The 43185-nt window shown below is 43.3% G+C and carries 36 protein-coding genes, 7 tRNA genes and 2 pseudogenes (1 of these 45 cut by a window edge); 28 read left to right on the forward strand and 17 right to left on the reverse strand.

Going from position 1 to position 43185, the window contains the following annotated elements:
* From M9196_RS18195 to M9196_RS18210, 4 genes are all read right to left on the reverse strand, one after another.
* A protein-coding gene (locus M9196_RS18195) for an ABC-ATPase domain-containing protein (RefSeq protein WP_250618935.1) crosses the window boundary here: on the reverse strand, positions 1-117 show its beginning. It extends 1539 nt beyond the left edge of the window; 117 of the gene's 1656 nt are visible here — the first part of the coding sequence; it begins with the start codon at positions 115-117; its stop codon lies beyond the left edge, outside the window.
* Positions 118-270: 153 nt separating this feature from the next.
* Positions 271-2166 (reverse strand): putative bifunctional diguanylate cyclase/phosphodiesterase, encoded by a 1896-nt coding sequence (locus tag M9196_RS18200; RefSeq protein WP_250618936.1) that lies wholly within the window; start codon positions 2164-2166, stop codon positions 271-273.
* 183 nt (positions 2167-2349) lie between these two features.
* A complete protein-coding gene (gene fabV, locus M9196_RS18205; RefSeq protein WP_250618937.1) occupies positions 2350-3546 on the reverse strand; it encodes an enoyl-ACP reductase FabV in 1197 nt (398 codons plus the stop codon).
* A gap of 279 nt (positions 3547-3825) precedes the next feature.
* Positions 3826-4434: an arylesterase gene (locus tag M9196_RS18210; RefSeq protein WP_250618938.1), complete on the reverse strand. Its 609-nt coding sequence runs from the start codon at positions 4432-4434 to the stop codon at positions 3826-3828.
* Here M9196_RS18210 and M9196_RS18215 point away from each other — a divergent pair.
* From M9196_RS18215 to M9196_RS18245, 7 genes are all read left to right on the forward strand, one after another.
* Positions 4433-5110 (forward strand): ABC transporter ATP-binding protein, encoded by a 678-nt coding sequence (locus tag M9196_RS18215; RefSeq protein ID WP_250618939.1) that lies wholly within the window; start codon positions 4433-4435, stop codon positions 5108-5110. The two genes, M9196_RS18210 and M9196_RS18215, sit on opposite strands and share 2 nt — an antisense overlap.
* 1 nt (position 5111) lies before the next feature.
* Entirely contained in the window at positions 5112-7541 is a 2430-nt protein-coding gene (locus M9196_RS18220) for an ABC transporter permease (RefSeq protein ID WP_250618940.1), read from the forward strand.
* A 273-nt stretch (positions 7542-7814) separates the two neighbouring features.
* The gene (locus M9196_RS18225; protein ID WP_250618941.1) at positions 7815-9227 is read left to right on the forward strand and encodes an FAD-dependent oxidoreductase; all 1413 of its coding nucleotides are present in this window, start codon (positions 7815-7817) and stop codon (positions 9225-9227) included.
* Between the two features lie 170 nt (positions 9228-9397).
* A complete protein-coding gene (gene galE / locus M9196_RS18230) occupies positions 9398-10414 on the forward strand; it encodes a UDP-glucose 4-epimerase GalE (RefSeq protein ID WP_250618942.1) in 1017 nt (338 codons plus the stop codon).
* Positions 10415-10906: 492 nt separating this feature from the next.
* The gene (gene rimK / locus M9196_RS18235; RefSeq protein ID WP_250618943.1) at positions 10907-11812 is read left to right on the forward strand and encodes a 30S ribosomal protein S6--L-glutamate ligase; all 906 of its coding nucleotides are present in this window, start codon (positions 10907-10909) and stop codon (positions 11810-11812) included.
* Positions 11813-12832 carry a succinylglutamate desuccinylase/aspartoacylase family protein gene (locus tag M9196_RS18240; protein ID WP_250618944.1) on the forward strand — a complete coding sequence of 340 codons (1020 nt, stop codon included), beginning with the start codon at positions 11813-11815 and terminating at the stop codon, positions 12830-12832. It abuts the gene before it with no gap.
* A gap of 3 nt (positions 12833-12835) precedes the next feature.
* Positions 12836-13273: an ATP-dependent zinc protease family protein gene (locus tag M9196_RS18245; protein ID WP_250618945.1), complete on the forward strand. Its 438-nt coding sequence runs from the start codon at positions 12836-12838 to the stop codon at positions 13271-13273.
* A 337-nt stretch (positions 13274-13610) separates the two neighbouring features.
* On the opposite strand, the gene M9196_RS18250 is transcribed toward M9196_RS18245, so the two are convergent.
* Complete coding sequence (locus M9196_RS18250; RefSeq protein WP_250618946.1) at positions 13611-13979, reverse strand: DUF413 domain-containing protein; 369 nt, start codon at positions 13977-13979, stop codon at positions 13611-13613.
* Between the two features lie 252 nt (positions 13980-14231).
* On the opposite strand from M9196_RS18250, the gene M9196_RS18255 reads away from it, so the two are divergent.
* Positions 14232-15119, forward strand: a complete 888-nt coding sequence (locus M9196_RS18255; RefSeq protein WP_250618947.1) for a LysR family transcriptional regulator — start codon at positions 14232-14234, stop codon at positions 15117-15119.
* A 111-nt stretch (positions 15120-15230) separates the two neighbouring features.
* Here the strand turns inward: M9196_RS18255 and M9196_RS18260 are convergent, their stop codons facing one another.
* Complete coding sequence (locus M9196_RS18260) at positions 15231-16613, reverse strand: MATE family efflux transporter (protein ID WP_250618948.1); 1383 nt, start codon at positions 16611-16613, stop codon at positions 15231-15233.
* Positions 16614-16686: 73 nt separating this feature from the next.
* On the opposite strand from M9196_RS18260, the gene M9196_RS18265 reads away from it, so the two are divergent.
* Complete coding sequence (locus M9196_RS18265) at positions 16687-17580, forward strand: AraC family transcriptional regulator (protein ID WP_250618949.1); 894 nt, start codon at positions 16687-16689, stop codon at positions 17578-17580.
* A gap of 91 nt (positions 17581-17671) precedes the next feature.
* Here M9196_RS18265 and trxC read toward each other — a convergent pair whose 3' ends face one another.
* The gene (gene trxC / locus M9196_RS18270) at positions 17672-18100 is read right to left on the reverse strand and encodes a thioredoxin TrxC (RefSeq protein WP_250618950.1); all 429 of its coding nucleotides are present in this window, start codon (positions 18098-18100) and stop codon (positions 17672-17674) included.
* 280 nt (positions 18101-18380) lie between these two features.
* Between trxC and M9196_RS18275 the strand changes: the two genes are divergently transcribed.
* Positions 18381-19673 (forward strand): DEAD/DEAH box helicase, encoded by a 1293-nt coding sequence (locus M9196_RS18275; RefSeq protein WP_250618951.1) that lies wholly within the window; start codon positions 18381-18383, stop codon positions 19671-19673.
* Positions 19674-19697: 24 nt separating this feature from the next.
* On the opposite strand, the gene M9196_RS18280 is transcribed toward M9196_RS18275, so the two are convergent.
* The 3 genes from M9196_RS18280 to M9196_RS18290 all read right to left on the reverse strand — a co-directional run bounded on the left by M9196_RS18280 (position 19698) and on the right by M9196_RS18290 (position 21766).
* Entirely contained in the window at positions 19698-20018 is a 321-nt protein-coding gene (locus M9196_RS18280) for a c-type cytochrome (protein ID WP_250618952.1), read from the reverse strand.
* Between the two features lie 214 nt (positions 20019-20232).
* Positions 20233-21237, reverse strand: coding sequence for a low-specificity L-threonine aldolase (gene ltaE, locus M9196_RS18285; protein WP_250618953.1), 1005 nt, complete (start codon positions 21235-21237; stop codon positions 20233-20235).
* A 10-nt stretch (positions 21238-21247) separates the two neighbouring features.
* Positions 21248-21766, reverse strand: a complete 519-nt coding sequence (locus M9196_RS18290) for an NUDIX hydrolase (RefSeq protein WP_250618954.1) — start codon at positions 21764-21766, stop codon at positions 21248-21250.
* Between the two features lie 267 nt (positions 21767-22033).
* On the opposite strand from M9196_RS18290, the gene M9196_RS18295 reads away from it, so the two are divergent.
* The 10 genes from M9196_RS18295 (at position 22034) to M9196_RS18340 (ending at position 28115) form a co-directional block, all read left to right on the forward strand.
* Positions 22034-23527, forward strand: a complete 1494-nt coding sequence (locus M9196_RS18295; protein ID WP_250618955.1) for a VWA domain-containing protein — start codon at positions 22034-22036, stop codon at positions 23525-23527.
* A 193-nt stretch (positions 23528-23720) separates the two neighbouring features.
* Positions 23721-25382, forward strand: a complete 1662-nt coding sequence (locus M9196_RS18300; protein WP_250618956.1) for an ATPase RavA domain-containing protein — start codon at positions 23721-23723, stop codon at positions 25380-25382.
* A 32-nt stretch (positions 25383-25414) separates the two neighbouring features.
* Positions 25415-26860, forward strand: a complete 1446-nt coding sequence (gene viaA / locus M9196_RS18305) for an ATPase RavA stimulator ViaA (protein ID WP_250618957.1) — start codon at positions 25415-25417, stop codon at positions 26858-26860.
* A gap of 333 nt (positions 26861-27193) precedes the next feature.
* A tRNA-Cys gene (locus M9196_RS18310) sits at positions 27194-27267 on the forward strand.
* 29 nt (positions 27268-27296) lie between these two features.
* Positions 27297-27372 (forward strand) — tRNA-Gly (locus M9196_RS18315).
* Positions 27373-27467: 95 nt separating this feature from the next.
* Positions 27468-27554, forward strand: a tRNA-Leu gene (locus tag M9196_RS18320).
* 64 nt (positions 27555-27618) lie between these two features.
* A tRNA-Cys gene (locus M9196_RS18325) sits at positions 27619-27692 on the forward strand.
* A 29-nt stretch (positions 27693-27721) separates the two neighbouring features.
* Positions 27722-27797 (forward strand) — tRNA-Gly (locus M9196_RS18330).
* 95 nt (positions 27798-27892) lie between these two features.
* Positions 27893-27979 (forward strand) — tRNA-Leu (locus M9196_RS18335).
* A 62-nt stretch (positions 27980-28041) separates the two neighbouring features.
* Positions 28042-28115, forward strand: a tRNA-Cys gene (locus M9196_RS18340).
* A gap of 408 nt (positions 28116-28523) precedes the next feature.
* On the opposite strand, the gene M9196_RS18345 is transcribed toward M9196_RS18340, so the two are convergent.
* Positions 28524-28769 (reverse strand): YgjV family protein, encoded by a 246-nt coding sequence (locus tag M9196_RS18345; protein ID WP_250618958.1) that lies wholly within the window; start codon positions 28767-28769, stop codon positions 28524-28526.
* A 327-nt stretch (positions 28770-29096) separates the two neighbouring features.
* Positions 29097-29414 (reverse strand): DUF496 family protein, encoded by a 318-nt coding sequence (locus M9196_RS18350; RefSeq protein WP_250618959.1) that lies wholly within the window; start codon positions 29412-29414, stop codon positions 29097-29099.
* Positions 29415-29603: 189 nt separating this feature from the next.
* Between M9196_RS18350 and M9196_RS18355 the strand changes: the two genes are divergently transcribed.
* The 5 genes from M9196_RS18355 to luxQ all read left to right on the forward strand — a co-directional run bounded on the left by M9196_RS18355 (position 29604) and on the right by luxQ (position 34740).
* Entirely contained in the window at positions 29604-29837 is a 234-nt protein-coding gene (locus tag M9196_RS18355; RefSeq protein WP_250618960.1) for a hypothetical protein, read from the forward strand.
* Between the two features lie 35 nt (positions 29838-29872).
* The gene (locus M9196_RS18360) at positions 29873-30538 is read left to right on the forward strand and encodes a YceH family protein (RefSeq protein WP_250618961.1); all 666 of its coding nucleotides are present in this window, start codon (positions 29873-29875) and stop codon (positions 30536-30538) included.
* A gap of 166 nt (positions 30539-30704) precedes the next feature.
* Positions 30705-30986: a GIY-YIG nuclease family protein gene (locus M9196_RS18365; RefSeq protein ID WP_250618962.1), complete on the forward strand. Its 282-nt coding sequence runs from the start codon at positions 30705-30707 to the stop codon at positions 30984-30986.
* A gap of 68 nt (positions 30987-31054) precedes the next feature.
* Positions 31055-32155, forward strand: a complete 1101-nt coding sequence (locus tag M9196_RS18370) for an autoinducer 2-binding periplasmic protein LuxP (RefSeq protein WP_250618963.1) — start codon at positions 31055-31057, stop codon at positions 32153-32155.
* A 2-nt stretch (positions 32156-32157) separates the two neighbouring features.
* Positions 32158-34740: a quorum-sensing autoinducer 2 sensor kinase/phosphatase LuxQ gene (gene luxQ / locus M9196_RS18375; protein ID WP_250618964.1), complete on the forward strand. Its 2583-nt coding sequence runs from the start codon at positions 32158-32160 to the stop codon at positions 34738-34740.
* A 101-nt stretch (positions 34741-34841) separates the two neighbouring features.
* Here luxQ and M9196_RS18380 read toward each other — a convergent pair whose 3' ends face one another.
* The 3 genes from M9196_RS18380 to yccS form a co-directional block, all read right to left on the reverse strand.
* The gene (locus M9196_RS18380; protein WP_250618965.1) at positions 34842-36101 is read right to left on the reverse strand and encodes a hydroxymethylglutaryl-CoA reductase; all 1260 of its coding nucleotides are present in this window, start codon (positions 36099-36101) and stop codon (positions 34842-34844) included.
* A gap of 178 nt (positions 36102-36279) precedes the next feature.
* Positions 36280-36492: a hypothetical protein gene (locus M9196_RS18385; RefSeq protein WP_250618973.1), complete on the reverse strand. Its 213-nt coding sequence runs from the start codon at positions 36490-36492 to the stop codon at positions 36280-36282.
* Between the two features lie 178 nt (positions 36493-36670).
* The gene (yccS, locus tag M9196_RS18390) at positions 36671-38854 is read right to left on the reverse strand and encodes a YccS family putative transporter (RefSeq protein ID WP_250618966.1); all 2184 of its coding nucleotides are present in this window, start codon (positions 38852-38854) and stop codon (positions 36671-36673) included.
* 377 nt (positions 38855-39231) lie between these two features.
* Here yccS and helD point away from each other — a divergent pair, with 377 nt between their 5' ends.
* The 3 genes and pseudogenes from helD to M9196_RS23645 all read left to right on the forward strand — a co-directional run.
* Positions 39232-41301: a DNA helicase IV gene (helD, locus tag M9196_RS18395; RefSeq protein ID WP_250618967.1), complete on the forward strand. Its 2070-nt coding sequence runs from the start codon at positions 39232-39234 to the stop codon at positions 41299-41301.
* A 65-nt stretch (positions 41302-41366) separates the two neighbouring features.
* Positions 41367-41969: a beta-phosphoglucomutase family hydrolase gene (locus M9196_RS18400; protein WP_319946368.1), complete on the forward strand. Its 603-nt coding sequence runs from the start codon at positions 41367-41369 to the stop codon at positions 41967-41969.
* An 88-nt stretch (positions 41970-42057) separates the two neighbouring features.
* A pseudogene (locus tag M9196_RS23645) lies at positions 42058-42240 on the forward strand (MATE family efflux transporter); the annotation flags it as partial.
* A 103-nt stretch (positions 42241-42343) separates the two neighbouring features.
* On the opposite strand, the gene M9196_RS18405 reads toward M9196_RS23645, so the two are convergent.
* Both M9196_RS18405 and M9196_RS18410 read right to left on the reverse strand, forming a co-directional pair.
* Positions 42344-42493, reverse strand: coding sequence for a hypothetical protein (locus tag M9196_RS18405; protein ID WP_250618968.1), 150 nt, complete (start codon positions 42491-42493; stop codon positions 42344-42346).
* Positions 42494-42772: 279 nt separating this feature from the next.
* Positions 42773-43185: pseudogene (locus tag M9196_RS18410) on the reverse strand (polysaccharide lyase 6 family protein); the annotation flags it as partial.

Genomic DNA, 43185 nt, shown 5'->3' on the forward strand with positions numbered 1-43185 from the left:
TTGGACATGATCAATATAAAAATCGAAATCAGTAAAGTCATATTGGCCTTTGATTTGTTGGTAGGCTCGGTAGTTCTGTTTTTCAATTTTTTTTAGTTTGGCTATCAATTGATCCATGACGCAAATTCCGCATTTCTAGAGTTTGGGGCGCGATTATAGGAGCCGCGCTAGTGATGGTAAAGACATAAACGTCATTCTACCTGTCAAGAAGACGTTATTCCTTGTTTTTACGCATATTCAGCGAGTTCAAAGGATGTAGTTAAGCATAGTCTAACGAACGATAAAGTTTTGGGGCAGAGGGTATTGTTTAATAAGTTGTCTTTCAAACACATCTCTAGGCATGGGTTTAGCGTAGAAATAGCCTTGACCAAGATCACAGCGCTCTTTTCGAATAAACTCGCTTTGGGCTTCACTTTCAACGCCTTCTACGACAACTTGTTTGTTCAGCTTTTTAGCAATGGTGATAATTGAGCGTAGAATGGCTTTATCTTGCTTACTATATAAAACGTTACTGAGAAACTCTTTGTCAATTTTGAGTGCGTCGAAGGGCAGTTGTTTTAAATAATTAAAAGAGGCGTAACCAGTACCGAAATCATCAAGAGCAAACATCACGCCTCTAGCCTTGAGCTTTTCTATATTACTTCTTGCGACATCAAAATTACCGATCAGGCAACTTTCAGTTAACTCTAGCTCCAAGTTTCGAGGAGGGAGTTCATGCTGAGTGAGCAGATCGATAACTTTGTCCGCGAAGTCTAATGCACAAATCTGCTTTGCTGACACATTGACAGATAAATGAAATTTTGGAGCAATTTGAATCCACTCTGAAGCGCGATCTATCGCGTTCCGCAACACAAAATAGCCGACCTCGATAATTAAGCCATTTTTTTCAGCCATGTGAATCAGCGCTTCATTTGATACATCACCCAAAACAGGGTGTCTCCATCGTAGCAACACCTCAGCGCCCGTCCATTGTCCGGTGGCAAGGTTTACTTTAGGTTGGAAGTGCAAAATAAGGTCGTCATTTCGCACCGCTTGCAATAAGTAATTCTCCAGTTGATTGAACTCTTTTTGTTCAATTTGATCCGCGTAGGAAAATACATTGACGAGGCTACCGGACTCTTTACAAGCCACAGACGCTTGATAGGCATTATTGATAAGGCTAGTGGGGTTACGCGTATGGTAGGAGTTAGCGACGCCCATATAAGTGTGCAGATGAACTTCTTGTTGATCAATTATAAATCCTTCACGAGCCACGCTCGACAGACTTTGGCACAAATTAGGTAAAAATAGTTCGTCTAACGAAGGAACAATGGCCGCCAGAGCTATCTCTGTGGTGGAAATTCGTGCGATGTGGCTAACGTGCGGTGTACTTTGGTGGATCTTGTTTTCAAACTCACTCAGTAACTGATCAAAAGATTGGTAACCAATACGCGCTTGTACTCGCTCACCGTTAGTGAAATGGAGAAAGATGACCGAAAGGTATACTTTTCCTGATTTCACAGTCGTACTTCGTAAGATACGCTGAAGAGCCTGCTCAAACCCAGAACGGTTAAGCATTTTTGTTGCCGGGTCATGGGTGATTTGAAATTTCATTTGCGTGCCGAGCTCGGTATGTTGCCCCTTTAAGGTTTCAACCAAAGTATCAAGCTGGGCGATCTTCTTATCTTTGCTTTGTAATTGCTGTTGAAACTTTTTCTTTGCATTAAATAGCTCTGCAGCGAGTCGACGTTGGGTCAAGAACGTGTCGATTTGAGTCAGCGCTAGGCTGAGAAGATGGCTTGTGTTCTCTGCCGGTGGGGAAGCTGCAAATATGCCGAGCTGATAACCATGATGTGAAGCGGGCAAATATTGGTAGTGTAAGTTCGCGTCGTGCGTTAAATAACCGAGCGGCACTAACAATGTACGCAGATTAGCTTCTATTTCTATTTCAGCTTCAGTGCTTGTGGTGTTTTTGTGATTGAGGATAACGGGGAAAAAAGCCGACTGATGCCGATCGTTGTCAGCTCGGTAGAGCCATTGAATGATGAGCTGATTATCTGCCACAATACACCACCCAAAGGGTTTCACTGCGTGAAAAGCCAAATGATCGCGTACGATGTCTGAAATGATATTAGCATCAGACGGTTTTAAGGGGCTGATTTCGAAAGTGCTTCCTGTTTGTTCCATTACGGTTCACCACATCCTGTGGGTAATTATCAACGTCAAACCTACGTTTAAAAATGTTATGCACTGGATAAGTATACGTACTGAATGGGTATGAAGAAAAAAGGCTTTCCCTCAGCAGCAGGGAAAGCCTAATAAATCTATACGTGTCTCATATATGAGATCATCGCTCGGGGCGTGGCTAAACTAAGGTGTGAGTGTTTTCAGTTTATCTACGTCAGTTCTTTTAGCGTAGTCGATACCTTCTAATCCAAACCCATTAAGGTTCAAAAATTCTTGCTGGAAGCCATCGAAATCGCCGATCTCTTTAAAGTTACTTTCGTTCATCTGACTCAAGCGCTTCGCAACCTGTTTTTGGACTTCAGGGTCTAACTCTAAGTCGTCTACTCGTAGTAACCTCTCACCATCAACGGGTACTTTGCTTTGGCCATAAAGCTTTGTGGCAAACAATCGCTGCATTTGTTCAATACAGCCTTCATGAGTCCCTTGTTCTTTCATGGTTTTGTATAGCGCCAACAAGTAGGGGGTTAAACCAGGAATGAAAACACTTGCTTTAGTGACGAGAGCCTTACAAACCGCAGCATAGGCATTACCATTGAGAGGCGCGAGCTCTAAATTGAGTGCATGGCTCGTTTGATGTAAATCGACTTTCGCTCGACCTAATGTGCCGTCTAGATAAATGGGATGCGTAATCTCTGGGCCGATATACGAAAATGCGACTGTTTTGCATCCGTTAGCAATGGAATCGGTATTGATGAGGGTTTCTATCCAATTCTCCCAGTCTTCCCCACCCATAACTTTAAGAGTGCCTTCGACTTCAGAATCACTTGCGGGTTCGAGAGTTGTATTTTCCCATTGTTGGGTCTCGAGATTAATCACCGCACCCGTCACACTTTCGCCGATAGGTTTGATAGCGGAATGCCAATAACTGCCATCTTCTTTTGTGCGACGCCCGGAAGCTAGGCTGTAGATAATGAGATCCACTTCACCTTCAAAGTAGGTTTCTATGGCTTCAATCACTTGTTCACGGGTTTCTACTGAGTACGCGTCACCAATAATATTAACGGCTTTTCGACCGGCTTGCTGGGCGCGACGTCTAAAGTGGATATTGTTGTACCAACCCGCTGAACCAACGCCCTTTTCAGAAGGACCGTGTTCAAACGATACACCAATGGTGTCGGCTTCTGCGCCACCAAATGTTAATGCGATGCGTGCCGCTAATCCAAATCCGGACGAAGCACCCAAAATAAGTACGCGTTTCGGACCATCTTTGATCGGAGCGGCGGATTTTACGTATTTAATTTGGTTATCGACGGCCTTTTTGCATCCTTCTGGATGCGCCGAGCGAGCAATAACACCGCGAATAACTGGTTCAATTATCATTAATTACAACCTACCTAAGATGATGATAAAGTCATACAATAACGTAATAATTTCAAATCGATATTGAGCTAGACCATTAAAATCTCATTTTAGCGATGTAGATGTGTAAATTTTGGGGATTTGAGTGCCTTTATTTTTTTCGTTGTTACATCCAGTAACTTAAAAGGATGAGCTCACTATTCTTGTGATTAATGTGATTAGTGTGATTAGGGCGGTCTCTGTTTTTTACTTTAAACTGCTTAAGTTGAAACCGCTTAAGTTGAAACCGCCGAACTCACTTTACAGGTAAGGGCGAAGTTCTTTCGCCACAGTGTCCGCAATAAATGGCTGGGCGATGGCTTTAGGGTGAAGGCCATCATCCATCATCCATTCCGGTTTGGTGATGACTTGCTCTAAGAAGAACGGGAGTAGAGGAATATCGCTTTGCTCGGCTATCTCTGGGTAGATGGCCTCGAACATTTTCGCGTACCTTTTTCCATAATTAGGTGGAATACGAATCTGCATTAGCATAACCTTTGCTCCTGAATCTTGACTCATGCGTATGAGTTGCAGAAGGTTGTTTTTAACGATGTTGGGCTGAAAGCCTCTGAGCCCATCGTTAGCACCGAGCTCAATAAGAACATAATCGGGCTGATGGCTGTCGAGCAAAGCAGGTAACTTGGCTAAGCCATTACCAGTGGTGTCACCGGACACGCTGCCATTTACTACAGTGACGGCGTCGTCAGCGGTCGATAATAAGCTGGGCAGTAATGTTGGCCAACTCTCTTCGGCTTTCATATTGTAACCTGCACTGAGGCTGTCACCGAGAATCAGTATAGAGGTGGCTTTAGCATGAAATGATGCTAGGGATAAAATAAATAAAACTATAAAGGAACGTTGCCAGATCATGAGTTCTTCCATCATAAAAGCCGAATCGGTATCAAAAGTAGTGTCTACGAAAACCGAGCAATTAACAATCCTAGAAAACGTAAATCTTTCGATAGAGCGAGGCGAGTCGATTGCTATTGTTGGTACTTCCGGGGCTGGTAAATCGACCTTAATGACACTGCTTGCGGGTCTAGACGTACCAAGTATTGGTGAAATTGAGTTGCTAGGACAAAAGATTTCAACACTCGATGACGAAGCACGAGCAGCGTTAAGAAGCCAACACTTGGGCTTTGTATTTCAAAGTTTCTTACTGATTCCAAGCTTAAGTGCACTAGGTAACGTCACGTTACCCTGTCTATTGAGAGGGGATAGTGAGGACATTGAAAAAGCCACGACGTTGTTGGAGTCGGTTGGGCTAGGTCATAGACTCGATCACCTTCCTTCTCAACTATCAGGAGGTGAGCAGCAACGCGTCGCGATTGCTAGGGCATTTATGACGAATCCCAAAATACTGTTTGCTGATGAACCAACCGGTAATCTTGACCAAAATACGGCACATAAAATAGTGGAGTTACTATTCAATTTGAATCAAGAGCACGGCACAACACTCGTTTTGGTTACGCATGACCTTTCTTTAGCCAAAAGATGTGACCGAGTGTTCCTAATGAACGCGGGTCAATTAACTGAGGATCATTAATATGTCTTCCTCTGTAAATAAGCGTTTATTGCTGTGGAGCTTTGATGAGATCAAGCAGGGGCAACTTTGGCCAATAGCACTTTCATTGACCATGATTATTGCCTGTATTTTTGGTTTGGCTGCGCTGGCAGAACGTATGGAGCAAGTGATCGTCAAGCAGGGAAAAGATGCGTTGTCTGCGGACACTATCTATATTTCCGATAACCCTATTTTAGACGATAACCTTGAGTTGTTTGCTGCCCCTAATCTAGAGACATCTTTCTATACGCGCTTTGCCACAATGTCTTTTAGTGACACTGGTATGCAGTTGATCACGGTGAAGGCCGTTGACGACGAATTTCCGCTACGCGGTACGCTTACCTTGGCATCTGATGCGCACCAACAGCATCATGTGGGTCCAGGTGAACTTTGGTTAGATGAAAGAATTGCCGATCAGCTCGGGGTAAAGCAGGGAGATATAGTCGCGGTTGGAGACGCTGAACTCGCTGTTAGTGGTTTGATAGTTGAAGAGCCAGGGATTAGTTTTAATCCATTTCAACAAATGCCCACGGCTTATATTCATCAAAACTCTGTCGAAGCAACGGGGGCCATTCAACTTGGGAGCCGTGTACAGTTTAGAGCCTACATAACGGGAAGTGACGACACCCTCGCTGAATTAAAAACAAATGTCACACTGTCTCCAAGCGATCGCTGGCGAGACAAAGACTCGGCAAGTCGTAGTAACGATATTTTTGAACGAACCACGCAGTATTTGTCTCTGACCGTGGCCATCATCATTATTATGGCGGCGACAACGCTGGTCCTGACTTGCCAAAATTATGTTCAAAGTCGTCGAAAGACCGTTGCCATGTTGAAAAGCCTTGGAGCAAGTAAGCGTTGGGTAGTTCGTTGGTTAGCCATTCAAGCGGGTTTGTTGGTGACGATGGCTATTGTCGTCGGCCTGCTGCTTGGGATCGGTTTGGAGTATTTGTTACGTATCCCGTTGACAGAGCTATTGCCGAGTCCTTTGCCTAGCTATGGAGTACTGCCTGCCGTGATTGCTGTTGCGTCAAGTTTACTAATTGGTATTCCAGCACTGGGGATCCCTTTATATAAGCTAGTATCGGTTTCATCGGTTGAAGTGCTGCAAAGTGTGGATGAAAAACGCTTCGGGTGGATTTATCTGCTACTTGTTGTGCCACTTGTTCCGCTGGTGGTCGTTTATCAAAACAACATGCTCATTTGGATCCTGCTGGCCGGGATAGCAGGCCTGTTTGGTGTCTTGGGGGCGGTAAGCGTCTTATGTACCTGGTTACTGGGTCGAGTCTCATTGCCGGTCTCTCTAAAGTTGGCCATCAGTCGAATTAATCGCAGTAAGCGACACACAGCGCTTCAGTATGGGGCTTTGGGCCTGTCACTGATGTTACTTACCACTATTTGGTTGGTACGTACTGATTTGCTAAATGATTGGCAAAGAACATTACCCGCTGATGCGCCTAACGCGTTTGCACTTAATATCGCTGAACATGAGATCGAGCCGTATCTCCAAATCCTTGATGACAATTCCGTGCAGCGCTCTCAAGCATTTCCTATTTCACGTGGTCGTTTAACGTTAATTAATGGCGAGGATGCACAACAAGCGCAACAACAAGATGAGGAAGAGATTGATGCGTTAAGTCGCGAGTTAAACTTTACCTACGCAAACGCTATTCCAGACTATAACGATGTCATTGAGGGAGCTTGGAGTACAACCAATGGCGTTTCGGTTGAACAAAAAGTAGCAGAAGGCCTTAACATCCAAATTGGGGATGAACTAGGGTTTACCATTAACGGTCAGGTAGTGTCGGCCAAGGTAAATTCAATCCGTTTTGTTGAATGGCGAGACATGAAGCCTAACTTCTATTTTATTTTCACTCCCGATGTAATGGAAGCCATACCAAGTGCTTGGCTGGTGAGTTTTAGAATAGAGCAGCAAGACAACGCGTTGATCTCATCATTGTCTAGGCAGTATTCGACCGTCAGTCTCATGGATATTCGTATCATGGGTGACAAGATACAGTCATTATTGTCACAAATTGTCTGGTCAATTACGGTCCTCGCAGCATTGGGTGTCCTCGCTGGCGTTTTGCTTATCTTTACTCTGTTACGGTTGAGTTTGGCACAGCGCCAAGATGAATTGCGTTTGTATCGCACACTAGGAGCCAGTCGTCAGCGTATTGTTCGAACCATTTGGTCTGAGTATGGAATCATGGCATTAATTGCCGGACTCGTGGCGACGTTAGGCGCTGAAATTGTTGTTGGTCTAATAATGAAGTTGGGCTTTGAACTGCCATGGAGCTGGCACTTGTCCACTTGGTTTGTGGTTCCGGTTCTTGCGTTTGTCACATTGGCAGCGGTGTTGTTTTCTTTGATCCGACAAATGCTTAGTACCAATAATAATGGAATATCATAGGGTTTAATGGCGAGCTTTTTGAGTTATCCACAAAAACGGTGGATAACATTTGGGATAACTCAAAAGTAAAAATTGTGTCATAAAAGGATAACCATTGATGTATCGGTGATGGCGAGAAATTTGCAACGTGGAATGTGTTTTCAACAGTTATGCAGGGCAATTATGTCAAGAAAAACATTATGAAAAATGTGATTTTTTTTAATAGCCTATCACGATAAAATAGTGCTTCTATATAACGATAAAAACTAAACGAATTTACGATAAAACGAATCAATGAACTCAGTTAATGCTCAGGTAACCAGCGGTAAAAGTGTTGCCATTATAGGAGGCGGAGTAGCGGGGGCTACTGTCGCGCTCTATTTAGCAAAACAAGGTGTTGAGGTCACATTATTTGAGAAAAATGTTGGTTTAGTCAGTGGACCGCCGATCTGTCACCTTCATGCAGGTGGAAACCTCTATCGGGAACTCTCTCATCAAGATTGTATCGACTTACTCAAGCAGTCTATTGCGTTTGTTCGCTTTTTCCCGCATACCGTCAATCGTCGACCGACTGTGATCGCCATACCCAAGAATGATAAAGGCGAGCCTGATGCCTTGCTTCCAAGATTAGAACTACTAAAAAATACTTACCAGCAGTTGGTAGAAATAGACCCTGCTAACCAAGTTCTCGGTCATCCAGAGCGATACTTTCAGCGCGTTGAGCGAGAAGAATTGGAATCGTTAAGAGGTAAGCAAGGTGTGTCTTCACCAGAAACGATCCATGACTGGTTAACGCCATTTGCCAATAATACCGACCTTGATAGCCTGAAATACCCCATTTATGTGGTGCAGGAGTACGGTCTTAGTCTATTTAGGGTCGCCGCCACGATTGAATTGGGAGCTGAACAGCTCTCCAATTTAACCATACGCACTGGTGTTAAGGTTGATCATGTTGAACCCTGCGAAAATGGAATGACAATAACCAGCGAAGGCGAATCATCTGAATACTATGATTATGTTGTCAATGCCTGCGGATTTCGCACCGGTATTATTGACGACCAAATGCATTATCGTCGACAGCGTATGGTCGAATTCAAAGCCGCCTATGTGACTCATTGGAAAACGCCAAATAACGAAAAATGGCCAGAAGTTATCTTTCATGGTGAAAGAGGGACACCTCAAGGCATGGCGCAACTGACCCCTTACCCAGATGGTTACTTTCAGCTTCACGGGATGACCGGGGACATCACCTTGTTTAAAGATGGTCTTGCACACTCAAGTTCAAGCAGTGCACAACCGTGTTTGCCGCATTATCTTATAAGTAAAGTAGAAAAAGGTTGGTCATTCGATGTGCAAAATCAGCGCACACTTAGTGCTATAGCCCATCTTAGCCAGTATGTTCCCAGTTTTTCAAGCGCGCTGCCTGCGGGGAAACCACTTTATGGTGCCCAGCAAATACCGGGGACGAACCCAAGCTTGAGAACCGCCGATGTCAGTTTTGAAGATGAAAACTACGCTAGGCTAGAAATAGTGAAGGCCTCCTCGGCGCTGGAAGCGGCAAAGAAAATCACCAAAAAGTGGTTTGATGTCAGAACAACGGAATCGTTTTCTTTAACTAACGACTTTTCGTTAGACTTGGTTGAACAAAGAGGTAAGGCTTTAGCTAAGTTACGTGGTTACCCTGAATCGCTGGCAAAAGCCTACTAGAGTGTCGCAACGTACATAAATCTATGCTGCGATATAAATCTATGCAGCGGTATAAATTTATGTAGCGATACGGTCGTATGACGAACAACCGCTTTCAAACAACGGAAAAATTGTGATGTATTAGCTAGTTACGCTATACTTTGCGGCATAAAAAAACAAGGAGTTGGCTAATGAATATTCTAGTAACAGGCGGAGCAGGCTATATTGGTAGCCACACGTGTGTTCAACTTATCAATGCCGGTATGACACCCGTCATTTTTGATAATTTATACAACAGTAAATTGGCGGTTCTTGACCGCATTGAAAGTGTTTCTGGTACGCGCCCGACATTTGTTGAAGCGGATGTGAGAGATAAAGCAGCGTTGGTCAACGCGCTTAAGCAATATAATATTGATGCTGTGATTCATTTTGCCGGTTTAAAAGCCGTTGGTGAGTCAGTAGAAAAGCCGCTAGAGTATTATGACAACAATGTGAACGGTACTTTGGTTTTGGTTGACGCTATGCGAGACGCTGGCGTAAAACATATTGTTTTTAGCTCATCAGCTACTGTGTATGGTGATCCGGCTTCAGTGCCAATCACAGAAACGTTCCCACTAAGTGCAACCAATCCTTATGGGCGCAGCAAACTAATGGTGGAGGAGTGCCTAACGGATTTCCAAAAGGCTAATCAAGATTGGACCATTACATTACTGCGCTATTTTAATCCCGTTGGTTCGCACCCAAGTGGTCAAATGGGTGAAGATCCTCAGGGTATCCCTAATAATCTCATGCCATTTGTGTCGCAAGTCGCAGTGGGACGTCGTGAATTCTTATCGGTATTTGGTAACGACTACCCAACAAAAGACGGCACTGGTGTCCGAGACTATATCCACGTCATGGATTTGGCTGATGGGCATATCGCAGCACTACAAACGCTAAAACAAGATGAAGGGCTACATATCTACAATCTCGGTACTGGAAATGGATACAGTGTCCTTGATATGGTCGAAGCCTTTAGTGAAGCTTCCGGTAAAGAAGTGCCATATAAAGTGGTTGATCGCCGACCTGGAGATATCGCTGAATGTTGGGCTGATCCAAGTAAAGCGAATCGTGACCTTGGGTGGAAAGCGGTACGAACATTAAAAGATATGTCTGCCGATGGATGGAAGTGGCAATCAATGAACCCAAATGGTTATCCTAACGAGTAGGGTGACGGCATAACAATTTATTGGGATTTGAGTTAGAAAGGCGTGTTATGCGCCTTTTTTTGATCCACATCGTGTTGTTTAGTGATTAAAAAGTGTCATATTGTTATTTTTTTGATAAGATGGCTTTGCAACTTAATAATAAGTGCGAAATTTCTTTTGAATTGTAGGGGAACTCCATGGAGTTAGCGCTCATCATTGCTTTTGTCCTTACCTCAGCGGTAATGGTTAAAAAAGAAATGGCTAAAAAATAACATCATTCATACCTTTTAGTTACATATTTTTAAGTGAATGAATTATTGAACGAAAACCGGCTTAGGCCGGTTTTTTTGTGCCTAAAATTCGAGACTTCCAACAAAAAATATTTGTCGTTAAGGATAAAAATTATCGTTTTATTTTTAACTGCTAAACTTTTAAGGTGCACGCTCTTTCCGGTCATTCGTATACCGGCGTTCCACAATCCAAACAACAAACTATATCTAAGAGGATACTGCCATGCGCATTGCGATTCTATCTCGCAACGAAAACTTGTACTCAACTCGCCGCCTAAAAGAAGCAGGTGAAGCGAGGGGACATCAAGTGGATATCATTGATACGCTGCATTGCTATATGGATATTACGAGTAGCAACTCGAAAGTTCGTTATATGGGTGAGGAATTGCCACAGTACGACGCTGTAATTCCGCGTATTGGTTCTTCCATTACTTTTTACGGAACAGCAGTTGTTCGTCAATTCGAAATGATGGGAACATTTTGCGTTAATGAATCGGTAGCAATTAGTCGTTCACGCGACAAGTTACGTTCGCTTCAGTTGCTTTCTCGTAAAGGCATTGGCTTACCGAGAACTGGGTTTGCTAGTAAGCCAGACAATATTCAAGACCTTATTAAGAATGTTGGCGGTGCACCGCTAGTGATTAAGCTATTGGAAGGCACTCAAGGTATCGGTGTGGTATTGGCGGAAACAACCAAGGCTGCAGAAAGCGTCATAGAGGCGTTTATGGGTCTAAAAGCCAACATACTGGTTCAAGAGTTCATTGAAGAAGCAAATGGTGCAGATATTCGTTGTTTTGTTGTTGGCGGTAAAGTCATTGCTGCAATGAAGCGTCAAGCTGCAGAAGGTGAGTTCCGTTCGAACCTTCACCGAGGTGGTAGTGCTCAGTTAGTGAAACTTTCTAAAGAAGAGCGTGCAACAGCGGTCAATGCAGCAAAAGCGATGGGTCTTAACCTTTGTGGTGTTGATATTCTTCAGTCTAAAAATGGTCCAGTAGTGATGGAAGTCAATTCATCTCCTGGTCTAGAAGGCATTGAAAAGGCGACGGGCAAAGATGTAGGTGACTTAATCTTCGATTTCATTGAAAAAAACGCAAAGCCAAACAAAAATAAAACCATAGGACGTGGCTAAATGGCAAAAGAGCTTGTTATTGCGGGCGTAGAAATACGCCCTGGTGAAAGAAAAGAAATCAATATTCCCGTAGCAAAATTGTATACCGATGCTGAGGTTTCCATACCGGTTCAGGTTATACGCTCTAAGAAGGAAGGGCCGACAGTTTTTGTCAGTGCGGCTGTGCATGGTGACGAGTTAAACGGCATTGAAATTATCAGCCGACTCATTGCCGAAAATTTGAAATTACAAAATGGTACGCTTATTTTCGTTCCAATGGTGAATGTTTATGGCGTACTTAACCAAAGTCGTTACATGCCGGATAGACGCGATCTCAATCGTTGCTTTCCGGGATCAAAGAAAGGCTCTTTGGCAGGAAGGTTAGCGTATACGTTTCTAAATAGTATCGTTGCCCACTGTGATTACGGGATTGATTTGCACACTGGGGCAATTCATCGCTCTAATCTACCTCAGATCCGTGCCAACTTAGATGATCCGGAAACCAAGGTACTTGCGGAAGCATTCGCGGTACCCGTTTTACTGAATGCAAATATTCGCGATGGATCACTACGAGAAGCCGCAGTAAATAACGGCGCCCGTGTGCTGCTTTATGAAGCAGGAGAAGCATTACGCTTTGATGAGCTGTCTATTCAAACTGGCGTGAAAGGTGTAATACGCGTCCTAAAAGCGTTAGGTATGATCCGTAAGCGTATTAAAGCGGCGAATACTGAACCGTTTATTGCAAACCGAAGTGATTGGACTCGTGCTGACGCGAGCGGGTTTGTGAAAGAGTATGTTGCCTTAGGCTCTAAGGTAGAGAAAGGAGACATACTCGCTGATATTAATGGACCACTAGGTAATAATATCAGCCAAGTTACGTCAAACAGAGCTGGCATCATTATTGGCAAGCAAAACATTCCGCTTGTGCAAGAAGGTGAAGCTATGTATCACATCGCGTATTTTGGAGATTGCGCTGAAGAGGTATTTGAACACATCGAAATCATGCAAGATTCGATTGTTCCTGTAGAACCGAGCATTTAAATTATGCCAAACACATATAACGATCGAATGATCATTGGTAATTTAGAACTGTGTAGCCTGCCAGAATTTGGGATCACTGATCTAGAAGTTCGCATCGATACTGGCGCGAAAACGTCGTCGTTGCACGTTGATAACCTCACTCGTGTTAAGCGCGACGGGCGCTTGTACGTTCAGTATGATTTGCATCCAGATATTTATCATCTAGAGCAGATTGTACATTGCGAATCTTTGGTTATCGATTCACGACGCATTAAGTCGTCAAATGGAGATACAGAGCAGCGTTGCGTTATCCAAACTCTATTTCGCTTAGGCGATAGAGAGTGGCCGATTGAGGTGACGTTAACCAATCGTCAAGATATGTCTTATATGATGTTGTTAGGGCGTGAAGCGATGATAGACAAAGTGTATGTTGATCCGGGTAAGGCATTTTTAATCGATTAACGTTTCCTTATATGTGGAAATGTTGTCGCTTTTAGCTCGAAATCGTAAGTCATTCGCCTGTTTCCTCTCTTTAGTGTGCTCAACGATAAATAATTTGTTGATCTATGCTTAAGGGGGACGGATTGTTGAAACCGCCTTTAGGCGGTTTCTTCGTTTTGGAGTGTTTGAAACGCAATGCACTCTAGTCTAAGTCGTTGCTGTTAAGGTCCAAGACCTTGCTATTGAGGTCTAAGCGATTGCTGTAAGGTCCAAGCCATTGCGGCTAAACGTTACCGACATAAAAAAAGTAGAGTATGTGAGTACTCTACTTTGACTAGGAAGAAGCTAAAAAAACGCGTTATGCGGGTTCTAATTCGTTATCACTTTCCATATCGTAGTCGTAATCTTTTGATGCTTCACGATATTTTGATTTACTGTTAAGTGTATGGAACGCTTTTCGACCACGAGCAAGTCTTACATACTTAAGCCAAGTGTGTTCAAGTTTGCTTTTTGCTTTACTTGGGTTGTCGATGACTTTTAGAAAGTGCTTTTCATCGATATTTTCTGGTGAAATGGCACCTAGCTCAAGCGCTAACATGGTTTCACCAAAAGTTACCAAGATGTCTTCTTCTAGAAGCGTAAAATCACCGGACTTAGCAAACCCGCGAGGGAATTTTGCAGCATCATAAAAACGTTTTTTACCGTGGCGAAATTGAGTATCAGTCATAGCGTTCTCAATGAAAAATAGAGTGTATAGCAATGTGGTTAATTGAATTTGTTGTTGAACCTAGAGGTTGAGTAGCAACAAATTCCGGTGTTATTTCAACGCTGAAAATAGAGCGAAACCGAGAAGAAAGGAAGTGAATTGTTTTTGTCGAAATCATAAAAACTATTTATGATTTGCACAGTGTTAATCGGTAGAATGATGAGTGAATTATTAAAGAAGCTCAGTGAGTTAGTAACTGTTTGAGAGTGGGTTATGGATGTAAAAGTATTTCAAACTTTCCTTGAAGTCGCAAAGGAAAAGCACTTTGGACGCGCGTCTGAGAACTTGTATATTACGCAAGCTGCAGTGAGCGCAAGGATCAAGCAATTAGAAGAGCATTTTGATACCCGCTTGTTTACGCGGCACAGAAATAATATCCAATTGACCTCCGCCGGAGAACGTTTAGTGGGTTACGCTGAAATTATGGTATCGACCCTTAAACAAGCAACATTTGATTTGTCGTTAGAGAGTAATAAAGCACTGCAACTAACGATTGGTGGTACACCCAACATATGGGATGCCTATTTACAGAATTGTTTGAGTGTTGTAACCGATTCACTGAGTGGTTATGGCTTTGTCGCAGAGTCTTTGGGGCGAGAGCAATTAAATCGCAAATTGTTAGAGAGAACGCTCGATCTCGCGTTCTCGTTTGACCCATTTAAACTCGAAGAGTTTAAGAGTCATCAGATTTCGGAGCTTCCCTTAGTGTTGGTTTCAACACAGCCGCATCCTCTAGAGGAAGTCTTTAATGATAAGTACGTTTATGTGGACTGGGGAACGCAATTTAGTTTTGAGCATGCAGAGCGCCACCCTAACATTCCAGCGCCTTATTTAAGGACCTCTACCGGACGCATTGCATTAGACTTTATCTTAGAGAAAGGCGGCTGTGCTTACTTGCCGTTAATGCTGGTAGAGCCGTTCATCGAGTCTGAGCAGTTGTATGTAGTGTCAGATTCAGAAGCATGGTCACGTCCATTATTCGTGAGCTATCGTAAAAATAGCACGGCGATTGAGGCAATTTTACAAGTAGAAAGCCTGATCAATACGATTGAGCCCTCGCCATCGTTTTTAATGCAGCAAGCAAGCGATTCGGCAGAATAGTTTGATAGTTTGATAGTTTGATAGTTTGATAGTTTGATAGTTTGATCATCATGGACGAATAAAAATACCCGCTGCGACGCGGGTATTTTTTTAGACATTAATCGACGTAAATTATGCTGCTGCAAGGGTGAGATTATTCATCCAGTGACGCTTGAGATAGCGATGAAAACATAGGGCTAACTTCACCACTTCCTCCATCAGCATACATGCGTATACGACTTGAAATTCAAAGCCAAAGACAAAAGCACCAATGGCTGTCAGTGGTAATCCTACCGTCCACATGGAGATAAAATCCATACGTAAACAGAACTTGTTGTCGCCTCCAGCTCTTAAGATCCCATTGATGATGATCAAATTAAGCATGCGTAACCAAATAGCGCAGCACATGATAACCATCACAGGCGAAGCGAGTGGGTAGAGCGCATCATCCGTAAGGTTTAGCCATTCTAAGATGGTATCGCGGCTGGTGAGTAACACACCTCCTACCACAAGGCCGAAAACAAACACCGCTTTTATGAAGAATTTTGACATGCTAAATGCATGTTCAAACTCGTCTCTGCCTAAAGATTGACCAAGCAAGATCGAGCAGGCCACCGAAATGCCAAAAAATAACGAATAACAAAGGGATTCGAATGGTCCAATCATACTAAACACAGCAAGTTCCGTCGTACCCATATGACCAAAGATCACTTGATACATTAGGGTACCCATTGCCCATAGCACGGCGTTAATTGTTGTCGGAACCGCAAGTTTCTTATATGACTCCCATAATCGAGTATGGGAGTCGAGTTTTTTGACTTGCAGTAACCAGTGTTGGCGATAACGAAGGCAACCCCAGATCAGCGCCACTTGCAATAGACGTGAAATGGAGGTCGCAAGCGCAGCGCCAGCGACACCCATTGCTGGTACTCCGAAGCCACCTTTGATTAACCAGAAGTTCAACGCAATGTTGACGACAATAGTGATACCACCAAGCAACAGAGGCGTGACAGCGTCACCAGAGGAGCGCATTGCTGATTCGGCAACAATCACCAAGTGAGTTAGGATTAATACCGGAAATGCGTACCATAAATAAGCGGAACCTAATTCGATGACCGACGCGTCACTGGTTTGTAGCATCATAATAAAGCTGGAAAAGACGGTAATAACGAGCGTGACAGGGATGAGAAGTTTGGCACCCACAATCATCGAAAGCTGTGTTATTGTCTTTGCAGAGCGCTTGTCATTACGCCCCCAATATTGAGCGACAAGGACACCGTTCGCAGAGGCCATTCCTGCCATAATCATGATTGCAACGAAATGCCATTTTGATGCAATACCAACGGCAGCTGTTGCTTCATGACCAAAATCACTGACCATAAGCACATCAGCCATCGCTAAAATCGCAACTAGAGCGCTTTGAATAGCAACAGGAAAACCAAGCTTAACCACCGTCGCAAGCATTTGGTTTTGAGTAGCATCCTTAGATGACATAGAGTGAGTGTGAGTTGTCATAGTTGCTCCTTAAACAGTGTGATTCGCGTCAAGAATTTTGTGTGTAATATAAGGAACTCTGCTGAGTATCGCCATGTTCAAAAATCAACAAAACCTGTGCAAATCCATCATTGAGCAATTTTTCGTCAAGTCAACCTGGGAAGATGAAGTTTATTTATCGAATGAGTGTGAAGAGCGATTTTTGTCAGAAAGTGATATTCCTGAATTTAAGTCGGAAGATATCTTTATGGCAGGGATGGCAAACCTAGTAGACGGCTACCATGTCGAACGTCGCGGAGTCGACGTGCATACGTTGCTGTTTACCATAGAAGGTGGCGGGGTGTTAACCACTCAAGACTCGGTGGAAGCAATTGAACCATACTCAATTGTCGTATTACCCGCCCATCAGCCGTATCGCTTTGAACTTAACCCGCAATACAAGCATTGGCGCATGATTTGGTTTTTACCAAAAGACACGGCGCGTTGGCTACCTGTCGCTGAATTGGGGCAGAAGGTCCTGCCTTTTCATGATTGTGAGCGTATGTGGGCGTTGATGACGCTGCTTTACCACGATATCGGTCACCGCTCGAGTTACCGTAAACTCTTGGTAAGTGAAGTCTGTCGTTTGATCACTGGCTTTGAAACACCAACCTCAGACTCAACAGTACGTGTGCAAGCGTTGTTTAATTTAATTGAAAGTCAGTTGCACCTACCTTGGACGGTACAAACAATGGCTGAGCGTACATTTCTGAGTGAGGTGCAACTGGGGCGAATCTGCAAACAACTTTATGGAGTGTCGCCGAGAAGTCGCTTGATTAACTTAAGAATGGATAAAGCGTGTGATTTGCTCCGCAACAATGACTGGACAATCAGCATGATAGCGGAGCGTTTAGGGTACAAGGACCCTTTTAATTTTACTCACCGCTTCACGAAACAGGTGGGGTGTTCGCCCACGGCGTTTAGAAAAAGCGTCATCAATACGCCTTAAAGACCCATTAATAACGGCGGATTTGGGAAACGAGAAAAGCGGTTAATTAAGATTTTAGTTAACCGCGTACTTAAAGGTTTGGTGTCACGACTTAGATAAATTGCTTTAGCCACTGATCAAACTGAGATTTCGGTAATGCACCGTTTAACTGTTCTACTTTCTGTCCGTTTTTAAAGACCATAATGGTTGGAATACTGCGGATCTGATAGCGAGCAGCTAGCTGCTGCTGCGCTTCAGTATCGATTTTAACGAATCTAACATCCCCGCTGTGCTCCGATGCAGTTTGCTCAAATATTGGGGCAAAACCGACGCATGGGTTACACCATGGGGCCCAAAAATCGACGATGATCGGTTGGTTGCTGTTTAGTATGGTATCGAAGTTGTCGGCGGTCCCTTCAATAGGAGCGCCATCGAGTAGCGGGCTTTTACATCGCCCACAATTAGGGGACTCTACGATACGTTCTGATGGGATGCGGTTAACGCCCTTGCATGAAGGGCAACGTGTATTGACGGTTGACATGAGCTTTCCTACGATTATTTTTATGTGCAATGGTGTTGAGTTTTTAAACAAATTGACCATTTCTTATTTGATAATAAGAATATCGAAGACAAAAAGACTTCACAACTTCTCCTTGTTATTCCTCCTTGTCATTAATTACTCCTCCTCGTCACTCACTTGTTGATCATCGTTTAGAACTAAAGTCTCATGAAAAATTATTACAGCAACACAGAAGCAAAGTAGGGTTCTTAAAGACTTTCTGTTACACTCGCGTCCCTTTATTTTTCCTGTTGGCGAATATATGTCAGACACTACCCAATCATCGGCCCAAAACGTAGAGTCGAGCTTTGCTCAGTTTTCACTTAGTGAAACAATTAACAACAACTTAGACCGTTTAGGGTACCGTTCGCCAACGCCAATCCAAGCACAAGCGATACCACACGTTTTAGCGGGCAAAGATGTATTAGCAGGGGCACAAACCGGAACTGGAAAAACGGCCGCGTTTGGTGTTCCCGTCATTCAACAATTAATGGATAAGTCGGCAACACCAAGACGCGCACATAACGCGATTCGCTCGCTAATTCTGACACCAACTCGCGAGCTGGCGCAGCAGGTTTTTGACAACCTTGTCCCGTTAGCACAAGAAACCGGGATCAAAATAGTTGTCGCGTATGGTGGTACCAGTATGGGGGTACAAACAAAGAACCTCAAAGGCGGTGCGGATATACTTGTCGCAACACCGGGTCGTTTGCTTGATCATCAACATGTTCGTAATATCACGTTAGCAGAGTGCGAATACCTCGTCCTAGACGAAGCGGATAGAATGCTTGATATGGGCTTCATGCCTGATTTGAACCGCATTCTTAGACGTTTACCGAAGGCACGTCAGACCTTAATGTTTTCTGCCACATTTGAACAACGAATCAAAGCGTTGGCTCATCGAATCATGTCGACTCCAGTTGAAGTGCAAGTCACACCGGAAAATACCACCGCAGACACCGTGACACAGATGGTATACCCAGTTGATAAAAGCCGAAAACATGAACTGTTAGCGTATCTAATTGGTTCAAAAAACTGGCAGCAAGTATTGGTGTTTACCAAAACGAAACAAGGCAGTGATGCATTAGCAAAAGAGCTTAAATTGGATGGAATTAAAGCGGCTTCAATTAATGGTGATAAGAGCCAGGGCGCACGTCAGAAAGCATTGGATGATTTTAAATCTGGGCAAGTCAGAGCGCTTATCGCAACGGATGTCGCAGCACGTGGTCTTGATATTCAACAATTAGCCCAAGTGGTTAACTTTGATTTGCCATATAAAGCGGAAGACTACATTCACCGTATCGGTCGTACAGGTCGTGCAGGGCAAACGGGTTTGGCTGTGTCGCTGATGAGTCATGATGAGCAGTATTTGCTAGAGGCCATTGAAAGGCTACTGGATACTCGCTTACCACAAGAATGGTTAGCGGGATTTGAACCAAAGCCACTGAGTGAAATTGAAAGCGACAAACCAATGAAAGGGCGCAGCCGCTCTTCAGATAAACGCCGAATGAAGGCGAAAATGAAAATTCACGCCAATCGCGGTAAAAAACGTTAGTTAAACATGCTCTACCGTTGAACGTTAGTTTGAACGAGTAGCATAGAAGGCGGCCACATCCTTTAGGTCGTCTTCGTTTAAATTCCGTAATTGAACCTTCATCATTTCAGACAGTGCGCCTTTTCTTTCCCCTAACTGATATGCCTTCATCGCATTAAATAAATACAGCGGGTCTTGGCCATTTAAATTAGGGTAGCTTGCCTGTGTAGGGGCGCCGTTTGGATTATGGCAAAACACGCAGCTCGGTGATTTTTGCTCCCCTAAATTGGGATCACCAAACCCACTAGCCGAGACAGTAAAACTCACTAAATACGTGGCAAAAACAGTAGTAAACAGACGCGTCATGATTATCCGATAGAAAGGGAGCGTGATCCTGATTGTAAACCTTTCCCTTTGGGTAAGCTCAAGGTTTTTTAGTGACTCAGTTCAGGTTAGCGCTTTGGGTATATCGAATGTAAGCGCGGTGACGCTATGTTATTACTGGTTAAAAACCTATAAGGCCACCGCTTTCTCACTTATCTCTTGTGACTGGTTAGGCGTGATATCACCCGTCAGTGGCTTACAACACCTTCTTCAACGCTTGAATAAACACATCTATATCGTCAGAAGAAATGTCTTTGTGTGTCACAAAGCGGATAGGGTTACTGGGAGTAATCGTAATCCCGTCTTTTGATAGTCGCTCAGCAATAGAGTCTATTTCAACGGAATCATCAAGTTTCGCAAAGACGATGTTGGTTTGAACGAACTCTGCATTAACACTAAATCCAGGAAGTAAATTTAACTCTACCGCGAGTTTTTTGGCATTGGCGTGATCCAGTTTTAGCTGAGGTACTTGCTCCGTTAGTGCAAGCTTTCCTGCCGCTGCGAGTATACCAGCTTGACGCATGCCGCCACCCACCATTTTACGCAGACGTCTTGCTCTTTCAATGAAAGCACGGTCACCAAGTAGTAATGAACCAATAGGGGCGGCCAGTCCTTTAGATAGACAAATCGTTATTGAATCAAAGTGTTTTGCAATCTCTATAACATCAATATCAAGTGCCGCCGCCGCGTTATATACACGTGCGCCATCGAGGTGCAAGTTTAAGCCGTTCTCGTCTACGAATTGTCGTGCTTCGGCTAAGTAAGACATTGGCAATACTTTACCGTTGATGGTGTTTTCTAAGCTGAGTAACGTTGTTTTAGCAAAGTGATTATCGTCAGGTTTGATCGCTGCTTTTAATTTACCAAAATCCAATGTCCCATCGGGATTGTTTTCGATAGGTTGAGGCTGAATTGAGCCAAGCACCGCCGCACCACCAGCTTCGTATTTGTAGTTATGCGCTTGTTGACCGCATAGGTATTCGTCACCACGTTGGCAGTGCGCCATTAACCCAAGCAGGTTGGCTTGTGTTCCTGAGGTGGTAAACAGTGCAGCTTCAAACCCGTGCCGCTCAGCTGCCCACAGTTCTAGGGCATTGACGGTAGGATCATCTCCGTAGACATCATCACCTACAGGGGCATTGGCCATCGCTTCACGCATGGCTGGTGTGGGTTGCGTAACGGTATCCGAACGAAAATCCATTAAAACTCTCCTAAATATATCCACATAAGGTTGCTTTACTTAAGCACGCTATCGTTTTGGCATCAGTGATACAACCATCGATTATCTTCTGTTGCAATTCATTAAGTGACATTGTCACGACTTCAATGATCTCATCGTCATCACAGTCGCGTGTGTTGTTGGCGGTAAGCTGTTTGGCAATGAATAGGTACTGTATCTCATCGCAAAACCCGGCAAGGGGTGTCACTTGCCCAAGAGGGTGCATCTCATTTGCTTGCAGTCCTGTTTCTTCAATGAGTTCGCGATGGGCACAACTCATGGCATCTTCACCTTTTTCCATGGTCCCTGCTGGGATTTCTAGTAACCATTTTTTTAACGAAGGTCGATATTGATTGATCAGCACAATATCGCCGTTTTCGGTGAGAGGGAGAATAACCGCTGCACCCGGATGTTTAATCGTGGTGTGGGTCACTGTCTTTGAGTTAGGCAGGGTCATGTCTTCTTCGACCAGCGAAATAGACTTCCATTGGTGAATAATGCGGTTTGCCATAAGTTCATCCATTGAAGCTCGGAGTTTACAACGTAGTGTTATTTACTTAATAAGTGTAAGTGAAGAAACATGTCTGTTGTATTAAGAGCATAAGTAAGCGTAACCATAATATGAGCACAACACAGCAAAAAAGTCGATGGCTGATAAGGGCATCGTTGTGTCCTTATCGGACCGAAAATGGAAACTAGGGTTACCTCTCTGTTTAGTAGCGAAAAAACGCTGTATATCAGGAAGTCTGTGATTTTATGAAGTTTTGATAGGTGTAACATGCTTGGAGCAGATAGTCTCAATTTAGCACTGATGGTTGCTGAATCCGGAATCATTGATTCTGCAGTACGGGATATCGTTCAACAAACGGATTTGCTTGCCATCGGGAGTGATGAAGGGGTTAAGCAGAGCTTTACTGCTTCTATGGCCAAGTGGACAAAGAGCGTTAAACGCAAACTTATTAAAACTAATGGAGCAGAGGCATTGCAAGCTGAGTTGACGCTTTACCAGCATGTTGTGTATTTGTCAGAGCGAGAGTTTCACGAAGAACTCGCCAGCGTTGTTTCTCAAATCCCTAAGTCCTCCTCATTTTTTGAAGAAGCGCAACGGCTGTCGTCAAACCCTCACGCATTACCCGAGTCACTTTTCGCTCGCCAGTTCTGTAAACATTGGTACCAAAACCTAGTGTCGGTGGTTGAAGATAAACAGCGTGAAACGCTTGATGAACAAAAGTCGAAGTATCTTAAACAGTTGTATCAGAAAATCGAAACGCTAAAGGACATGGAAGATGTACATAAAAACGGGCGTGGCCACGCTTTGGGTCGCTTGTGGGATTTGGCGGGCTCAGAGTTAACCAAACAAGATTGGAAACACATTGAACGAGCTGCTGAGTACCTTGAGAAAAATGCCGAACTGAAAAAGATTGCCGATCAGCTTGGGCGGATGGCGCAAGACGTTGACGCTCCGGAGTTAAACAAGGCGGAGTGCCTTGACAACGTGGTGGTTGAGGAAAAATGTGATTTCGCAACCGATGATATTGTGGGCATTCATGAGAGTAATGACATTAATAAAATGCTCCCAAATGAAACCATGTATTTGGCGGATCCTGAACTGGAAACGGTATTCTATCAACATCTTGTTGAAAAACGTCTTTTGACATACAAAGCGCAAGGTAAGCAACGAACCGTAAGACAATGGCAAACGCCCACACAGATTAATGGCCACGCTGATAAAGAAAAAGGACCGATGGTGATTGCCGTTGACGCTTCGGGGTCAATGCATGGCGCACCAGAAAAGTCAGCAAAAGCGATGGCATATTCATTAATGAAAATGGCCTCGGAACAAAAGCGTGAATGCCACGTGATTCTATTTTCATCAACGTTTATTACCTATGACTTAACCGCAGAAAATGGTTTGAAAGAAGCGTCTGATTTTCTGTCTTATGGTTTTAAAGGGGGCACCGATTTAAGTAAAGTATTAAGTTACGCTGTTGACGTGATGCAAGGAGAACAATACAAAAATGCAGATCTTCTTGTTATTTCGGATTTTATTACCCCAAAACAAAATAGCGAAACAATAGGTAAGGTATTGTCTCTTAAAGGTAAATACAATCGCTTCCATTCTTTATGCCTATCAAAATATGGCAACCCCGAGGTGCTGGATTTATTCGATAATCAGTGGCGCTATCACCCGAGCGTAGTGGGGAAATTCATTAAGAATACATCACTGAAACTCCATAGAGAAACGCCAAGATTTGCAAATACTCTTGGATAACCTCTTATACTTTAGACTAAGAGTTAAACCGTGATGGCAGAGTGCCTGCATTCAAACTAACGTTAAATCAACTGGATAGATTCATGCCTAACATCATGCTTAGCATTAGACATGAATGAAAAATCTTGTAACATAATGTCAACAAATGTATAAATTTACTTATGCATTCTAATTTGTGCTCAGAGGTATAGGCATGATCAAACCCACTATCGTTTCCCATGCTGACAGAGCGTTAAGGTCAGAGAGAATTACAAAGCTAGCGGCCGCGCTGTCTGACGGCGTTTACGAGCGAGAAGATACCATCAAATTGTGTCTGCTCGCCGCTTTAGCGGGGGAGAGTGTTTTTTTACTTGGGCCTCCCGGTATCGCAAAAAGTCTGATTGCCAAACGCCTTATCCAAGCCTTCGATAACAGCAGTTATTTTGAGTATTTGATGACGCGCTTTTCCACACCAGAAGAAGTGTTTGGCCCTTTAAGTATTCAAGAGCTTAAAGATCATGGTCGCTATTTACGCCTGACAAAAGGTTATTTACCTACCGCCCAAGTCGTGTTTTTAGATGAAATATGGAAAGCAGGGCCGGCTATTCTTAATACCTTGCTTACAGTGGTCAATGAAAAAACGTTCAAAAATGGCAGTGATATCGAACGTGTACCTATGCGTCTTTTGGTTTCAGCGTCCAATGAATTGCCCGACGAGGACAGTGGTTTAGATGCTTTATATGACCGGATGTTGGTGCGTATCTTTGTCAACCGAATTCAAAATAAGCAAAATTTCAAATCGATGTTAACCGTGGGTACGCCGCAAGAGGCTAAGATTCCCGATGGGTTGGCCATCACGGATGCTGAATACCACCAATGGCAGCAAGATCTAGAAACGGTGGAGCTCAGTGACGATGTTTTTGAAAAGTTATACCAGCTCAAGCAATTGCTAGAAACGGCGTCGGATGAAAACAAAGCACGCTTATCTGAGTCGGATCTATACGTCTCTGATAGACGATGGAAGAAAGCCGTTAAACTTTTAAAAGCGAGCGCATTTTTCAATGGCAGAGACAGCGTTAACCCACTGGATTTACTGCTGCTACAAGACTGCTTGTGGAATAGCCCCGAATCACGGGAAATTGTAAACAACGTGGTCCATGACTTTGCGTTGAACTACGCGTTTGATCAGCAAGAAGTGTTTCAGCAAATTGAAGATGGTAAAGAGAAACTTGCCGATCTACAAGAAGAGATCGAAGCTGAGTATGCGATGCCACTTTCGATGGAGAGCACCACTGGGTTACTAAGAAAAGACGTATATCAATATGACACCAGTATTGCTAAATCTTATAAAGTAGGGTCGGCAACAGATTTGATCAAATTGGTATTACTTCGTAGTAATTTATCGGTGTCTGAAAGCGAAAAAGGTGATAGTCGTTGGGTATATATCCCACGAGATGAACTCAACAGGACAATTAAGGAAGGGGGCGGGGATGTGTATGGTTATGTGAATCAAAATACCCATTTATGCCGCTTGAAAATCGATTTAGATGCCGCTAATAACTTGGTGATAAAGGATATCGCTAATCGCTCCGTCTTAGCTACGTTAGTGACTAAGTCAGGTATTGATGAGGGCTTACATCTAGAATGGGAAACTCAAGCCCAGCAAGTCTTAGCGCAACTTCATCATGCGGAGCATCACTTGCGCTCTGTCCGTTCTAAGTTCCATGGCGCGTTGCCACATAACTTTATTGACCCAATGATACCAACGGAAATGGAAGTGAGCTTACAAGCGGTGACAAAAACGCTAGAAAGCACCAGTTCCGAAAGTGAAAAAGTCATACAGAGAGTGAAAGGGTTACGGTCATTCTTTGAATAACTCGGCAATCATTTAGACAGCAGGGAGAGCGTATGTTAGGAGCCGATGGGCTAAGTTTAGCGTTAATGATTGCTGACTCTGGCATTGTTGATAGCGCCGTGAATGATCTCATGGCCCGCTCTCAGGTTGTCGCGCTGACCGAAAACCGCGGAGTCAGACGTTCTGTTAAAGGGCACTTGCTGAAATGGCGAGGCTCGGTGAAAAAACGAATGACTCGAGTGTGTGAAACGGAACGCTTTCAGCATGAGCTAGCCTTGTACCAAGAAGTGATTCATTGGGATGAGGCTAGATTTTTCACTGAAATTAATGATGTCGTGAAAAAACTTGAGTGGCACTCGGCGTTTTATCTTCAAGCGAGGCGGTTGCTCGATAAAAATAACCAACATCACAATCCCATGTTTCCGCGCTATTTTTGCGACCTCTGGTACAAAAGCCTCGCTGACGCCATCAAACAAGCCGAGCTGTCTGAATTAGAAGCAAGCAAAGAGAAGTTTCTTACCGATCTTTACCAGCGTATGGAAACCATGAAAAACATGGATACTGTCGCTGAACAGGGGGATGAGAATGCTGTTGGTCGTTTGTGGGACATGGCAGCCGCTAAGCTCACTAAAACAGACCTTAAGGTTATGTATAACCACGCTGAGTTTTTGAAAAAGAACAAGGGTTTGCAAGACATTGCTGAGCAATTAGGTCGTATGGCTAATGACCAAGATGATCCAGACTTAAATAAGTCGCCAACCGAAGCGCCAGAAATGGTGGAAGAGTTAAGTGATGAAGCGACGGACGACATTGTTGGCATTCACGAGTCCGATGATCTGAATAAATTACTTCCAAATGAAACTATGTTTCTTGCCTACCCAGAACTTGAGGTGGTGTTTTATAAGCATTTGGCTGATAAGCGGCTGATGAACTATAAGACTCAAGGCAAAACAAGGACTTTAAAAAAGGTGCGTACAACGCAACCAGATAACAGCAAGATTGAAATAGATAAAGGGCCGTTTATTGTTTGTGTGGACGCGTCTGGCTCAATGAGCGGGTTCCCCGAACAATGTGCAAAGGCGATGGCTTACGCGTTGATGCAAATCGCCTTAGCCGAGTCTCGAGAGTGCTACGTTATTTTGTTTTCAACCCAACACATCACTTACGAGCTCACCAAGCAAGATGGGCTGCGTGAAGCTGCAGATTTTTTAAGTTATTCGTTTCATGGCGGAACGGACTTAGAGCCGGTGTTAACGCAATCAATAGATCTGATGTTATCGGATACCTACAAAAACGCAGACTTGGTTGTTATATCTGATTTTATTGCACCGGAGCAATCTCCAGAGCTGGTGGGTAAAATTAATGAGCTGAAAAACAAAAAAAACCGTTTCCATGCGATTAACCTTTCTAAGTACGGCAATCCGTCCCTGATGAACATGTTTGATCACTGTTGGTCTTATCACCCTAATTTGGTGGGTCGATTGATGAAAAAATGGTGATGAATGACAGTGACTAAAAAGCCATGATTAAAGATAAGAATCCGCAAGTTGCCCGTACACGTTCACAACTTTTGGATGCTGCGGCATCATAATCCAAATGCACCTTTCAACAAATTATTATTGAGAATAACCTAAAAAATCCTGGTCTCAATACCAGGAATCAATGCGTACACCCGCTCGAAATTAAAACGAATTGCCGCGTAGGTAATCAGATTGAGTGATAACCACGCATGCGCACCTAAATTATAGAATTTTTGTTTGACTAATGGCGCTCAATCCGTAAAGTATGCGTCTCACACGGAGACAGTGTCTCGATAACGTGTTGATATTAAAGGCGCCTTGGCAGAGTGGCTATGCAGCGGATTGCAAATCCGTGGACCTCGGTTCGACTCCGGGAGGCGCCTCCATTCTCTTTCTTTGGAAAGAAGAATATATTGCGATACTAGCTCAGTTGGTAGAGCGCAACCTTGCCAAGGTTGAGGTCATCGGTTCGAACCCGATGTATCGCTCCAAATTACAATCTTATGGCGCAAGCGATAAGACACAGATGGTGTTTAACCACTCTTACTAAAGAGTACATTGGTTGGCGCATCGCAAAGTATTGCGTGCCCTGGTGGTGGAATTGGTAGACACAAGGGATTTAAAATCCCTCGACGTTCGCGTTGTGCCGGTTCAAGTCCGGCCCGGGGCACCATCTATCTGCATGCTATTTTGATAAGTATTGCCACAAAGGCAATGCCGATAAATAGTAGTAAAATGGCGCCTTGGCAGAGTGGCTATGCAGCGGATTGCAAATCCGTGGACCTCGGTTCGACTCCGGGAGGCGCCTCCATTCTCTTTCTTTGGAAAGAAGAATATATTGCGATACTAGCTCAGTTGGTAGAGCGCAACCTTGCCAAGGTTGAGGTCATCGGTTCGAACCCGATGTATCGCTCCAAATTAAAATCTTATGGCGTAAGCGATAAGACACAGATGGTGTTTAACCACTCTTACTAAAGAGTACATTGGTTGGCGCATCGCAAAGTATTGCGTGCCCTGGTGGTGGAATTGGTAGACACAAGGGATTTAAAATCCCTCGACGTTCGCGTTGTGCCGGTTCAAGTCCGGCCCGGGGCACCATCTATCTGCACGCTATTTGATGAGTATTGTCACAAGGCAATGTTGATAAATAGTAGTAAAATGGCGCCTTGGCAGAGTGGCTATGCAGCGGATTGCAAATCCGTGGACCTCGGTTCGACTCCGGGAGGCGCCTCCATTTTATTTCTCATTTACTCCCCTAATTGAAGCTTTCCCTGTACCTAATGCAGCCGTATTGTCGTGCTTGCGAACCGCCAGTTCATCTGTTACTTATGCTATAAGCTTGTGAAGTCGTGCCATTGGTTAAACTACTTGGGTTAAACTGCTTGCGCGGTAAAATAGCCACAGTTAGACTGCCTAAAACATCATTGGAGTCACTATGTTTATTGTTTATAAATTGATCAAGCTCGCGCTGATTACAGCGGTTTTCTTAACTATCTTTGATCTGATTTCTTACGGTGAAGTGAATTGGTATAGCCGTTTACTTGGACTTTGAGCAGGGTAGACTTTTTGATCAAGGCAGGAGAAGGTTAGGGACCGTGTCTATAAACCAAAGAGGCTTATAGACACGTTATAGTAATATTCGTTAAGCGGCAGACTTAACCGACTTTTTTTCTTGCATCATTTTCGCTAAAAAATAGACATTTACGCAGGCGATAAACCCATTGGTGATGACAACAGGCATTGAGTCGATCGCTAAGCCGTAAGCTGTAAACAAGGCACAGCCAATAAAATTGAGTACTCTTAGCTTAACAATGTTTTTCATTGTTAATGAGATTGCTACCATGATCGATGCCGCGTAGCCAAGAATCTCCACCATATTTGCGTCCATATTTTGCTCCTCTAAATCTTGCCAGATTAACTGGTACCAATTCTTCTCATCTTGAGATTACCGAGGAAGCTCCGTGCCTCGAATGGTGTATGTTGTGTATAGGAGTAATACTAACAAGGCTAAAACGGCTATTAAACCCATAGTTTCGCTATTGGAGAGGGTTAGCGATTACGCAAACGTTTATTTGAGGTGTTTGGATTAAGATAACTCAATGTGTTGAATTGTGAGCTAGATAGGTAAGCATGCTTGAATATAAAACCGCCCACTATCATAGCGGGCGGTTATAATTATGCGTCAGAAAAAGTTAATTAATTCTCAGGAACTCAATTACTTTTTGCCTTGAACAAGTTGCTTGTCTTCTTCTGTCAATTCACGAATACGACGGCTGATGTCGCGACGTGCTTTAGAGATTTCTGCGCTTTTGATAATGTGGTCGTCGACACGGTCTTCGTAGTCCGCTTTCATGTTTTTGATGATAGTTAGAATTTCATCTTGTGACATATCTGGTTTAACGTAGTCCAGAAGGTTTTCAAGAAGGTCGACACGTTTACGGTTATCACGAACTTTTTTCTCGTTATCTAATAACTCGCGTTTTAGTTTGTTTTTACGACGTGCTTGAGACACGATTTCGAATACACTACTCATAAAATCCTTTCCTAAATTATTCGTCAAAATCTAGTTTGATTAAAACACAACAATCGACTCTAGAACAGCCCTTAGATCAATGCTGACCCATTGTTGCTTATAAACTAGACACTTAGCTAATAAGCAATTGAGTTCTAGGGGCACTTAGCGCTATGATTTCCTGAATTAAGCGATTACAGTGTGGAAGTCATGTTGCTGAACCCAAAGCGACCCTCAACAAAAAGCAGTGAGAGACCAATAGGCGATGACGCTCCCGACTTGCTCAGCACGAGCAATGGCGATGTAGCGTCACGGCTTAAGCAAGCTTATATTGATGAGCGAGTACAATTAGAACATACCGACGTTGAACTCAACCGTTCACGCGTTGTGATAATGGATCAGCATGGGAATATTGTGAAGGTTCCATTTTTGGTTGAGCATTAAATTTAAGCACCATTTAGATAGATAAAAGGATTATTATGAGCATTGAACTGTCTCCTTTAGAAGCAAGAGTCATCGGTTGTCTCATCGAAAAAGAGGTGACGACGCCGGACCATTATCCACTCACTCTAAATAGCCTGACCTCAGCATGTAATCAAAAGAGCAATAGAGACCCGGTTCTAGCGCTTTCTGAAGCGGAAGTTCAGGACACGCTTGAAGGACTAATTAGCCGCAGGCTTGTTAGCGATGAAAGTGCCTTTAATAGCCGTGTATCTAAATTTCAACACCGCTTCTGCAATACTGAGTTTGGTGACTTAAAGCTTTCTTCCCAAGAAAAAGGCATTGCTTGTTGTATGCTATTAAGAGGACCTCAGACACCCGGAGAGCTGAGAACTCGTACTAACCGCTTGTGTAGTTTTTCTGATGTAAAGGAAGTGGAGGCAACATTAGACTTAATGGCTGCTCGTGAACACGGTCCGCTTGTTGTTAAGTTGCCACGTGAAGCGGGTAAACGAGAGTCTCGTTATGCGCACTTGTTTAGCGGGGAAGTGGATGTCACAGCGTTAATGGAAGCTTCAACCGGAGGGGCAAACGTTGCCTCTACGAATAGCAATGAACAACTAGAAGCATTGCAATTAAAAGTAGAATCGTTAGAGCAAGAGCTCGTTGCGTTAAAAGCGTTAGTCCACACTTTAGTAGACTAATCAGGCATAGGTGGTGCTATCTACTGAATGCTAATGCTAATGCCAATGCCAATGCCAATGCCAATGCTAATGTTAATGAGGAGCGTGCTCTCGGCACGCTTTTTTGCCTGTGGTGAGAGTGACTAGATGTACGTTTAGTCGTGATCAATTGGAGAGTAAAAGTTTAATGACTGACCTAGTCGAACCATGGACCGTTTATTTACTGCGAACCAATGAACAGAAATTGTATTGTGGGATCACAAACAATATGGAGCGACGTTTTATACAGCATGAGTCGGGCAAGGGTGCGAAGGCGCTGAGAGGACGAGGGCCTTTGTTATTGGTGTGGAGCCAGTTAGTCGAAGGGAAAAGTCAGGCCCTTAAAACTGAGTTCGCAATCAAAAAGTTATCTAAAGCACAAAAAGAAAAACTAGTCGTAAATTCTGAGCGATTTTTATTAAAAGACTAAGCGACGTTTACTGGCTGAATGCAGGAGTTTTGTATACAATTGTTAAAAACGCCAACGTGATAATTACTATGAAAAAGACGTTTTCTCTGCTTACAAAAATACTGATTATTTCCTGCTCATCGCCTGCATTGTCGAGCGAATCCCTTCCCGGTTATTGGGAGTACAGTGAATTTCTGAACGAGTTTCCAAAACAAGGCCAACTAACCAAATCGTTAACACAAACTGTTAGAGGCCCAGCCATTCCGCTAACAACCAAACAAAAAGAACCTGTGACAATCTCGGTTGTGTATCCTGGACAACAAGTTTCTGATTATTGGGTCCGTAATATTAAAGCCTTTGAATCTCGTATGGATGAGTTGGGCATTGATTATGAAATTAACCAAGTTTTCACTAGACCCAATGTTGATATTCGTCAGCAAAGTGTTTCTTTAATGGAAGCGGTCAAAAACAAATCTGGATATCTAGTGTTTACTCTGGACACGACACGCCACCGTAAATTTGTCGAGCATGTCCTCAATTCGACCGACACCAAATTAATACTACAGAATATAACAACACCCGTTAAAGATTGGGCTGACACCCAGCCCTTTATGTATGTGGGTTTTGACCATGTAACCGGCAGCAATGTCTTAGCTGATTACTTTAAAAAGGCCGTTCCTGATGCTAGCGCTTATTCCGTGTTGTATTTTTCGGAAGGATACGTGAGCGATGCCAGAGGTGCCACGTTCATTCAAAATATGAATGATGCGAACAGGTATCGCTTAGCCTCCTCTTATTACACAAAAGCGAATAAAGAAAGCGGATACAAAGCCACGCTTGATACGTTATCTGAACACCCAGAAATTAAATTTATTTACGCCTGTGCCACCGATGTAGCACTGGGGGCGGTTGACGCAATTAACGAGCTCGATCGAGGTGACGTGGTAATCAATGGTTGGGGCGGTGGATCTGCTGAGTTAGAAGCAATCAAAAATGGCGATTTAGACGTAACGGTTATGCGAATGAATGACGATACGGGGATTGCCATGGCAGAAGCGATAAAGTGGGATTTGGAAGGTAAGGCTGTTCCAACTGTATATTCAGGGGATTTTGAGCTTGTTACCAGTAATGATTCAGCTATGAAGATTGAGCAATTGAAAGCTCAAGCGTTTCGTTACTCAGATAAATAAACATGCAGTTGAAGGATTTTAACAGTCGTAAAACGCTCGCGACGCTAATTACCCGAATTGTGGTTTGGGTCATTGGGGTTTTCACGATAGGGATGTTGCTACAAAGCTGGAATTTAAGTCGAGATCTCGTGCGAGAAGAAGTACAGAGAACGTCTCGGCAGACGAGTAGTCTGGTACGTAACTATTTTGATTACCGTTTAGCATCATTAAAAGTGCTTCAGGACAGTAACGCTAAAAGTGATACCGTCGAGAGTTTTTTTGAAAACTATGACAGTCGCTCGCTTGATTATTTTTTCTTAAGGGAAGATAACCTAGAGCCTGTCCATTCACCTGACTTTCGTTTTATCACCCATCTATCAGATATTATTTGGGACGATGGTAACGCGCTTTTCTATGGTCTTGAAGACCATAGCTTGCAAGATATTCTTGCTCAAGTAGGTGCGCATAATAGCTGGAATGCGGTCAGGGTTGATTCGCAGTTGGGTGAGTTGTTTATTTTAGTTCGTAGAACCCCGATTATAAACAGCGAGTCAGGTGAAGTTCTTGGCTTTGTTTTTGTCGGAATCGTTTTAAATGACAACGCAGATTTATTATCTAGCATCATGAGCGGCAGTAATAGTGATGACGTATTGCTAAAGTTTGATGACCGCTTTGTTGCTTCGACTATTTCTTCTGAAGATAGTTATACTCATCTTTCAATACTGGAAATGATACAACGAGGGACAAAAGATTTTGGTAAGTTACTTATCACTGAAACTAATCTGTCTGTTGGCCTGAATAAACACGAATTGAAAATTTATTCTATTCAACGTAACCATAATATCCTTGTGTTGCGTAACACTTATCTTATGTGGTTGTCGCTGTCTTTGGCGGTCATTGTCTCGGTTTCATTTGTTACACGTAAATGGCTAAATAAAAAAGTGAGTATCGAACTCGCTAAACTTATGTCCTATACCAAAGTTTCAGCCAATGAAGGTGAATTTATAAAATTCACCGGGTCGCCGATCTATGAGTTTAATCATATCGGTCTAACGTTGAATGACACATTTGAACAACTATCAGAACAAACTAAATTATTTCAGGACCTCTTTAATTTTTCATTGTCACCTATAATTGTTTGGTCTGACAATTCAACAATAATGCGAATTAACCCTGCGGGAAAGAAAGCACTAGGGTTGGCGTCTGACTCAAATAGTCAAGAAGGCGATAGTTATTTAGCGTTCGTTCAATTAATGAAAATACACGTACAAAACGCCAATCTTGGGGCAACACTGACTGGAATAAACGTCCCCATCGGAGAGAAAGTTTTCCGCTGGAACCTGTCTGCTATACAGCCTAATGGCGTAAAAACGCTTGTGCTTGCCCAAGGTCAGGACATCACCGTGTTGATTGAAGCAGAACGCCAAAGTAAAAAAGCGCGCAAAGAAGCGGAATCAGCGGCTAAGGCGAGAACTGACTTTTTAGCAAAAATGAGTCATGAAATTCGAACACCGTTAAACGGCATATTGGGCATCTCGCAATTGCTTAAGCAAGAAAGTAAAAACGGCAGTTATCAAGAAAAGATTGATGTGTTGTGTCAAAGCGGTGAACATCTACTTGCTGTTCTTAATGATGTTCTCGATTTTGCGAAGATAGAGAACGGCAGTTTTAATGTAGAAAAGCATAATTTTAAGTTTAGCGAAATTACGACTGCTCTCAATGGTATCTACAGTCCACTGTGCTTAGGAAAAGGGGTTGATTTTGTTATTAATAATCAGCTCGATGACAATGCTGTGGTTAATACTGACCAAGTGAGATTGAACCAAATATTATTTAATTTGGTTAGTAATGCTATCAAATTTACCCACGAGGGCATGGTTAAAGTGTCCTTCTTGTTAGTCCCAGCCTTTCAAGAACAATCTAATATGTTGAGTATAATTGTTGAAGACTCTGGTATTGGCATTTCAGAAGATCAAATATCGTTAATATTCGACCCTTTTGTTCAGTCTGAAGCTACACCCATTCGTGAATATGGGGGAAGTGGGCTAGGGCTCGCGATCGTTAAGCACTTAGTACACTTACTAGACGGTGAGATTTTATTAGAAAGCGGTCTTGGAAAAGGGACTCGATTTACTGTTGAGCTTCCAGTCACACTTATTACCGAACAAAAAAGTGAACAGCAAGTTATTGAACCAACAATAGAGTTTGATTTGTTTGATAAAAGTTTGGCAGTGCTCTTAGTAGAAGACAATCATACTAACGCTTTTATTGCTAAAGCCTTCTGTGAGAAATATGGAATGCATGTGTATTGGGCAAGGGATGGACACGAAGCGTTCGAATTGTTGAACAGTATGCCTTTCGATTTGATTTTAATGGACAATCAGTTGCCTTCTACCTCGGGGATAGAGATAACGAAAGAAGTTAAGCTAAGCCACGAAATCAACACCCCTATTTACGCTTGTACGGCAGATAATTTAGACTCGACAAGGGAGGCATTCATGGCTGCAGGCGCTGATTATGTAATAGTAAAACCGATTAAAGAAAATTCGCTTAACCAAGCGCTTAGGCACTTTAAAGAACATCATTATTCGACTGGCAGCGCATGAATTAACGCGAGTTGATGATTGCCGCGTAATTCGCTGTGAATAAGGAAAATGATAGTATCTCCCCCGTCAGTCTGTCGTGATCTAACGGGGGATAAATACTACTAGCGAGCGAGTTTATGATGTGCTTGGGAAAAGTGACCTGCACAAAATGCCCCGACAATAGATAGTTCACCAGCAAGGCAAAGCACCGCCGTTACTTCTGCAAGAGCTTGGGACTTACCTGTGCCATGTAAACCTAATAGGTCTAAACACGCTTTTTGGCTTGGTAAACTTGTTCCACCACCAACAGTACCGACCATTATGTTCGGCAATGTAACGCTGGCGTACAAGTCGCCGTGTTCGGTGACTTCCATTCGAGTCATACCAATAGCAGATTCAGCGACACAAGCGGCATCTTGGCCGCACGCAATATAAAGAGCGGCAAGTGCATTTGCGTAGTGTGCATTTATACCGATAGTGCCGCTTAACGCACCGCCTACAGTAGTCATTTGCCCGAACTCAGTCATTTTTTTCGGTGTGGTATGCAGATATTTTTCAATAAGCGCCGCGGATATTGTGACTTCAGCGGTGACTTTTTTACCACGGACACTTCTTAAAGACTGCGAGTTGGCTTTTTTGTCACCAGAAAGATTCGCATCGAGAAACGCAAATTCAGGATCAATAGGCGAGTGTTTAAGAATAAACTCAAAGACGCAGTTAGTGGCGATAGTCACCATATTTTGGCCTGATGCATCGCCGGTTAGATACTCGAACACTAGATAGACATGGTTGCCTTCAATGTTGACATTGATGTCGATGAGCTTCCCGTGCGAGGTAGTGGATTCCGCCAAGATTTTGAAGTCATCGAACTGCGTGACAACCCAAGCAACAAATTGACCGGCTTCAATTAGAGAACGAAATGCAAAACCAGGCGTACGAGTCACTCCTTCATTGAGCAACATAGCGCTAGCCCCGCCGCTCGCAGTAATAAGGTTTGCTCCACGGTTATATGACGCAACTAATGCGGCTTCAGTGGTTGCGAGTGGAACTTGGTAGTCGCCTTGCGCGAACAAGCCATTAACTCTCATTGGTCCAGCAGTGCCAACTGGCATCTTCAGAGTACCAATAAAAAATTCAATATTTTTATTGTACTCATCCATTTGAGCTTCTGTATGAGGATCGAAAAGTTGAGCTCTTGCAGAGTCATTATCGAGCTTACCCCAGCGATAATCGACATGTCGCTTTGTCAGGTTAGGGCTGCGATTAATGCGTGAAGTTGGCGAGTGCATTTTGGGAGTGAGTTTAGTCTCTAACTCTATCAACGCGTCATCTTGCGCAATGTTGTCAAGATAGTCTCGTTTATGTAGGTTAATTTTGGGCATTTCAGTCGTAGTAGAACAGTTTGGGAGAATTCTACTTAGCTCAGCATAAGATACAAGTCATATCCTATCGTCAAATGGAGATACTATTACCTTGTCGTTGATTTACCGTTGTTTTCTCTAGTAATTAGAAATACTTTTAAACAAATTTAACGCTCATTCATCTCACAATGCATTAGGTTTAGCGGAACAGCTGTGCCAGTACGTTCATTTCGTCATCGTTAAGTAAGGAGTGAGTACTTGGTTCTAACTGATGAGAAATCTCACTTTTTAGTGTTTTAAGTTGCTGAGGAGAAAGCAATTTTAGCTGTTCTTTTAATCGTTCAAATTGTTGATGAGTCATTGGGTCACCTGTTAACGGTATGTCGAGTAAATCTGGATGAGATCCTTTCATCGATAATTATCATTAATTATTTAACCACTAATTTATAGAGTGTGTGGTCAAGATTTGTCCGAGAAATGTAAGCATATTTTTAACAATAGGTGAGAATGTTAGTCAACAAACCCTTATGGGAAAAGGGTTTGTTGGTTTGTTTAGAGGTAATCTATCGATATATCAGCGTATTAGAGTGCTATTGATTTAAACTGATCGTTTTTTTGTTGGCATCTTCAAGTTTAGAAAAAGTGTTAGCCAATATATGAAGTTCTGGCAACATCCGATAGATAAGATGGAGTTGTTGCAATACCATGCGAGCGGAACGATCATCTTCATCTCTCCATTCGGTTAGACGTCGATGGATATCAAATTGATCAACAGTGGAAAAGCTACAGTCCTCAGAGTAGGTAGCCAATTGATGCTCTAGCTGTTCAAGGTGATTATTGATGGTTCGGTGAGCTTCTAACACCAATTGGTGAATAGACTCATCTTCCAATCGCTGGCGGTGTGCGCCTAGCGCAGACACATAACTCAGTAGTGCATGGTTTAATGTAAGAAACCGAAAGCTCTCATCTGTCGCGAGTTGATAGCGCCCAGGTTCAGCGAGCATATTTGATATGGCATTGGTTAAGTGGGCGTCAGCATTGTGCGCCTGTCGACGAGCAATTCGATAGCTTAGGTCATTTTTTTTGCCAACTCGATACTGTCCGATGATTTGCATCAAATATTGACGGTTGCAGTGGATCGCATCCGACATCACTTTATGCAGTTTTCGTGACTCCCAATCAGGTAAAATAAAATACACCGCGGCAACGGCAAGTCCGCAGCCTACTAGAGTATCCATTAATCTAGGAAGGACGACCGCATAACCCTCGCCAAGTTGGTGGAAACAAAGTAGAACCAACACGGTAATAAAACCGGTCGCATAGCCATAGTTGTTGATACGGAATGCAAAAAACATCACTCCGGACAACACGATAAGTAGCAGTTGACTCTCCTGAGAAGGGAAGAAGGTCAAAAGGGGAACGCCAATAAGCAAACCCACGAGCGTACCTGCCACTCGAGCAGAGAGTTTTTTGCGTGTTGCACTGTAGTTGGGCTGACACACAAATAGCGTTGTTAGCAAGATCCAATACCCGCGTTCGATATCGAAAAATTGGATGATGCCATAACCTAATGTTAGCGCGAGGGAAAGTCGCACTGCATGTCGAAAGAGCATCGATTCACTGTTGAGGTTGGTTTTCAGTTTTGCCCACATCGCAGATAACGTATGGGGATTGGTATCGTCCAGAATCGTTTCATCTGCGATGCCGCTATCAGGGTTACTGACGTTACTGAGTAGCTTTTCAACGGTGGCTAAATTATTAAGTAGGTAGTTTAACTGAGGTAAGGATGAGAATTGTGCTTTGTCCGGGTGCACGTTCAAGTAATCGATCGAATCTTGTAATTCAACCAGTGCCTTGATAGAACGATCATTATGGTCGTATTGTTTACCTAGTTTGATAGCTAAGGCGACATCTTGGCAGGCTTGAGCTTGGGTCTCGAGTACATGCTTGAAACGAAATAACACATCGGTTCGTCCAAATTGCGCCGATAGCTCTTGATACCTTGAATGACTAGAGCTGACCCGTTCGTGAATATCTTGAGCGATGAGGTAGACTCTTAAAAATCGGTCGCTTGGACCATCTACATGCCCCTTGCGGGAGCGATTGAGTAATGTCGCCTTACAGGCATTGAGCGCGTTGACGGTTTTAGCGTTAAACTTTGCTTCATCCAGGCGATACGGTTGCGGAACTAAATCAAATGTAGGGTGGAACAGTCCACGTTTAGCGTCGAGATAGAGGGAAAGATCTTTGAAGACATTAGCAAGACTTTGTTGAACCGGTTGAAGCGGCCAAAAAACATTCCATATCATCGATATCAGGTAGTACCATGCTGCTCCCGTTAACAATAGAAGCGGCTGGAACCATAAGTTAGTGCTTTCATGCGCGCCAAGCATCGCGTAGATAGCGATCAGAAGCGATCCAAAAGCAATGCTCGCATATCTAGCACCTAGTGCCCCTAGCATGATAAATATAAAGGTTGAACAAAATAGCCCGACTGCGAACGCCCAAGGCGTATTGAACAAAAATTCAATAGAAAACGCAGCGATAGCAAAGCAAATAAAGGTCAAGGTGATGGCCTTTATCCGACCAACAAAACTATCATCACTTTCAGCCAGTGCCGCGGCAATGACACCTAGAATTAAAGGCGTAACCCATGAGTCTTTGTCGAAGTACCACGCGGGTATGACGACGCCTAGTAGGGTGATTAGCATTAGTATGCTGTAGTTAAAGGTTTTATTAGCCCATTGAAGACGAAGTTGACGGAATATACTCACGAGAATGGCTACATTAAATCAAAACGTCATTCTATCAGAAAGTACGTTCACTGTTACCTCCATCGTCGATGAGTTGACGAGCTATTGATCTTGCTCATCTCATCGCCTTGCTCTTGGCAACAGTTACATTGCTTTTACCTTCTTTTGCGTAGAAATCTGTGAGTAACACAAAGTCTGCATCATTACGTTAATGCTAAAGAACCATCAATTCACGGGCAAAGGGTAAAGTAAACCAACTAAATTATACGTTTATCCAGTCACGTCATTACTTTTGAATTTAAATTGGCTTTCACATTTTTGACAGAAACTTAGATGGTATTCACCAATTGATGGAGTAGACTAATGGTTGTTTTATCTGTTTACGAATTATGAGTCACATGCATTTAACCGCGTCGCCAACGGCTGAAATTTTTACGCAACATGAATTTCGTTCTATTGAACTTGATGAACATAGTCTTACACTGCACTCGGCACGAGCCGAAGTAAGGATCCCATACAGTGAATGGTCAGGCAAACTGAGCGTAAAGCGTGGTGTATTCTGGTCATCTATTACTGTTTTTTCTCATGAAAGCGACGCTCGTCAGTTATGCTGGGTGGTGCAGGGGCTGCCCTGGGTCAAAGCCCAAGACTTTGCTAAATATGCGGTCTCTTGCTACCAATGTTGGCATGATAATCAATGCCGATTACTCAGTGAACAGTTACCAAAATGGGAAGATGAGCTAAGACGTCTTAGTTCCTTGCCGCGTTTTTTGCCCTATTCAAGTGTTGAACAATGGAAACACTCAGTGAACACTCAGTTTCTTGACATGAACATGTCACTGAGTGAAGCCATTAGGCGAATGCCCAAAAGAGTGAATGCGCTATTACCGTGGCTTGATAGTACGAGTGATACGTTACAGTCGAGAAATCAGGCTTGGCTTGAGAATGAGTGCGAAAACTGGCAAGTGTTGTTCGCCCAGTCGGAGTCTTCACCTTTAAACCATTCGCAACAATTAGCGGTACTGCACAACAATGATCATAACTTGGTGTTAGCTGGAGCAGGCTCAGGTAAAACGAGTGTGCTGATGGCGCGCGTGAGTTACTTACTACAAAGTCACCTTGCTCAACCAGAGCAGATATTACTGGTCGCATTTGGTCGTGATGCTGCGAATGAAATGAAACAACGTCTCAACGCTAAATTAGGCCAAACGGCTGACAGTATCGCTGTACTGACATTCCACCAGTTAGGCCTAAAGCTTCTGAAGCAATCTGAAAAAACGTCAACTTCACTGACTCCATTAGCCACTGAAAAAGCACAGAAAAATGCGTGGTGTGTTGATTGGCTGAAAAAACACTGGATGACACCGACCAATTATAAGCGATGGCAAAAACACCTTTCTCGTTGGCCCATCGCCTATCTTAAAGGGGATGAAGAGTTAGGCAGCCAATCAGAAAACCCTAAGCTTATCGCTTGGTTGGAGCAGCAACTTGATCAGCTCGTTTCATCGAGCTTAACTAAGAAAGCGATTCAAGAGCAAATTGTCGACAACGAAGACTATGCACGACTTAATAGTGAGTTGATGCTTTGCTGGCCATGTTACCAAGCGTGGCAAAAAATGCTAAAAGAACAAGACCAAATAGATTTTACGTCTATGATCACGCAGGCAACGAAATTGGTTGAGAGCAAACGTTTCTCATCAGCATGGAAATATATCATGGTGGATGAATATCAGGATATCTCCCCAGATCGCTTAGCATTAATTCAAGGATTGTGTGAGCAGTCATCGGCAGGAGGTGAGAACGCGACGTTGTTTGCGGTAGGGGATGACTGGCAGTCTATTTATCAATTTACTGGTGCTGATGTCGATTTGACCACGGGGTTTTCTCAACGATTCCCAAATGCTTCTGTTCATCAACTCGACACTACGTATCGCTTTAACAATATGCTCGGTGATGTTGCCAATACTTTTATCCAAGAGAACCCGAATCAATTGGAAAAAGCGTTGAATAGCCACCGAGTGGTGAAACAAAAATCAGTCATAGTAGACAATGCGAGTCGAATAGAAAAAATATTGGACGATTTGAACAGCAAAGCTAAGACTAACGCATCAGTGCTATTGTTGGGTCGAAACCATTATCATCGACCAGAATTATTCTTGGATTGGCAAAAACAGTTTGCCAATTTGTCTTTAGAATTTATGACGTGTCATAGCAGCAAGGGTAAAGAAGCCGACTACGTGATATTGGTTAATGTGGATGAAGGACAGTTTCCTGCTAAGCGCAAGTACATCCACCTCAATAATGCGTTGACAGCAACAACTGATACCTTTCCCCATGCCGAAGAAAGAAGATTGTTCTATGTCGCTTTGACACGCGCTAAGAAAAAAGTATGGGTGACCTACCAGTCCTCGCCGTCGTCATTTGTCAAAGAAATTTCTGAATACGAACAAGTGATTGTAAAGAAATAATGGCGAGCTAATCGGGTGACGAAATCAGACCTTAATATAAAGATGAGAGAGCGAGAGGATACCAAGTGCTAAATTTAGAACACTACGAGGCGATCATTTTTGATATGGATGGCACTCTACTTGATACTATGCCCACTCATTTAGAAGCGTGGCGACTAACGGCTGAACATTTTAGTTTACCTTTTGACAAGCAATGGATTCATTCGATGGGCGGTATGCCCAGTGCAAAAATTGCGGCAGTCGTACTACAACAAGCTGGAATAGACCTTAAGCCGCAAACTGTCGCCGACTTTAAGTTAGAAACCTTTAAAGCTATGCCTATAACCGCTAATCCAATCCAACACACGCTAAGTGTGATGAATGCGTACTTAGGGCGTAAGCCGATGGCGATAGGAACGGGCAGCATGAGAGAGTCTGCGAAACGTTTACTTAATTACGCAGGGTTGCTCGAACATTTCGATTGTTTGGTATCTTCTGATGATGTTGAACAGCATAAACCTAATCCGGATACGTTTTTACGTGCCGCTCAGTTAATGAAAGTGGAGTCGAAGTTTTGCATAGTATTTGAAGATACGATGTTGGGCTTGCAAGCCGCTCATGCTGGTGGCATGGACTGTTACTTGGTGACACCTGATGGTTTTGAGTTTCATCCAGCTACCGTTGTTTGAGTCCAGTTGGTTGTTGCTCTAATTCTATTTAAAGCACTCTTAAGAAAAAAGAAAAAAGAAAAAAGAATACTTTTTAAAAGCGTTAGGCTATACCGGAACAGGCACAACGCGCCCAGTGCGTAACTCGACGGCGATGACTTTAGTGGTCTTCCTTATCACTGCTTTTGTTGCTGTACCGATAGTGGGTAATCACGGCCTTTGATTAGCATTTACATTGTTCTACATCGGGCGGTTTGCTTTTCTATACCCATACATCTGGCAGGTGAAGTAAAAGTGTCTTGAGGCGTAATTAAAGAAACATAGAATACGTGTCATTTTTAGCATAAAGCCCAACGAGCGTTGGGCTTTATTGATCTTGTTTGTCATTCAACTGACTACCGAAAAGGGCCGCTCACAAAGAAATCATCGATTAACTTTTCAACCGGTTTCATCTCATTTTTTGCGCGAGCAAAGGTGCGTAAGCCAATGATTTGAACCTGAACATAGCGCACCAGTTCAACAGGGTCTTTATCCGCACTGCCCATGGCATTCCTTATCCGTAGGATGGGAGGAGTGGGTTGCGCGTATTCTAGCTAGTAAATTTGCAGAACGGCACTGGAAATAGTCAGTTTTGACTAAAAGAATTGATTCGGGGTTACTTTGGAATGGCTGGTTGAGCTAAACGTTTGCGTATGTGCAAGCGTCTAGGTGTGCGATTAACTGATTATATGGAAAGGCAACAGGGAACAAGAATTAGGTTCGTTCAGCGAATAGGTTGCTGAACGAACCAGACATAATAGATGGAATCGATTAGTTGATAACGATTAGTTGATAACGATACTTGAACCAACCATTTCTTCATTCAGTACCGTTAGGTTAGACGCACCTACTGTACCAACCGCTTTCAATAGACCTTGCTCGTCACGCTCCATTGCAGGTGTATCTGTAGAAACACCCTCAGGCAATTGGTCTAAGCCTTCGATTTGACCATAGAAGATATTGTTAACAAACTTAGATCCAACCATCTGGAATTTTTCACCCTCAAATTGTCGGAAGGCGTTTGTACCTTCTTCAGTCGCGATAGATAGGTTGTTTTCAAATAGCGTATTAACAGCTGGGAAGATTGTTTCAACACGTTCATCGTTGGTTAAACTAACGCGGTGAATTGCATTACTCGCAAAGATACCTTGTGTGTTGTTCACTAGCGTGTTGTTCTTAACCACAACGTCTTTTGGTG

It is taken from the genome of Vibrio methylphosphonaticus (genome assembly GCF_023634655.1).
GTDB lineage: Bacteria > Pseudomonadota > Gammaproteobacteria > Enterobacterales > Vibrionaceae > Vibrio > Vibrio methylphosphonaticus.

What these genes read in the sequence shown, in the direction of transcription:
- M9196_RS18245 (WP_250618945.1), top strand. Translation starts at nt 12,836, where the DNA reads ATGCCAAACACATATAACGATCGAATGATCATTGGTAATTTAGAACTG.
- M9196_RS18350 (WP_250618959.1), bottom strand. Translation starts at nt 29,414, where the DNA reads ATGAGTAGTGTATTCGAAATCGTGTCTCAAGCACGTCGTAAAAACAAA.
- M9196_RS18200 (WP_250618936.1), bottom strand. Translation starts at nt 2,166, where the DNA reads ATGGAACAAACAGGAAGCACTTTCGAAATCAGCCCCTTAAAACCGTCT.
- M9196_RS18215 (WP_250618939.1), top strand. Translation starts at nt 4,433, where the DNA reads ATGAGTTCTTCCATCATAAAAGCCGAATCGGTATCAAAAGTAGTGTCT.
- M9196_RS18365 (WP_250618962.1), top strand. Translation starts at nt 30,705, where the DNA reads ATGACTGACCTAGTCGAACCATGGACCGTTTATTTACTGCGAACCAAT.
- fabV (WP_250618937.1), bottom strand. Translation starts at nt 3,546, where the DNA reads ATGATAATTGAACCAGTTATTCGCGGTGTTATTGCTCGCTCGGCGCAT.
- M9196_RS18370 (WP_250618963.1), top strand. Translation starts at nt 31,055, where the DNA reads ATGAAAAAGACGTTTTCTCTGCTTACAAAAATACTGATTATTTCCTGC.
- luxQ (WP_250618964.1), top strand. Translation starts at nt 32,158, where the DNA reads ATGCAGTTGAAGGATTTTAACAGTCGTAAAACGCTCGCGACGCTAATT.
- galE (WP_250618942.1), top strand. Translation starts at nt 9,398, where the DNA reads ATGAATATTCTAGTAACAGGCGGAGCAGGCTATATTGGTAGCCACACG.
- M9196_RS18300 (WP_250618956.1), top strand. Translation starts at nt 23,721, where the DNA reads ATGATCAAACCCACTATCGTTTCCCATGCTGACAGAGCGTTAAGGTCA.
- M9196_RS18385 (WP_250618973.1), bottom strand. Translation starts at nt 36,492, where the DNA reads ATGAAAGGATCTCATCCAGATTTACTCGACATACCGTTAACAGGTGAC.
- M9196_RS18260 (WP_250618948.1), bottom strand. Translation starts at nt 16,613, where the DNA reads ATGACAACTCACACTCACTCTATGTCATCTAAGGATGCTACTCAAAAC.
- M9196_RS18225 (WP_250618941.1), top strand. Translation starts at nt 7,815, where the DNA reads ATGAACTCAGTTAATGCTCAGGTAACCAGCGGTAAAAGTGTTGCCATT.
- M9196_RS18290 (WP_250618954.1), bottom strand. Translation starts at nt 21,766, where the DNA reads ATGGCAAACCGCATTATTCACCAATGGAAGTCTATTTCGCTGGTCGAA.
- M9196_RS18275 (WP_250618951.1), top strand. Translation starts at nt 18,381, where the DNA reads ATGTCAGACACTACCCAATCATCGGCCCAAAACGTAGAGTCGAGCTTT.
- M9196_RS18265 (WP_250618949.1), top strand. Translation starts at nt 16,687, where the DNA reads ATGTTCAAAAATCAACAAAACCTGTGCAAATCCATCATTGAGCAATTT.
- M9196_RS18405 (WP_250618968.1), bottom strand. Translation starts at nt 42,493, where the DNA reads ATGGGCAGTGCGGATAAAGACCCTGTTGAACTGGTGCGCTATGTTCAG.
- trxC (WP_250618950.1), bottom strand. Translation starts at nt 18,100, where the DNA reads ATGTCAACCGTCAATACACGTTGCCCTTCATGCAAGGGCGTTAACCGC.
- rimK (WP_250618943.1), top strand. Translation starts at nt 10,907, where the DNA reads ATGCGCATTGCGATTCTATCTCGCAACGAAAACTTGTACTCAACTCGC.
- M9196_RS18295 (WP_250618955.1), top strand. Translation starts at nt 22,034, where the DNA reads ATGCTTGGAGCAGATAGTCTCAATTTAGCACTGATGGTTGCTGAATCC.
- M9196_RS18355 (WP_250618960.1), top strand. Translation starts at nt 29,604, where the DNA reads ATGTTGCTGAACCCAAAGCGACCCTCAACAAAAAGCAGTGAGAGACCA.
- helD (WP_250618967.1), top strand. Translation starts at nt 39,232, where the DNA reads ATGCATTTAACCGCGTCGCCAACGGCTGAAATTTTTACGCAACATGAA.
- viaA (WP_250618957.1), top strand. Translation starts at nt 25,415, where the DNA reads ATGTTAGGAGCCGATGGGCTAAGTTTAGCGTTAATGATTGCTGACTCT.
- M9196_RS18250 (WP_250618946.1), bottom strand. Translation starts at nt 13,979, where the DNA reads ATGACTGATACTCAATTTCGCCACGGTAAAAAACGTTTTTATGATGCT.
- M9196_RS18380 (WP_250618965.1), bottom strand. Translation starts at nt 36,101, where the DNA reads ATGCCCAAAATTAACCTACATAAACGAGACTATCTTGACAACATTGCG.
- M9196_RS18220 (WP_250618940.1), top strand. Translation starts at nt 5,112, where the DNA reads ATGTCTTCCTCTGTAAATAAGCGTTTATTGCTGTGGAGCTTTGATGAG.
- M9196_RS18280 (WP_250618952.1), bottom strand. Translation starts at nt 20,018, where the DNA reads ATGACGCGTCTGTTTACTACTGTTTTTGCCACGTATTTAGTGAGTTTT.
- M9196_RS18210 (WP_250618938.1), bottom strand. Translation starts at nt 4,434, where the DNA reads ATGATCTGGCAACGTTCCTTTATAGTTTTATTTATTTTATCCCTAGCA.
- M9196_RS18345 (WP_250618958.1), bottom strand. Translation starts at nt 28,769, where the DNA reads ATGGACGCAAATATGGTGGAGATTCTTGGCTACGCGGCATCGATCATG.
- M9196_RS18360 (WP_250618961.1), top strand. Translation starts at nt 29,873, where the DNA reads ATGAGCATTGAACTGTCTCCTTTAGAAGCAAGAGTCATCGGTTGTCTC.
- ltaE (WP_250618953.1), bottom strand. Translation starts at nt 21,237, where the DNA reads ATGGATTTTCGTTCGGATACCGTTACGCAACCCACACCAGCCATGCGT.
- M9196_RS18255 (WP_250618947.1), top strand. Translation starts at nt 14,232, where the DNA reads ATGGATGTAAAAGTATTTCAAACTTTCCTTGAAGTCGCAAAGGAAAAG.
- M9196_RS18240 (WP_250618944.1), top strand. Translation starts at nt 11,813, where the DNA reads ATGGCAAAAGAGCTTGTTATTGCGGGCGTAGAAATACGCCCTGGTGAA.